We start from the raw sequence: 44,716 nt of genomic DNA on the forward strand, positions 1-44,716 counted from the left end.
ATTTCTGCCGGAATGTCGGTGGTGAACGCCTGAATACTTGGTAAGTCTTTTGATTTACTCTGCCACTGAGAATGGATGCCATATGTTTGCATTTTAGTGACAGGTTTGTATTTAGCCATTGCTTCACCTAGGTGATAATCAGAAATTAATGCGTTCAATAATTCCGATGACGAGTGCTTGTGGAAAGATGTACAGCATCACCCTACAAGGACGAATTAATTACCGCCTTCCAAGTAACTTAAAAATATCGCGATATTAAACGGCTTTTGCATAAATAAAATATCAGCATGACATTCACTACCTGCTATCTCATTTTTATCATTCGCCGACAAAATCACATATTGGGTTTGCGTATTAGCTTGAATACATTTCATTTTGGCAATTAATTCTAAGCCATTCATCTCATCTAACTGATAATCAACAATGACAACATCGGGTTCTGCATTCACCAATTGGGTTAACGCAACTTTCGAGTTATTCGCGCAAACCGTATTAAACTGCTGTTCTGCCAGCATCGCGCTGCATACTTCGAGGTTAAAGCGGTTATCGTCGACAATTAAAATACTCATATCACCATAATTAACGGAGTTAAATTGTGGCAATGACGTTGATTTATCAAACTGACAGGGAAAGTGTAGCATGATTTTAGTGCCTTCATCCTTCACACTGTGCAACCTTAACTTGCCGCCAATCTGGGTCAGTAATTGGTTACAAGTATAAAGCCCTAAACCAATACTCGAGACTTGTTGCTGCTTCGACTCAGCATCGATCGAGAAAGGATTAATTAACAACTCCTTGGTTGATTTTGACATACCGAGTCCAGAGTCTAGGATCAGAATACGTAAATAATAACCCCGGATGATTGATTCATCGTTAAATGCAGGGCGCTGACATATATCAATATGGCAACTTACGGTCTTACCCGTACTGTACTTCAATGCATTATTGATCATGTTAGTAATCACTTGAAATAACTTAGAACTATCCACACTGATGACAGCAGGTAACTTGTCACTAACATGAAAATCTAATATTTTTCCGGCAGGAATACTCAACTTATTATAATAATCTTGGATGTTACCTATGTATTGCAGGGTATTAATCGGCGCATTATTTAGCACTAATGTACTCGTGGTGGATTTACTGTAATTCAGGGTATTTTCTGCCACCGAATACAGCAAATTAGCCGACCACAGCATCTTATCAATAATAACACTGTGTTCATCACTGATCTTAGGCATGTCTCTCAGCATCTGGCTGTAGCCTAATAACGCATTAATCGGCGTTCTTATCTCATGATTAATACTCGATACCATCGCAACATTGAATTTATGCTCTCGCTCAATACGGTTAAATAAATGCTTATTGACCAATTTAAAATACAGCAATACAGCGATCAGAGCACAAATAAACAAGGTGGCTAACAGCACGCAGATAAATTCAATTAATCTTGTCGAGGATACTTGAGACTCAATACCCAGAGTATAATAAAAATTATACTCTGGGATACTGATATCTAAGTCTGTGCGGTAACGAAGAAAATCTGGCATCAGATTAGTTGACTGCATCGTACAGGCGTTATTCTCAACAAATAATGGCAATAGTGAGTATTGTAAGCACGTATTTTTTAATTTATTGATGTTAAATAACAAGCTCTCGAGTGGGATAGCATAAAATAAATATGGCATATTGGGCTCATCAATATCGAGAACAATTAATCGATAATGAGGTAATAAGCCGTTCAAACGGCCATGCTTATCTCGGCTTGTTACTAACGTATCTAATTGTGGGATAAATGTGCGGTCCGAGATATAACCTAACGCCAACTCTGGTGTTAATGTAAAGAGTAACGCAGCTCTTTCATCTAGCAACTCTCGAGTAAATATTTCAAATTCTGCTCTTTTTACACTTTTAGATGATTTAAAAAAAGATTGCATCGCATTCATAATCAGTTTGTGCTGAAAATAGTTTTCTTGGTTAAATGCCATCAGCATCGATACTTTTTTATCATGATTATATTTAAATTCATTCAAACCATAACTGGTAAATACAGTAACAATTACAGTCGTAACAAGCAGACAAATGCAAACATAACTGCGCAGATTAAATTTATAATTCATCAGCAATCGCTACCACTTGCCCGTGAATATGCTCAACCATACAATGTAATTGTTGATGCCTTGTTATCTCCTCAATCCGAGCATCAAACTCAAGAGATAAATAACGACATATACCTTTAAGCTGATGTTTTAGCGCATTAAGCTGGTCATTATTTTCAACTAATCTAGTTTTCGAGCTAATGTTAACAAGCTCCTCGACTAATGCTTGGTATAAAGGTAACCGTCTTTCTTGACTATAATGCCAGAAGAAATGACGCACGTTATCACTGATATCAACGAACATTAACGGCAATGTCCTTATGCACATAACGATTAACCCAAGCTGTTAAATAGCGGCCTTCAATCGGCGGACTATATACATACCCTTGCGCGATATCACAACCCAGTTCAGCTAAAATATTAAGCACGCTTTCAGTCTCAATACCTTCGGCAACGACACTCACCGACATCTTTTTAGCTAAGGCGATCGTCGACTCAACAATAAGGTGATGTTGTTCATTGGTATCAATATCACAGACAAAATAGCGATCAATTTTAATTTCATTAAACGGAATGGTATCTAAGCGTTCATAAGTCGAATAGCTTTTACCAAAATCATCCAGTGAAATACCGATGTCATTAATAATCAGTCGAGCGATAGAATTCAGTACACTGGCTTGATTAATAATCTGTTGTGATTCGGTCAGTTCTAAAGTTAATTTGATATCAGCATGTGCTTGTTTATGGCGGATTATGTAGTCAATCAAGTTATCACAGCTTAAGTCTTCTGCGGTGACATTAATCGATAATGTATAACTCGATAACGTCTTTTCATAGGCCCAGAATTTGAATGCTTTCGCGACAATTATCTTAGTGAAATCAACGTTCAGTCCTGCTTTATCAATCAAAGGTAAAAACGTATCGGGATAAATATAACCATTTTCATCGTACATTCGAGCTAACACTTCAAAGCCGATGATATTATTACTTTTCATATCGACTTGAGGTTGAAAGCAAAGTAATACTTGTTCATCGGCAAGCAGTTGATTTATGTCATAATCAGAGACACTTCCCGGTGATTTAACGACTATCTTATGGCCATGCTGACGTTGCAAACGGGCTGCTTCCGCTAATATAAAATCCATATTAATCGGCTTTTCAAAAACGCCGACCAAGCGCAGTTTCAAACTACTGGCAATACTACCCACTAACGCCAAAGTACGTTTATCCGAAGAACTAATCACAGCCAGGGGAATATCAGCATAACTCGCGTGCTCAGATAAAAAATTAATCACTTCCATGCCATCACAGTGATCCATTTTCAAATCCAAGATCAGTAAATCAATATTACCTTCATTAGCCACAATCGCTTCAATACCTTGATTTGCATCTTCAGCTTCAAACGTCTGAAAATCATATTCGAAGGTACTCTCGATAAGATCAGCTTTAATCGCTTCTCGGACAAATTTTTGGTCATCTACAATCAAAATATTCATAATTACTCCGCGATACCGACATTCGTAGGCTGCATTTCTCGTGTTGGTATAACAGAAAGCATCAGCATATTTCGGTTGGCCATGACTTCAGAGCGACTCATAATAAACGAATAGTTCTGAATGATTTTAGATTGGTGTTCAATTGGTTTAACTTTACACATGGGGATCTTCATCTGCATTAATTTTTGTTTCAATTTGCTATCACAAGTACTAAAACTTAAATATTCAATCGCTTTATCTGTTGCTAACTGATTAAGGTAGACAGACATCATATGATTATCAATGGCAGGAGAAACACCAAACGAAGAAAGCACTACCAAGACATTCGCGCGCTCTTGTTTCGCAACATTCAGCAGTTCCATTATACCGATACTGCAATTCATGAATTCAAATAATGCTTTGGTATTTACTTTACAAAACAGGCAATGCCCTACTAATTGGCTAAAACTGCAAAATGCCGAGACTAAATTAAGCGGTTTTAATAATGCTGTTGAGGTTATTTCTTGGTGTGTAGGAAATAAACGCGGGTTACCTTCATACATTAAGCAAAGTTTTAACATCGATGCAAAATTAACGTGGTCAGGCAGCATTGACTTGGTATGATATTGATCATTGTTATAATAAGGATGTGCTGCTTTGTCATTTTTTCCGCTACCCGAAAGCTGAATGGCATATAAGCTTTCTTTGACAAAATCAATATCTGAACTATAGATATTAAACAGGTCATCACCAAACACTTCGGCTATTTCTGACTGTTTTGTTAAAGACGGTGTGTTAATACCACGTTCCCAACGGCTAATTGAGATCGTATCTAAGCTATCAAAAAAATGACTTCTTTCATTTAATAACGCCCGTAACCCTTCTTGTGAAAGGTTATGCTCTGACCGTATTTTTCTTAAAAAACTTGAGAATACCCTCATTATTATTGTTTTTTGATAAGAGTATTTTGTGTATCCCATCTTCACTTCCAATTATATCGAATGCCCTTATCACGAACTTAATCACAGTCATTGCTCAACGACATTAAACACTAAGTTTGAAAAAAACACTACCAATCAATAAAAATCAAATATATGTTTATACATGCATTAGTTCCACAGTAATACTTTTCACTTTTAAAAAAAAAATGCCTACATGCTAAGCAATTTCACCATTATCCCTACGACTAGGCAGATAATTACACATATCCATAAAGTATTACTCTAGCGATAAGTGTGACAGGTCGTTACGATAAACGGGCCGCAATGGAGCACCACAGGTTCAGTGTCAGCACATCAAACATTAAATGAACATGGAGTTTATGATATGAAAAAAATAATATTAACGTCACTCAGTGCTTTGGCTGTGTCAGTCGCATTAGTACCTACAGTCGCTATTGCACACGGCTATGTTGCAGGCCAGTTTCCTTCACGCGTTAATTTATGTCATTCAGATAATGGATCTAAAAATGATTGTGCAAGCGCGTCATACGATAGACAAAGCTTAGAGGCGCCGAAAGGCTTTCCAGCTACTGGTCCTATTGATGGAAAGATCGCATCAGCACAAAAAGGCGGGTCATTTGATGTGCTTGATCTGCAATCATCAAACCAATGGTATAAAACGAAGATCCAAGCAGGGTTAAATGATTTCCATTGGTTTAGCACAGCTAACCATAAAACTACTGATTACGTTTATTACATCACCAAATCTGATTGGGACCAAAACGCGCCATTAACTCGTGCATCTTTTGATTTAGCTAATCCTTTCTGTGTCATTGACATGGATGGTCAACAACCACTGAAAAATTTAGGTAACTCACATAGCTGCAACGTGCCAGCGCGCAGTGGGTATCAAGTTATTCTTTCCGTTTGGACCATCGATGATACTGACAATGCATTTTACAATGTTATCGATGTAGAGTTTGAGGACGGTGTAACGCCACCACCACTACCCGATGTTTGGCAGCAAAGCACCACAATTACCCCACAAGCAGACTTAGTCGTCGGTGATAAAGTCAAAGCCCGCTTCTTTGATTCCTCAGTTGGTTCATTTACTCACGAAACGACCATTGAAATTAGCTCTGCTGCCAATGGTAAAAAGAATACTTGGTCTTACAATATCGCCACTGCGATTAATGCTAATCAAACCGATGTGCAAGCGGGATCAAAAAGTGACGATGATATGTTTACCCCTGTTTACGGTAACAACCCTATCTACTTAAAAACAAGCTCTAACCTTAGCTCTGTTGAAGTGGACATTATTAAAGCCGAAGCCCCTATTGATGACAGTATTAACGTTGTAGGCCTAAAAGATGAATATGGCATCGACAATAATGCGGTAGACGTTACCTTTAGTATTGAAGCGGTTGGTAACTTAAATGTCACCAATACTATCTTTGATGCCAATAATAACGCCATCGCCTCAGAGTCTAAAAATGTGAATGACACGGTTGAGCACTTTACCATATCACTCAACAATGCAACCGCAGGTATCTTTAAACTGGTCTCAATTGCCAACTCAAACGATAACAGCAACCTATCACTGCAAGAATCAAATAACTTCAAAATCCTTGCCGCTGACATTCCGGGTGATTGCCAAGATATCCAAGCAATTGATATCAGCAAGCAATACCAACCAGGTAATGAAGTTTCATACCAAGGTAATGTTTACCGTGCAGAGCGTTGGACAGATGTCGGCAGAACACCTAATACCCAGTATTCAGGTTGGGTATTAGCCGGCTCTTGTAAATAAGCCGCTATACACGACTCCTTAGCGAGAACATAAACCACGCGTGATGATTAATATTGCGCGCGGTTTAATTATTTCAACGATAAGGACTAGCGATAAACCAATGAATCGACCGCTCCCTGCCCACTATGAACGCCGCCTTCCATGACGTTCGCTGGTTTACTCCGCACTAAATAACCCGCCACAGCATCATCAATAGCAACACCATCAATGTTGACGGTAAAAATACCGATTTCACTGATCATATCGCCAATCATGCTCGCTTCACCATTGCGAATAATCATGGTCGGGTGCGATCGAGGCAAGGGCACGATTTTGCGCATCAACGACCAAGACTCATACTCTGCTTCATCAAGTGTTCTTAGTTTAGTCACAATATCCTCACCAAACACACAATGACCACCACCTTCGCCCTGATTTTTTAACACCCAATTATCGAGCCCGGTTGTCATTAAATGCGCAATTGAATCCGCATGCAATGGCAGCATCTCACCAAAAAAGGGTTTAATGGTGAATGCTTCTTGCTCAGTTAATCCAAATTTAATCAGCGCTTGTGCAGGAAAATTAGATAACAACATTTGTACCCGTTTACTCGATGCCAGTTGCTGAGCGATGGTCGCATTCATCGCAATATCATGCTGCTCTAGCGTCATGCGCACCGACATCAATGTTCTGCAGCAATACTTTTCGATAATGGTTTTATCATAATAATCACACTGCTGATAACCAGCACGCAGATAGACTACATCAATTGGCTCATTATTTAATAACAGACGATGGTTATCGCCAGTCGACAATTGACCGTATAACTCGGTAAATGTTTTTCTTAACGTGCGAATACCTTTTGCATGTAACGCATATTCTAATAAATGCTGGTCATAGACATTATCTTCATGTGCTTGCACTACCATGACAAACGTCGGTTTACCTGCATCCTTGTGTTTTTGTTTAATCATACATGCAGACTTGGCGATACCATCAGCGAGTCTTTCGATTGCATCATTAGCGATAAATTCAGGCGGAATTTGTGCGCTAGGTTGGCTCGGTGAATGATTATGCTCTGTATAAGTTTGAAATAAATCAGCATGCTGCGCCGCAATATAACGATACAATTCAGATGCAAGTTGACCAAAAGGCCCCATACCAGCAGCAATCCCATTAAACTCAATCAACTTAGGACCTAATTGCTGATCATCCATAAAGTCAGTTCTCATGATCAGTAAAGGCGTCGCTCGACGGGATTGGGTTAACGATAACTTATTATGTAATGTTAATAATGCCGAAAATAACGGATCGGTATCGGCAATAGGCGCTATAGCTTGTTGAATAAAATCGTCATCTTTGGAAATAGCATGTAATAGTTGACCAAATAATCCAGCCGCCTGTTGCAACCCCTCAAAACGTACTTTATCGATACTGCTTGGTGTTAAGGTAAATGGACAATGCAAGCTACTGGCATTACTTTGCTTGAATACTAACGAATGCGCTAATGCCCATTCAACACTATCTGTAACTGCTATTTCTACATTCTTCATACCGTCGACCCCGTTGCAAACAACGTTAAAGCATCACCAATAAGCGACGCTAACTATTTCCATGAAACTGGAAATATAGATCAACGAGTTTTAACTGTCAAATATACTTCCATAAATGCAGAAATATATGAAACCTATATTAAGCAAAAAAAGACCTGGATTTAAAAACACCACTCAGAACAGGTGGTGTAAAATATTAATAAAAACAATAGTTAAAACCATCATTTAAAAAACAGTTAAAAATGTATTAGCACTGTTTTTCGTTATTAATGCTGTCATTGCACGTATCGCTCTTCACTTCATCAATACAACATTCATCTTGTAAAAAACCAATCACAGATTGTAATTTTTCATATTCAGCCACACAGTACAAAGTACGTCCTTCACGGCGCTGTGACAGTAATCCTGCAGACGCTAAGCTAGCGATATGGTGTGATAACGTCGACCCTGGAATGGATAATTGTGATTGTAAACCACCCACAGCAATACCTTGATATCCGGCGCGAATAATACTTTTAAAAATAGTTAATCGCGTTGGATGTCCCAGTTCCTTCAGTGCTTTCGCAATAACATCAATATCCATTTTTATATCTCCACCATACCCACTAATAATATATATTTCGATACTAGCAGAAACATATTCGTAGCACCAACAGATAACGAGTTAACAACAGCCGAGTTAATCAGTACGGTTAGTGATACTTGTATTGTCGGTTACTTTCAGAACTAGTTTTTCACTGATTTCTTGCATTAATTCATCAAGCCATTCATAACGTTTACGATACATTGCACGTTTGCTACGTTTAAGATCTTCCGGTGATTTTCTCACGTCAAGCAAATCGAGTTGATACAGATTTTTGTTGTATTTAGTCGCTCCTAGCTACTCCCAATGATTGTTATAATTGGTTTTAATCTTATCATCAGCATAACGTTTTGAACTATAAACATGCCCTTCATTAGTGACAAGTAAAAGCAGCTCGACATCCCAAACTCTAGCAATAATAGTCAATATTTTAACCATCAGATCTTTAGGTCTCTGACCAAAATGTTGTTTAGTAAAATATTTTATTTGCTCTTTAACTTCAAGCGTGCTTTTCGGTCCTTGAAGACTACCAACCGTAATAGTTCGGCCAGTAGCAGCATTATCACAAATGCTGAACGTGATAGAATAAAAAATATTACCATTCGGATCCAACAACTTTATGCACAAGTCACCTTCTTTATGATTTGGTGAATAATAGCTAAGTGTCACACGGTATTCATCTTCTCCCACCATAAATTTGGTAACTTCAATTCCCTGCTTTGTTTCGTAAATAGCCAGTCCAGTGTGCGCAGGTAAACATTGGCTAATAAAGCGATAATGCCCAACTACTAATTTAGTGCGACGTGCAATACCATTGCCCATATGAAGATAAGGACGAAATATTTTTCCTAAAAATCGTACATCTTGCTGCAATAATAACTGGAGAAAAGGTGCATCAATACCACGCTGAAACTGACGAAAATACGGATAAAGAATCATTGTTCGCAATACAAATTTAGAACGATAACTTTTCTGTTTCTGTTTCTGTTTTAAATTAGAACACTGATTCTCGCTCGAATCTGGATAGGCAAGCCAACTTAACTCTCGGATACTTTTGCTGTGCATTCTTGATACCTTAATTATGGACACTACTCATAAAATATTTCAGTTCCATCACCCCAACTACGGTTTTTAGTTTCGCGGCTAAATTTGATACAATATAAATGAGCACACGACTAAGCAGGGGAATGACTTTACTACTCTAAATTAGTGGTCATATATACACTAAAAATACCTAATTTGGAATAAGAAAACTGTAAGCGTATGTCAATACACTTACAATTTCAAAGGCATTTACAGTGCAAATACTAAGGTAATATCCTTAATTGGTTAACTCAAATCCATGGTATAGCGTTTAAGTAATTCCATTGGCACTATCTCTAATGCACGGATATGGGTTCTTTTTAAATACACTCTCGGCGCCATCTTATCTTCTAACGCTTGTAACCAGCGCGCGGCACACAAGCACCAACGATCACCCGCTCGCAAACCGTGAAAACCAGATTCTGGCACTGGGGTTGATAAATCATTCCCCTTAAAACGCGAGTATTCTAAAAATTCAGCCGACACTTCAATGCACACCGTATGCGAACCCGCATCTTGGCTGCAGGTATTACAGGCACCATCACGATAAAAACCAGTCATAGGATCATCGCCACATAATGCCAACGCTTCGCCAAATACATTGACTGAATCATACATTTCCATTACAAACGCCTTTTATAGTAAGAGTTAGATTACTTAGAATTAAAGTAAAATTGAAACTTAATAACCCTAGCACTTATTGTTTTAACCGTCTACGGGGCTAATTTAATGATGTCATTACGCTGCTACTCGCAATCGCGTATAATGACCTTTTAATGCGTCCTTGCGCATAGATACTATTCACGGCATAGGAAGATCATGGAACTCATTTATAACGGCCCAGTTGATGGCCCATTATTTATATTTGCTCACGGTGCTGGCGCGCCTGCGAGTGCTGACTTTATGGAAACCATCGCCAAAGGATTAGCCTTACAGGGAATACGCGTCGCACGTTTCAATTTTCCTTATATGCAGCAGCGTGTTGATAATGGTACTCGCCGACCACCAGAGCGCGCACCGAAACTCATCGCGCAATACCAACAGCTTATTGCCAGCATTGATCAACCTATGGTGATCGGGGGTAAATCAATGGGTGGACGCATGGCCAGTTTAGTCGCATCCGATCCAACCACAGATGAGTTATCCGTTAATTCGAAAATCAAAGGCATTGCCTGTTTAGGTTTCCCTTTTCATCCAGCCAATAAACCCGAAACATTACGTACCGAGCACTTCCCATTGATTAAACAAGCGGTTTTTATTGCTCAAGGTGAGCGAGATAAGTTAGGTACTAAAGAAGAAGTGGCAAGTTATGGCTTACCAGATAATATTGACTGGTTATGGCTAGAAGATGGCGATCATGATTTAAAACCAAGAGTAAAAAGTGGTTTTACTCATCAAGCTCACCTGCAGAAAACCATCATCAGCATGGCCGAGTTCATCAAAAAAGCACTGCTTTAACATTTGATAGCAATCACTATCCTATTTATAAAAAATACGATTTCAGGCCGTGGGCCCTGTTATTGTCTGTCGGTGGTCGTGTCGGTGACTAGCCGCGCCTTGTGAATAAAACATGAAATCATGGGTAGCGTATTTTTAAAAGAATGATTTAACAATTAATAAAAAGCGGTGAGATAGACACCGCTTTTTATTTTTATCCTTAAGAAGAAATCATTTTGACTTCCTTGTACTTACTGATTTTCCTTACTCAGCAACTAATAAAATACCAAACTCATATTTACCTGGTAATTGAGGATAAACTTCACCATTCATTGTGTAATAAGTCATTATTTTTTTACCATCAGTCCCCTTTGCAACATCATCAAGATCAAATACATTATTTGCTGGCGTACTACTCCATAACTTTGCAGATGGGTCTGCGACCTCCTGTTTGAAAGTCTCAGCAAAAACTTTCGTATTCATAGCAGGTCCATAACAAGCAACTTCAGTTAATGAATATAATTCTTTAACATTAGGTAAACGCCACTGCTTCATACCTGAAAACTGATGCAGAGCATGGTTACCATTTGGATCATTAATTGTTTCAATGGTAGTCAGCGCGCTTTGCCAGTAAAAAGTCTGTGGTGTGCCATCACAGGTTTTATCTACCTTATTCCAGGTTTGTCCAAGTCGACAACGCATCCAAGTTAAACCCGTTAGTTGGTCTTTTACAGAACCTTCATCATTAAGGACAAAACGTGTATCGGGTGCTGAACGCGCAATATCAACAGAGCATTCCTGTGCGATAGCGGAGACAGAAACAAGAGCAAGTAGAGAAATAATAAAGTGTTTCATGGTTATTTACCTTCAGTAGAAACTAAACGAACAGGGTATAGGTATGAATCAGAAATATAAGAATTATCAGGATTATCAGGATCTACGCGATCAGTATAAATCTCCGAGAAACTCACCTCACCTCGACTATTACCAAGCGTACCTATTGCTCTAATACTGATTGCGCCTTTTATATTTTGATCCACAGAGTTTGGGTAACTCACAGTCTGAGTCCAAACACTACCGACATCAGTATAATTTCCACCCTTACTTTGATTTGGAAAATACTTAACGGTGAGTCCATAAATATGGTTTTCTTCATTCACCTTCGTTTCACCAAAGTCGATTAAATTATAAAATTCATATCCCGTTGGTAACCGCCAATCACTTTTACCACATAATTCAATTTTATTTAAATGCTCAGTATAATCTTGTGTCGAGCAGATCTTATCCCCATTGGTTTTACAGGTAGCTTCCGCTAAATCTTCTTTATAAGGAGTGACTAGACCCGGGATCTCAAGTGCGAACCAACGATCTTTATCTTGCAGTGAATCAGCAGAATTCGTTTTTGACTCCCAAACTAAGCCGCTACGTTTATCTGCAATACAGCTCCATTCATCAGCGTCATCGCTCAGTTCTATCCCCTTAGCATCTAGCTTAACGAATTTAAACCCCTTGCCAGAATTATTATCGCGGTCCACTTTATCAAAACCAAAGTCAGCATCTTGACCTGGATAGTCTTTCTGCGGTGACACTGACCCTTTGTTTTCATCGGCATCCGTATGATAAAGCGTTACGCCAGTATCATTGAGACCTACGTTATTTGCAGTTATCTTTTCTAAAGCAAGGACAAGTGCAGCAGACTCTGTACCGCTTAATAAATCTGACAGTAAGTTACTTGCACCATGTTGCAGGTGTGAGCCTATCAGAGCGGTAACATTCATGCGTTTTTCATCATTGACTTGTTTCATCAGTGACACAATATTTTGATCAAGCGTTGCCAGCGATGCATCATCAAGATGATCAATCAAACTGCCATTAATATCGACACCGAGTGTGGGAAACTGTTGTTCTAAGTAAGCTAGCGCGCCTTTATCTGTCATGCCTCCAGCCATTAGTCCAGCGACAAGTGAACTAACGCCATTAATGATATTACCTGAGGTTTTTTGCAGCCCTGGAGCAATAAGATAATATTTTTGTTCTGAATCTGAAGCTGCAAGTAATTTTTGTCTTGAATCTAAAGATGCAAGCAAAGGTCTATTTAGAATATCTTTACTGGTATGTGTGATTGTAAATTCACCATTCTTATTTGCTTGTACAACTGGTTCATTACTGTCACAAGTAAAGTTTTGGTTTAAATCTGCACACACTTTGCTATCCAGCGCGATATTTTGCGCTGCAATAGTCCCTGATACTGAGTATGTAGGGGCTGATGTATCGGTATCGGTATCACTAGAACTGTTACATCCAGCAAGTGCTAATGACATAGCAAGAATTGTTAATTGAGGTTTCATTAGTATTATTTTCTCAGCGTTGTTAAAAACGTGCTTCGCACAATCGATAGTCGACTAGCTAATAACGTCAAAAGTAGAGTCAAGAATGATAGCGAGGTACTACCACCAGAACTCTGGTTGGTTTTTTTATTATTATTTTCATCTGGACACATGTAATTATCGATAGGACTGACATTCCATGATTTTAACTTTCCACTGTTTTCAGTTGCGTAATCGATAATATCTAAACGCCATGTACCCCAGCTAGATTCACCTTTAAATACCGACATGACATCATCGAACTCGGTAGTAAAGTAGCCCGTAAACCCAGATGTATTTGATTTTTCATGCTCGAGTAAATTGACCTTCGTCCCTCTTGGAGAAGTAAGAAAGACTTTCAGGTCCGACAACTTGTCATGCTCGATATCAAGAAATACGGCAAATTGTTCACCAACATCTGCATTTCGATCTGTGAGCGTTAAGTTAAATGTTTTTACCCCTTTTATACTGCCTTTTGCATCTGGAATAAGGCTATCGACATGCTTAATATCATTACTCAGCTTAGGTACGCCGTATACCAAGGTTTGGATATTACTCCATGCTTGAGAAACTAAATCATCTTCGAATTTATAGGTGAAATTAGTTTCCAATTGCATCGCTTTACCACATATTTTAAGTTGCGGTAGTGGCGGGGAAATATCCAATGTTGTAAACTTATCATGCTGAAATTCATATTCTTTCGAACCTGATAACACCACCATCCCTTGCACTGATGCTTGACGATCTGTCGGGGAAATTGTCACTGTAAGCGCTTTATTCGGGTCAATATATTTTGATGAGGTCTCGATGCTAAAGGCTGATTTGAGTAGACCATGCACGTTAAAATTACGAGTTAAAATATCGGCGTAATCTTTATCTGGATACATGGTTTTCGCGACATATACCATATTCTGTGCGAGATCATGCATTTTAAGACCTCGACCAAGTCCATACATCGACTCTAATACTAAGGCATCAAACTCGGTAAACGCGTCAGCTTGATACAAAGCAACGGCGTCTTTTAAAGACTGGAATAACGGTGTTGACCACAGTTCATCACCCAATTCACCAGCAACATACTCATGCGCTCTATATTCCGCATGTTCAAAGTAGCGTGCATCTTGGTTTGCCAGACTGCGGATACCTTTTTTATGTCCAAAATAACCATCCCAATTGAACACGGTATCAATTTCAAAGACTTGACCAGAAGAAAAAGCGTCTTCAAATTGAGTACGATAACTATAACTTCCCGCCCAATAATCACCAAAACCCTCACCGATGGCACCGGTATGGCCATAAGCCCAGTCAGGTACAATATGATAATGAATGCCATGCCCAAGTTCATGAAGGACAATATCGCCATCCAATGCATCTGGCGACCCTCCACCGATCCCAAATACCGCCGCCTTAGGACCGTAATAATAAGTTGAGTTATTCGCCGCTAATCCACGTGCATCAAACAGAATGGGATCAGTAAAAATATCAAACCCTAACGATTCGATATAACGGGCAGATAAATCTAAATGATAAAAAGCCATCAGTTGCGCAAAGGCGTTATCAGTAAAGACTAATTTCCCCAGCGCTTCCTCTGAAGCAAAAGACAACGGCTCACTTTCAGATAAAAATAGGCTGCTATCCGCACTTTCATCACCAGAGATAGGATCAATACTCACGAGCGCCTTTGCATCAACCTGCGCCACACGCGAGTTCGAGAGGTAGTATTTATTCCCCGATTTGAGTATTTCAATATTTTTAGACATGTACTGAGGCAGATTTGGATAATCTGTAATATCAGCCCATAGTGAATCAGGGACAGGTTGACGATCCATCGTTCTTAAATCAGGTGTAAACACACCAACTGAAACAGTCTTAATCTGTCCCAGAGATAATGCTGGCGGTCTTGTTGCTTTAAGTGTTCTTGATGCCTCTAGTTCGGCAGCAATGATTGGCTCACCATTTCTAACTACTGTATTTTCTAAACTTTTGAACACACGATTAACAAAAAAATCTTTATCGGTACTAAGCACGATCGCTTTTTGAGGTTGATATACACCCTTGATCAATACATTAAAATTGTAATGGAGTCCGAGTTTAGATTCTGTTTGATAACGTAGCTGATAATCACCAAACTCAGGATACGATTGCTTAAGAAACGTCAGGGCTTCTTCGGCATTGTTAACTGTCGTTTGAATGTTTGGATAATCCCACTCACCAGCAGTAACCGATGCAGAACCAATCATCAATGAAATACACAATAAACTTGGTTTCATAACGCCTCCTTAAAAAATGTACTTAGCATTGAATGTAAAATAACGACCTGGTTCAGTTGAATATTTAGTAGCACTGCTGCTGATACCTGCAACGTCTTGATAGCGAATATATGCTCGGTCGAATAAGTTCACTACATTGGCACTGATTTCAAGTCCAGAGCTAAAGTAATAGCTCGCCCCCATATCCAATACGCCCCAGCCTGATGTCGCTGCACAATCAGTTTTTAAACCAATATCAGTAGCACATGCAGGAGTTCGATTCATGCTGCCAGCCCAATCAAATAAGCTGTAAACCGTTAACTCTTCTAACTCATAAGTCAGCTTAACGTTGCCTTCCCATGGCGTAATACTGCGGACGTAATCACCATCTTTGTCCTTGCCGTCGACATAACCCGTTTTAAAACTTGTCGACCAATTTTCATCAAGACGATGCTCAACGCTCAACTCCATGCCATAGGTTTTTACACCATCTACATTTTGATATTGTTTAAGATAATTACCTGAAGCGTCTTGGCCGACTTCTTTTACATCGATAAAATTTTGAAACTGTTGGTAAAAGATCGCACCATAAATTTGTGTTCTACCGTTGTTATATTTACTCCCGAGTTCAAATGAGTCACTGGTTTCCGCTTCAAGATCCATGTTAGGAATAATAATAAATGGGGTTAAGGGAATAAATTCATGCGAAACATAACCGTAGGCTTTATCATAGCTAGGGGCACGATAGCCGTGGTTATAAGACAAGTAAGTATTCAATTCATCCGTGAATTGATAGGAAAATGATAGGCTTGGCGAAAGTTCATTGCTTTCAATATTTTTAACACTAAAACCACTGATCTGATCATCAGAGCCCGGAGTTAATCGATGTGCATCAAAACGTAAACCACCCGTAATCGTCCAGTCGTTAATACCGATCACATCACGTATATAAGTTCCAATGTTATAAGATGTTGCTGGCGCAAAAGGGCTGTTTGCTTCGACTTTATAACCGTTCGAATCAAGCGTGACTTTATTGTTTGGGCGTTCGTAGCTATTTGTAGTCATACTTAAGCCATAAGCAACTTGATGATTAAGACTGCCGCCATCCATCATTGAAACAAAGTCACTACCAATACCAATGAGTTCATCAGTAAATAACTGTTTTTTAATTTGACGTCGATATTCTTGGACACCGTTTTTTTTCTTAGTCATCAAACGGTTAGTATTACTGTCATTTTCCGTGTTTCGCCAATATACCTTAGTCTTCATCTCATCAAACCACGAATCATACGGTGTGAGTACCATACCAATATTCAGCCCAAAACCATCTGTAGCGGTCTGCTCATCAAAGGTTACGATCTCCATTTTGCCATCTTTCTGTATTGATGCCGAACCTTCTACGCGGTGTAAATTATCGGTAAAATAGTCAACCTTAGCATTGAACATAACGCTTTCATTGACAAAATGGTTAACGCTATAAGCCATGCTATAACCATCAACATCTCGGTTATAAAGATCTTGATTAAAATTACGCGTTTCCTCACCAATCCAGTAAGCCATATTAACTAAACTTTCAGTATCTCCAGTACGAAAAGCGAGGTTACTGGCCACTTTATACTTATTACTGATCCCAGTGTAAGTACCAGATACATCGAGATATAAATCGTCATCTTTAAGATAATCAGATGCATCTTTCGTGGTAATAATGACAGCACCACCAATAGCTCCAGAGCCATGAATGGACGAACTCGCTCCTTTTACCACCTCAATCGATTTCACATTGGATAAATCAAAAGAGTTCATACCAACCTTATCATTGAGGTCTAAAGCACCATATCCATCGGATGTTTTAATACCATCCATGGTGATTGCAATACGATTTCCTGACATACCACGGATCGTAATATTTTGTGGTCGCCCTGCGCCGCCAGAAACGCTCACACCAGGTTCATTTTTCAATGCATCATAAAGCTCTGTAGCCCCTTTCTTTTCGATTTCATCACCATCGAATACAGAAATAGACCCCGCCACTTTAGAAAGAGGTTGTTCAATAATATTGGCTGTTACAATTGTTTCTCCATACGGGTTGGAGTCCGAGTTAGCAAACGCAGCATTATTAATTAATACACTCAATACAGCTGTTGAGAGGATAGAAAACTTCATTTATTGTTCCGCTTTAGTTAATTTGTCTAAGGTAAGTAAAAAACTATATTCTCTCGCTTGGTTAGCAAGTGATTGCCTTCTATCACTTGCATGTCCCGCTTTAAAATTGGTATGGAGTAGATAGGGTCCTGAGCTTTGACTCATTTGTGATAACTTGGCGATGTACTTAGCCCCCTCCCAATAGGGTACGCGGCGATCTTGTAAACCAACCCTCGCTAATACTGGTGGATAGCCTTGCGCTTTTAGGTTTCGTATCGGATCATAAGTACGCATGACAGATAATTGACTGGCTGAATTCGGGTTTCCCCACTCATCATATTGTTGTGCCGTAAGGGGTAAACTGGTATCTGACATACTTGCAACGACATCGACGAAAGGTACTTGCAATACAGCGCCAGAAAATAACTCTGGGCGTTGATTTAGTGATGCGGCAATTAAGGTACCACCCGCACTCCCCCCGATAGCAAAGATCGGGTGCTGACCATTTTTATAGCCTTTCATTGACTCAGCAACCTGAGTGAAGTCTGATATAGAGACGACTTTATTTATGCCCGCACCGGCCTTATGCCACGCTTCACCTTTATAGCCACCACCACGAACATGAGCGATAGCGTAAACGATCCCACGATCCATTAAGCTCGTTATTTGCGGCATAAAATAAGGCTTCATCGTCACGCCGTAAGCACCATAACCATAAAGGAATATGGCTGATTCTGCGTTAAACTTATCTTTGCGGTAGGCAAGCGTCACAGGAATATTTTCATTACCTGATTGAATATTAATTTGTTCTGTATGGTATAAAACCGGGTCAAAAGTCGGGTAATTATCCTGAGATAACAATGTACGCTGTAATGTTTTGGTATTTAAAATGTCCCACTTAGGTGGTGTAACCATAGACATGGTACGGATATGTAACTTATTACTGTTGTAATCGCCAGCGCGGCTTAACCATTCAACTTTGCCTTTAGTGCCGAGATCGGTACTGAAGCGAACTAGCCCACTTTTTGATAACACATTAATTTTTTTAACTTGCCCAGTTTGTGTTATGACGACAGGACCTGCGCTAAACAAATAAAAATTATTTATCTGAACGCCGGATTTCGGTTGATAGAAAATAGTCCATTGTGATGGTTCGCTTAATGAACTACGATAAAGTTTAAATTCACCGTCAAGGTTACTATTTAAATACAGCGTCTCTTCATCCACATCTGCGTAGTATTCAACATCAGCTTTACGTGGACGTATTGGCGCACTCAAGTTACCTGACTTTAATGATAAAAGTCTTTGCTCACTACTCGACTCATTATTTGATTGAACCAACGCATAATCTTTATTTGCACTCGGATAAAAAGACAGCAACCAGTCCTTAGAGGTTTCTTCTAATAGAAACTCTGACGGTGTAGCGTTAGCGACATAAAATCGTTGGAGTGTATTCGGTCTTTGTGTTTGGTCTTCTAATCCAATTAAATAGAGCGTCTTACTATCTTGACCCCAAATGATATTAGCGGCATAGCCTTTCGCAATGACAATTTCTTTCTGAGTGGATAAATCGATTACTGTGATCGTATATTGCTCTGCTCCATTATAATCCTCGGCTAATGCGACATAACGAAGATCTTGGCTTATAGTCCAAGAACCTAATTCATAATAATCCGATTTGTCTTGTCGAAGGCTGATATCAACAAGCACATTAAGGTTTTTACCCGTTAAATCACGAGTAAGCAGAGCGCGCCTGCCATTATGATTGGTAATATTATATTCAGCCTCCCCGATCAGTAACCAAGGTTGATCACCACGTTGTGCACGATTGCTATTCCACTCAGCTAATAGCTCTTTTTGAAGCGGCACTGTCGGCTTAAGCCAAGCTTTCGTTTGTTGGTTTTGCTGCTGTAAATAATTAACAACTTTATCGTTGTCACGAGAATCATCACGTAACCAATCAAACTCATTCGCCTGGATATTTATACCAGCAAACATAAGAAGGATAATTAACACATTAATTGGATTAAATTTCATGTCTCTTATTTATAAGCAATTAAAAAGATGAGAGACATTAAACTCAAATACAAATGAGATCAATTATCATTCTCATATTAGTGTGATATACCTCACGTTATCAGCGGGGTAATAAGTGATTAATGTTTAGAGGATGTTATTTTCGACTGGTTTCTATACAAATAACATAGTTAAAATATAATAAGATAATGATTAATAAAGATGTTTATCTTGACTAGATTCATGAATGATGGGGTATTTAATGGTGTCTTAGCGGGAGAAAATGCAGTCGTATTAGTATGGGACAATACTGCACATGTATTAGCAACTGATGATTCCCAGATGGAGATTAACTTTACCGTATCAAGATTAAGTTCAACCGGCAATGATCCTGATGTGAATATGAAGGTGATGTCGAGATCCCAGATCCAAACATCAACATCTATCAAGTTTTTATGACTGTGCGTAATTGTTCATTGAATGGCCACTATACTGGGTTAGGGACTCTTGATCAGTCGATAGATATTTTTATAAGCCACGGTATAAGAGCCATTATGTTCCGCAAAGGCAATAAGAATGCCGTAACTTCCCGCTATTTTAGCCAAAAAATCTTTAGCCAGTTGTGGATGACCAATCTCTTTTTCTTTATCTTGACCGTACAAAGGTAATTCATAATCATTGAGGTCTAATATTTCAACCTGTACGTTTTTCAATAAACTGGCGCTGTATTTTTCACCTGTATGCTCCACAGGAAATAGTGAAACCAAGTTAATTCTGGTACGACCATTGGCAGAGGTCAAAATGAAATACTCAATATGTCCTATCGCTAATCGGGAATAATCACGCAGGTATCATATTTTACTCGGTTCATCGATATCTGGGTTTTAAAGTTTTTCATATTCGGGTCACTGTACAAGTGACGTTGGCAAAAGTCGTCATACTGCTGCATATTCTCAACCGTCACTAATAATACAAAATCCACTTCTCCGGTGACTTGGTAACATTCTCTGACTTCCGGAGCTCTGCGGATATGTTTAATAAAACCATCATTCAGATCTAATCTATCTCGCTCCATTTCCACATTCACAATCATGTGTAAACAGGTACCGAGTTTGTCTTGGTTTAGCAATACCACCTGGCTGGCAATAATACCTTCACTTTTTAACTTCTTCACGCGCTTAAAACAAGCCGGTGGCGATAAGCCAATCAGCGAAGCAAGTTGTAGATTACTCACCGAGGCATCTTGCTGTAACTGGCGCAAAATGGCTTTATCCATCCGATCGAGAAACATAATTAACTTAACCTAAGAAAATAAGAAATATATAACAACATTTGTACCCGATTATAGAAATAATTTCTAGTTGCTTGCATATAATAGATGGCATTAAACACTTATTCACCGCAGACATGGAAACCGTCACATGCTTACAAGCTTAAAATCTTTATGTCTCGATGTTTGGCGTGTTTATCTCACACTGCTTAAAGTCATGGTACCCGCGCTTATTATCGTTAAAGTATTAGATATGATTGGCGGTACTGTGTGGTTAGGAAAGCTGTTAGCACCGCTGATGAGTTTAGTTGGTTTACCCGAAGCGATGGGCTTGGTATGGGCAACCGCTATGCTCACCAATATCTATACGGGTATGGCGGTATTTTTTGATTTAGCTGGCGACAATCCACTCACCGTAGCCCAAGTGTCAGTCCTTGGTATCATGATGCTACTCGCACATGCATTACCTATTGAAGGTGCTGTCGCGAAGCTATCGGGTATCTCTTGGCGCGTTACCTTGCCACTGCGCATTGGCGGCGGTTTCATACTGGGTATGATCACCAATCAAGTCTATTTGTTGGGTAACTGGCAGCAACAGCCCGCCGAGATCGTTTGGCAACCGACCCCCGCCTCATCTAGCCTATTTGATTGGGGTATAGCGCAATTAACCATGCTGGCTTCTATCTTTTTTATCATTGCCGCATTGATGATATTACTGCGGTTATTAAAATGGTGTGGTATCGAAAAACTGATCCAAGCCCTGCTATCACCGTTTTTAAAAGCCTTAACCATAGGTAAAGAAACCACCAATGTTTGTGTGATTGGTTTAGTACTGGGATTAAGTTTTGGTGCCGGATTATTAATTGATGAGGCGCGTACAGGTAAAATCAGTAAGCGTGATATTTTCCTCGCGGTATGCTTTTTAGGACTAACCCACAGCATTATTGAAGATACTATTTTGATCTTATTATTAGGTGCTGACTTGATGTCTATTTTATGGGGGCGTTTGCTGTTTGGTTTTATTGTTATTGCAATATTAGCGCGTTTTATCGAGCAGAAATCACCTTCCTGCTCGACCAATAAACCAATTGAAAAGGTTTCTTAAACGGGTTTACTCAATACACGTTAACTTATCATTACGCTTAGATAAGCCCTTAAATGACGCCATCATGTTGGCTTCTTTCACGAACTGCTTAGGTGGCGTAATAACCTGAAGACGATAATCGCTTGATGACGTTTCAGTGGTTGTCATCAAGCGATTCACGTCAACAGGCGTAATAATAACCACGTTCAACTCGGGTGCGCGCGCCAAAATACTGGCCGCTGTACCCAAGCCATTCTCGGTATGGAATTTACCGGCAATATGCAGTACTTGTTTATTTTTACTACCTAATAATGGTTTATTCGCGTTATCGGCTAAATAGTTAACAATGCTCTCAGCCATAGTTTCATCCCATGTCACTTGCGAAGCAAATTTATACTCATTTTGGCTTTCATCGCCATGATGCATCGACGCCATAAAATGGGTTTTGTACGGTGAGTCTTGGGTATTGATATTCGCCGCTAACCACGTGCGTTCATCAGCAGGTAATTTTTCCACATAGCTAATACCTTTTGTGCCGATACAACGGATGATATTTTTCGGTGCATTGGCAGCGATAATATCAATATTGTTACGCTTTGCTAGCTCAACAAGCGGACGATAATCACTGGTATAATTTGGCCAGGTATTCGCTTGTTTTATTAGCGTCCCTTCCCCTATTTCACCTGCTAAGTAAGCATTCACAATCGCTTGTTTATCGCGAGTAAACTGCTCCATTGATAGGGTCACATTACCGTTAGCCGCAATCATGGCTTGTAATAATTCAGTTTGAAAGCGATGAATACCAGCATGAGTATGCCACTCACCCACCAGCACCACATCGGCATCGTGAATGTCTGCAATAAAGTCTTTTAAGTTAATATCCTGACCCGAGGGCGACTGTAAATTATAATCATAGTAAGTAATTACTTCCGATGAGATGATCGTTTTATCTACCGCAGAAAATAAAGAAGAACTTGTGCAACCAGCAAGTATGGAAACAAGTACGACACAGATACAACTGCGTTTATAATTTTTGAATACAGGTACTGATGGAGAAGATAGTTGATAAAAAGTAAACATATAACACCCTAATAATAACGACCACCAATAGTAATACATCTCATTTGCAATAACAAACGGTGTATTATATCGCCCTTTAAATAATCAGTATTCATACAAGCGCTCGATGTAAAATTCGTTTATGACAGCAAACATTGCTTCGTCGCAGCAATAACGGTTTTCACGCGATTCGGTATAAACTTATTTAAGTGCCCCCCAAGATACAAGGTTTCAGCAACAGGTATTGCGAGATGGTGGATCGTCACCTTTTCTGGTGAAGGGAAAGCAGCGACCGCATGTGCAGGCAATACTGTAAACCAAGTCCCATACTCACAGGTTCTAAGATCAGATTTTACCTTCCACGTATAAGCGCTGACCCGCATCCGTGAGGGTGAATTGCTTACCTTCACGGATCAGTAAGTCTTGGCCTAACTGCGCTTCCAATTTTCGGATATGCTGGCTAATACCCGACGGGGTCATGTTGAGTCGATCTGCACTGCGGGTAAAATGGCCGACTTCCACCAGCGTACAAAAACTACGGAGTAAAACAGGGTTAATCATTACGTTTATGCTCCAAATGAATTTACTTCTCTATCGGTTAAATAACGCCACTGCCCGACCTCAACATCCAACTGAATTGCACCAATTTTTTCACGGTGTAAACTCACCACACGATTCCCCACAGCCGAAAACATGCGTTTTACCTGATGGAATTTACCTTCAGTGATCGTCAGTAATACTTCTTTTTGGCTTACAACTTCCAAGATTGCCGGACGAGTTAATTGCTGTTCGCCTTGTAATTGCACGCCATGGGCAAATTTAGCCGCGACATCATCGCCAATAGGACGCGATAAGCCAACACGATAAACTTTCTGACAATGTTTGGTTGGGGTAATAATATTAAATGACCAACGGCCATCATCTGTCACTAATACTAGTCCGGTAGTATCGGCATCCAATCGTCCGGCAACATGTAATTCTGATGCATTAGCGACATCGATATAATTAAATAATGACGGGTACGCTTCATCGATATTAGAACAAATGGTATCAGCGGGTTTATGCAAGAGGATATAACGAGACGACCTTGCGGTGAGTATTTCGCCATTTAAAGTGATGTGGTTGTTTTCATGTACTTGTGTAGCAACATCTAAAATGACATCGTGATTAACCGATACACAGCCGCCAGTGATCATAGCGGTTGCGTCGGTTCGGGTTAATTCAGTACTCTTACAAACAAACTTATCAAGGCGCATTAACAACATTCTATAATCAAATAAAGATCGCTATTATCCTTATTCAGCGGTAATAATCAACGCGATTTTAAATATCAATAGATAATATCTTGGCGCTAAAACAAGTAAGTAAAGCATGTATTTGTTAACAGTATGAATAATTAAATTAGTGTAAACAGTCACAATTCGTACGAGGTAACATTACGCCACAATGATTCTGGTACGACTCGATATAATTGAATGCTCCTTACTTTATTATTCTGCTCTTCATTGCGTAAATACGAGTTGAGATATACGCTTAAATTACCTCTAAAGGGGCTGCAATATGGTTAGTAAAATACTCAATTTATATTTAAATCAACGTAAAAACTCATCATTAAAAGGAATTTAATATGTCGGCATATCAAGTACAAAACCAATGGGGTGGTACTTCAGCACCTTGGCAACAAGGTTCAACATGGGTTCTAGGTGGTCGTGACAATCAGGTTGTAGTTAACATAGACATCGAATCTAATGACAATGGTGAAACGTTTACCGGTGTGATCAATTACAAGAACGAAGGTCCTATTGATTTTAGAGCCACAGCTGAATACGGTAATGCTTATCGTGCCCAAGTACGATGGGGTGGCGCTTCCGGTGATTGGCATGAAGATGGCGTTTGGATCATTGGCGGCCGAGATAACCAAAAATGCATCAAGCTTAATGTAAACGTGAATAACAATACCGAAAACCTTGTTGGTATTATGGCTTATAACGGGGAAGGTCCTATTGGTTTTAAAGGCAATTTAACCTCTGCGTATACGGTTAAAAACCAATGGGGTGGTACTTCAGCGCCTTGGCACGAAGGTGGTACTTGGGTATTAAGCGGTCGTGATAATCAAAATGTTACCTCTATGGATATCAGCTCTCCCGATAATGGAAAAACATTTGAAGGTACGATGGTGTACGAAGGTGAAGGTACTATTGGCTTTAAAGCTACACACATAATTGGCAATACATTTGAAGTATACAATCAATGGGGTGGCACTTCAGCCCCTTGGCATCGTGGTGGCGATATGATCATCGGTGGCAGAAATAATCAACTCGTCATTAAGTTAAAATTCACATCAGACAATGAAGGAAAACAATTAGTTGGTGAAATGACTTATCGTGGTGAAGGTGCAATTGGTTTTAAAGCCGAAATAGAGTTTAGTAGTGCGCTTGTGACAGAGTAAAAATAATTAGTCAGCTTGCCCTCTAACATGTACAGAGAGGGCAAGTTATATTAATTAAAGCGCGCTATTAAAATTAGCTTGCTGCGCTAAACACTCGGTTTGCAACGAATGGCGTGTTGGCCAGTTTAGGGAACTGCTTGGCAAGTGCTAATACAGCCAAATCAACGAATGGTTCGACAATAATAACCGTCATGTAGGCTAATCCAAAAGAAGAGATAGAGGCGACATTCTCAGCACCAAAACCTTGGCCATAGAACGCCCAAAAACCAACCCAAGCAACGATACCACCTTGGTAAGCAGTAGACAGTTTAAACGCTTGTGAATAAGACAGGTCTTTATAAGCGGTTTTAGGATCAATGATCTTTTTAGCCAGATAAGACATCGCAACTAACGGCATAATTAACGTCGTTACATTCATGCCAAACTGAGGTAAATCAAACGGTGCAAAAAATACCCCCTGAATTAATAAGCCCATAATGAGACCAATGGCCGCAGGCGCAATCCCAAAAATAAGGAGTAATGTCGACCCCATAATGAGATGCACTTCCGATACCCCAACAGACTCGTGTGGCAGCACTTCAAAAGACAGAAATACACAAATAATAGCGAGTAGTGATTTAAATAATAAAGACGTCATCCCTTGGTCTTTAATGTGCTCCCAGGTAAATTTAGCACTTAATCCAATCGCGGCAGCAGCCGAAATATAAGACAGTCCAATTTTACTTGCGTCAACCATTCCAGGTTCAATATGCATAATTTTTCCTCGTAATTTAAAATATCCCCAAGTTACTTCAAGCTGCTTGGGTGTAAAATACGAAAGAACGACGACAGAGGTCAACTATAACTAGCATATGAAAAATATAACTAGAATAAGTACATATAACTAAAATATGTAGTTAATAACCACTTGCCCAAGCCCTCCGCTTGTTCACGTTATTCTTAAATCCTTCAGGTCGGTCTCCGGACTTATGAATAATAAAACCATTCAATTACCGTTGCGGGGGCAGCGTTGGATTCACACCAACTTCCCTGCTGAATTGAGTAAACTCAGCACCAGAAGAACAAGCAAGGAAACTACACATGTTTTTCATTGCCGTCAATTTAAAGGCAAGAACATAAAACACAGTAAAATCAGCATAAGTATTTTAAAAAAATAAAAACCCAGCATTATAAATCAATGTAACGCAGCCATTCAGGCTAAATAGAATGAAAACTCAAAGTATAAAGATTTTTATAATAATCATAAAACCTTAACTCGTTTAAAAATCGCTACAACACCGATTCTAACCGGGGATGTAAGTGCGTCTGTAACACTTCTAATACCTGTTTTCTTAACCATAATAATGCCGGATCACGATCATTACGTAAGTGCCAAGACATTGATATCGGACCGGGTGCTAAGTCAAAAGGTAACTTGCGGACAACTAACCGACCAGCTTTAACACTGTCTAAGATCACCGGTAATGGAATAGTCGTGATCAAGTCAGAATTCTCCAGTAACTTAGGTAAGTTATAGCAATGATTAACTGTCATCGCGATACGTCGTTCAAGGCCATGTTTGCTTAATATGGTATCAACACCACCGGATGCATCGCCCGACAATGACATCAATAAGTGCTCTGCTTGCGCAAATGTGGTTAAGTCTAAGGTTTGATTTACCAACGGATGCTCGGGCCGCATTACGCAGACAAAATGATTATCAAACAGCCATTGCGTCTTCACTCTCTCATTACTGCCTTCGTAATAATCGAGCACCATATCAACATCAGCATCCAATAATAATCGTTCTCCGTTAACAGTATAAGGCACGGCGTGAATATTAATATCAGGCGCTTGTTCCTCAATCAATTGCCGTAATGGCAGCCAAAATATATCAACCATCCAATCAGTTAGCGCAATACGAAAAGTGCGCTTGATACCACGAATATCGAATAGCTGCTGCTGAGTCGCATTTTTGATCGAATGTAACGGCGCTTCAATATCTCGCCACATCGTTTCAGCAAAAGGAGTCGGCCGTATCCCCCGCCCTTTTTTAACAAATAATGGATCCTGCCAAACATGTCTCATCCGAGAAACGGCATTAGACACAGAGGGTTGCGTCATCGATAACCGTTGTGCTGCAAGCGTAATGGATTGCTCTTGCATGATGGTATCAAAAATAACCATCAAATTTAGATCTACATTTGCCATATCGTTGTTTTTATTAAGTAACAGATAACAACCAGTGTAATTTAACACATTGATAACATCAATATGTATTATCCAAACAATCAATTAGACGGTATCAATGTTTTTTGGCAAATTAGCTACATCAACTAAACAAGACAAGGAACGCGTCATGAAAGCTATTTATATCGAACAATATGGAAATGCAAGTCAACTTATTTTAGGTGAATTATCTAAGCCAGAGATTGCCGATAATCAAGTACTCATTAAAGTACATGGCGCAGCGGTTAACCCTGTCGACTGGATGGTTCGAGAAGGATTTTTACAAGACAGTGGTGAGCACCAATTACCTTTAATATTGGGCTGGGACGCAGCAGGTGAAATAGCCGAAATAGGCAAAGATGTTAATAATTTCACGGTCGGTGATGCCGTATTTACGTATGCGCCTATTGCCAAACAAGGCGCTTACGCAGAATATATTGCCGTTGATAGCAACCTTGTGGCAGCGAAACCACAATCGATAGATACCCTAACAGCTGCTGCGGTACCACTTGCAGCAACAACGGCTTGGCAGTCACTTGTGTACGGCTGCAAACTAAAAGCTGGCGACAGAGTTCTCATCCATAATGCGTCAGGTGGTGTCGGCAGTTTTGCGGTTCAAATAGCTAAGTCACTTGGTGCTTATGTCATCGGCACCGCGTCTGCGTCGAAAGCGGACTTTGTAAAAAGCTTAGGTGTCGACGAGTTCATTGATTACCGCGCTCAGCGTTTTGAAGACGTGGTTGATGAAGTAGATAGCGTACTTGCGGCAGTGGGTGGTGATGATATTTTACAGCGTTCATTACCAATCATTAAAAGCGGTGGTGAGTTAGTTTCCCTATTGGATGACGTCGATATCGCGCGCGCGGCAGAACAAAATATCAATGCTCAGCGTTGGTGGGTGACACCGAGCGCAGCCGATCTAAAAAGCATTGCCACACTCATCGACAATGGCCAAATAAGCGTACACATAGATAGAGTGTTTCCATTAGAAGATGTTAAGCAAGCGCATGCACTCAGTGAGTCACAACGCGCACGTGGTAAGATAGTGTTACAAGTTATCGCTTAAGCCGCACCAACGAGCTTATAAGACACCACATATAGCTGTTCAATGCCCGGGTAAATATCTTGGATCACGTCTTTCAGCACGGCTAATGTCATATTTTCTTGCTCGGCATGAAAGTTAGACAGCTCAGTAAATAAAATAGGCTTTACAGACAGGATAGTTAATCGACAAAATTCACGGCCACCTTCTAATGTTGAAACGGTCACAGTCGAACCCGGGACATAGTTATTTTCAGATTTATCACGAATGGTAATGGTCTTTTTACCTGAAAGAATATCGGTTTCGAAGCGTTCAAAAAAGGTCATGGTGGTTGGTTGTGTCATGCGGATTTCAACTATAAAGATAAGAGATAGTTATTGTAGCAACAGAAAACTGCATTGCGCTAATATTTATGTATAAGTTGGGGAAAGGGTACGTAAAAGCGGTGACGACATTTAGCTACCGCTTTATAAATAGCCCTACTTCACTACCATCTCAGGCACAGGGAATAACTTGTCATACACTAAGTTATAGCCATAAGCGTACAACAAATAGAAAACAACCATGCCGATATCAAGCACAACCGAGAACAATACGCCCATAGCACCTACATGACCAAGCTCAAAACCTAATTGGCTTAATATACCCATAATCGCAACTAAACCAATTATTTCAAATAAAATCGCGTGTCTAATACGGTCTAATCTTGTTCTCATCTGTTTTTCGGATACATAGAAGGCGCACGATTAGATTTCCTGACAAAGGTAGGATGGCGTTGAAGCAATTCAATATTCAACTATCATGAGCTGATTGGCATTACCCCAGGGCGCTTACAAACGCATACAAAATATAATTAGTTAAAAATCACTATTTATTATAAATTCACACCATTAAATAAATTTACCTCGAAATATATAGACCAAGTATGACGATCTGACTCATACTCCGAATTTCCACTGACCGGACAGTGTCAATATGTTGAGTATAGTTCAGTTGAAATACCAACCATTAATGCTATTTTTACTAGGAATAACAAACTGATGTCTACAACTAACATCTTTGACTTCGCAGATCAGATTTACCCTAATGCAAAAGGGATGAGAAAAATACAAAAAAAAGGGCGATTCTATTTTTGGGCGGTAACAAACAGTAAAGCTGTCAATGCGATGATGACTCTTTTTACCCGTGAAAATTTAAAACCTATATTAACACTAACACCAAAAGTAATAGAAAAGCCGTTAAAACCTTATCTTTGTGTTAACTGGTCACGTACAGAGCGTCTTGAATATTTAACACAACATTACCAGTTTATTGATGAGACTTTTGGGAAACACGCGAGTGCGATTGTTTCTGATGAAGGTGTTACCATCTTAGAGTTCAAAAGTTTAAGCGAACAAACATATCGAATTCAGCTACATCGAGGCACAAGACGTGAAGGGGGTATTGGCATTCGTTTAGTTAACGATAAGGACCAAAGTGTCTATGCTTTAGCCTGTAATATCTCCGGCACACATACTAAAACAATGCATATTGGTATGTTGCAAGGTCCTCGTGATTCAGTAGAAAATCGCCATGCGCTGATTAAAGAGCTAACCAAATCATTACATGGTTTACGCACTAAATCATTATTGGTTGAAATGGCGTTAATGCTGTCCCGTATTTTAGGCATCAGTGAAGTAAAAGCAATTTCTAACAAAGGTCATGTCTATCAAGCAATACGCTATATTTCTAAACGAAACTCAGTGACTTTTGATTACGATGGTTTGTGGAACGAGTTTGAAGCGACAAAACTCGACCCATACATGTTTGGCTTGTCAGTGTTTACCCCACGAAAAGATCCGCTAACATTGAAAAAAACCAAACGGAAAATGTACACTAAGCGATACCAATGGCTAGATGACACTGAAATAGAGATGGCGACAAATTTAGCGCCTTGGCTGGTAAATCCAATAGTGCAAAACGGACAAGCAGCCTAAGAACATAATCAACCGCTGGATACCAGTTCACAACATTAAGCCTGTGAATTTGTATTCAGTTTATAAATCCGATCTGCATACAATATCCCGCCTATGTTATACGCTTGCGGTATCACGTCATTAAGCTGAAAACCGCACTTCGCCAACACCTTTTCTGAAGCACTATTACCTTCAGTGACAATACCTTGAAATACCGAGATAAGGTGCACGCGCATTGCCCAAGCGATAAGTCCCTTTAATGATTCAGTGGCATAGCCCAAGCCAAAATATTCCGGTAATAACAGATAACCGACTTCTGCAGATCGGCCATCATAATCGAACCCCGTTATGCCAACCGCAGTATTGGTTTCGACATCGGTGATCAGCAAACACAGCCAAGCACCCGAAGTCACAGACCAGTGAGGTAAACGCGATTCGAATTTAGCGCGAATGTCATTGTCACTTGGTTGATCAAAACATTTTTCAATCACACGCGATTCGGTATGTAACCGTAAAAACAACGGCCAATCTTGTGCCGTTATTTGGCGCATACTTAAACGCGGGGTAGTTATCTGCATATTATTCCTTTTACAAAGTAAACCTAAGTGTCTTTCTTATAGAGTAAACCTAAGTACCATAAAAGCACACATACTTATAGAAACCACAACTAAAGTGTTCTTTATCTTTAAACTTAATAACACAGTCAATAGACCTGCATATAAAAACGGACTATTCAAAAATCCGGCCTCACTGCTTTGATGTCCTAAAAATACAATCGGCACCCACATTGCGGTTAATACAGCGGGGGCTGTAAAGCTCAATGCCCGCTGTATTCTCGGACTTAATTCAAATGAAACAAGTCGCGATAAAAACAAATACCGACATGAAAACGTAATGCATGTCATCCCACCTAATACTAGCCAAAAATTATCCATCATGTTACTCCTTAATTGGGGTGAAATAGCCCGTTAACATGCCAGTGATAGTTGCAATAATCAGTGCATAATCAGGGATATAAATAGATAAGACCAAGGCACTAAAGCCACTCACAAGTACAGCAATGAGGATGGATGGATCTTTGATTGACGGGATCACGATGGTAATAAAGGTCGCTGCTATCGCAAACTCTAGCCCTAAATTTTCTAGGTTAGGAATGTATTGCCCCGCAACAATGCCTGCGAACGTTGAGACATTCCAAACGACATAAAACGTAATACCAGCGCTTATCGCATATAACACCGAGAAGGTCTTATGTTTCTCAACATAAGCACAAGTGACAGCAAACATTTCATCCGTGAGAAAAAAGGCAATACAAAGTCGAGATAAAAAAGAACGCTGCCGAACATGCTCTCTAAACACCGCTGAATATAAAAGATGGCGAGAGCTGATCACAAAGGTAGATGAAAAAATAGATGAGATGGCTCCCGTAGCACCCAAAATAGTAATACTGGCAAGCTGTGCCGCACCAGCAAAAACCAATAACGACATTAACTGAGCCTGGATCGCGGTAAGTCCAATGTTAATTGCTAACGAACCGCATAAGATCCCCCAGGGTACGGTGGCGAGGGCCAGCGGCATAATATCGAGCACCGCACGATTAATTGTTTTTATATCACTTGTTATAGGACGATAAGCAAGATCGGTTTCATTTAGCATAAGTAAGCTCCTTCAATATTTAGAAGTAGCTTAAAGTTAAAATGCTAAGGCATCTTGTACAAAACTGCTTGTTTTTGAAATTTACTCGGTGATGTACCCATTGCTTTTTTAAAATGTCGATTGAAATGACTCTGGTCGTGAAAACCACAATCGGCGGCCACTTGCACGGGCTTAACACCGAGCATTAACAATGTTTTAGCTTTCTTTAATCGCATTTGTATCTGATAACTATGCGGGGCGATATAGAACACTTTTTTAAATTGACGGATGAAATGAAACTGACTGAGTCCAGCCATCGTCGCCAGCGTTAATAGTGACACATTCTCTTCAGGATACGCATCAAGATATTCTTTCACTAGCAATAATCTCTGCTTACTGCCCGATATATCATCTGGTATATTTTTCATCGATGAATGCCGTAGCGTCATGTTCATCATGATGCTGTATAAGATCGTTTCAATGAGTAATTTTGAAGCGTTACTATCGATCTGGGTAAAGAGTAATCTTAATTGCGCTGATAACTGTGGGTCTTTAACCACGGCATGATTAAAATAAGGTGCGTTAAACTGACCATCATAGAGATCATTCGTCATACTCTCAAAATGTGACGGATGCGGATACATGGCCCGATACCGCCAACCGTCTTGTGTCGCAGACTCTCCCGTATGGACATCGTCGGCATTCACAAAAATAATCGAATTTTCATCGGCAATATGGGTACTGCCACTGCGCTCAAACCGTTGTGCGCCTTTATCTATAACGCCTATCGTATAACCTTCATGCACGTGTTTTGAAAATGTCTGTTCTTGATAATCAGCATCGACAATTTCTAACCCGTTAAAGGCATCTACAATTTTAAATTCAGCTTTTTCCTTGCTGATGTGAGACATCTGCTTACTCATCCTATTAAAGCGTTATTTTATAGTACAATATTGCTTATATTTTTGAAGATATATTGGCTAAAGTGGCCTTTATATTAATTCACCTGCGCTAGCGTAAACTCAACAAAGCGTCGATTAGCCAACGATAAATACCCATCTTTACGCCACGCAAGTGCCAGATCCAAATAAATAGGAGGATCAAACGGTATGCCTTTAACGTCCGCTTCCAGATCTGTGACTAACTCCAATAATGCGGTAATGGCAAATTCATTCTTCACGATATTAAGGATCATGGTGATCAAGTTGGTTTCAAAGGAATACTTCGCGGTCATATTATTGGCTTTACATAAACCATCAATCACTTCGCGATGAAAATAACCGGCCTTAAACATCACTAATTCATGGGTAAAAAAGTCAGCATAACTCACCGATTCTGCATCAGCCAAGGCATGATTTTTTCCGACAGCAGCCACCATCTGCGGACGAATTAAACGCTGAATTTGCAAGCTCTCAGGCACATGATCATCGACAATCACCCCCAAGTCTAATTCGCCAGAGAGTAGCTTTTCTTTAATCGTTTGCGTGCCAGCTTCGACAATACTCAAGTTTAAATGAGGATACTTAAACTTGAATGCCATTAAGATCTCGGGAAAAAAATACGATCCCATCATCCCCGGAATACCAATTCTGACCTCACCTTGTTCAAGATCGCGTAAATCGTTTAATGCCATTTCAGCATCCACGATACGAGCCAGAATATCCTTGCAGTGAACCAGTAAGACGTCACCTTCTTTGGTAACCACCACGCCTTTGCTGCTGCGGATCAATAACGGCATACCAATTTGCTGTTCAAATTTACGCATGGCAATACTCAGTGCCGATTGGGCAATGCCAAGATGCTCGGCCGCCTTGGTATAACTGCCCAGTGCAACAATAGTGGCAAAATAATGCAGTATTTTAGAATTAAGCATAACTAAAATAGATACCTTCTATGATATTTATATATTTTTCATATTAGCACTACTCCACTACTCTATAAGCATTGTTAGTACCGCATGAGCCTAATAAAGCAGATCATGCTATTCCCTCAACTATTTACCTTAGCTATTCACCTTAGTTATCAGCAGGACGGATGAATGATTGCACTGCATTCTCAAGACTATAAAAAAGTAACACTGGGGCTTGGACTCGGCTCATTTCTGGTGTTTTGCAATTTATATTATTTTCAGCCGCTGCTGCCATATTTCATGGTTAAGTTTAACGCCACTGAATTACAAGTTAACTGGTTATTTTCTAGCACCACTTTAGCCGTCGCGATATCCTTACTGCCTTGGGCTATCTTATCTGAAGTGATTGGCCGCCGCCCCATCATGCGCTGCAGCTTAGTGCTTATTCCCTGCATCAATTTTTTAATGTTTATTAGCCCTGATTTACACACCTTAATTTTATTGCGTGCATTACTCGGTATTGCGCTCGCGGGATTCATTGCCGTGGCAGTGGCGTATATGGCAGAAGAGTTCGCGCCACCCGCATTGTTGATCGCTGTGGGCGGTTACATCAGTGCTAATACCTTAGGGGGAATTATTGGTCGAATATATGGCGGAGTGATGACAGATGCGATAGGACTACAGTGGACTATTTTAGCCATGTCGGTACTCAGTGGTATTGCACTGTTAATCATATTTCCACTGATATTAAAGCAACGCCATTTTATTGCCCAGCAAGGACGATTATCCCATCACGGAAAACAACTCATCAAGCATATCAAAACACCCACGCTGTTTTTTGCGATGTTGATTGGTGGGCTCAATTTTTCAGTGTTCATTAATGTGTTTTCGGTGATGGGATTTAAATTATCTGCCGCGCCCATTTCACTACCTGCCAGTCTATTATCACTGATGTTCTTGTGCTACCTCAGCGGTACACTATCAGCAAGATTAAGTGGTCGCTGGATGCATTCCCACAGTTTATTCAGCGGGATCCTACTGGGTATTAGCATTAGTGTGCTTGGTTTAATCATCATGTCGGTACAAACAATAATCGCAATTATGATCGGGTTATTGGTATTAAGCGCTGGCGCATTCTTTATTCATGCTCTTGCTTACAGCCACATCGGGCGCAGCGCGACTCAAGGTAAATCAACCGCAACCGCGCTATACCTTGTCATGTATTATTCAGGCGGCAGCATCGGTGGTTTTATCCTTATCTACTGCTGGCAAGTCGGTGGATGGTGGGCGGTACTGGCAGCAACAAGTACCATTCATACTATGATGGTAAGCTTGATCTTTGCACTTAAATGGATTTCTCGCAATCCAATCACAGCCACGAATAACGAACTTGAGTCTTGTCAGCCGTGATTATATATTTAGGTAAACCTAGATTGCGACTCGTGCAGCGACTGCCAGTAAGACCACGCCTGTGACCTTATCAATCTTGTGCACATTATTTTTTAATTTAGCGAGTAATGATGACTGCGATAATACAATCGCAATGATGCAATACCACAAGGTATCAATACTAAATACCGTACCCACCATGATCAGGTTTTGTAACCAGCCCGCATCCGCTTCGACAAATTGACCGAACAAGGCTAAAAAGAAAATCGCTAATTTAGGATTCAGGAAAGCAATCATAAAGCCTTGTACAATACTCTCTTTTAAGGTCACAGTTTCCTCTTTTTGGTCCACATCATCCAATGCAGGTTTTGAGGTTAACGCCTTGTAAGCCAAGCGCAGCAACATGACAACACCCGCATATTTGATCACATTAAATAACCACGGTGTTTGTTGGATCACCAGTGCCAAACCGACCACTGTTAATGTCGCATACACGCCAACACCTATACCATGGGCAATACTGGCTGCAACACCGTTAACCCGACCACCTGAGATAGTATGCTTTAATACCACCGCCAGACTCGGTCCCGGTGTCATCGCGCCCATCATGCAAATCAGTGCTAAAGACAGCCATGCAGTTAATTCCATACTTACCTCTAATTTATTATCGTTATAAATTATCTTGATCTGCCTTCATCAGCCCTTATTTTAATACAGCTAAAGCATGAACAAAAATTGTATTAACTACTCACCAGTATGAATTAATTTCATACCTAGTGTTTTCGTACGTTCTAGATGATTTTTTAGGAATGGATGACACAGTTCTCTAAACCAAGTGTGTTCTGGATCTTGGTGGTGTTTAGCATGCCACAACAAGTAATACTGCTGTGGTTTTAATTTGATCGGCAGTGCGATGATCCGAAGATCGTATGTCTGGGCAAAGTCTGCCGCGATATGTAATGGTGTCGTCAACAAGGTATCGGTCTTTACTAACAGCTCAATCGCCGACTGGAAAAATGGTACCGATGCAAAAACTTGACGCTGCTTACCCAGTGCTAACAATGCCAGGTCCACCGGACTGTCTTTATCACCACCGCCGCTGATCAGTACGTGTTTGGCATTAATATATTCCGTCACCGATAAATCATCACCCTGACACAAAGGATGTTGACGGCGGCACACTACCACCAGTTGATCTTCACCGATACTCTTGCCATGTAAATTTTCAGGCACCACATCGGTAATGGTACTCACCAGATCCAGCTGCATGTCAGCTAACTCAGTTAACTTGTCTTTATGCCAAAGCTGGAATTCAACACTGGCATTAGATGCGTCGGCAGCCAACTCACAGCATATTGACGGTAAGATAGCTTGCGCGACATAATCACTCGAGGCCAGTGTAAATTGACGTGGGCACAAACTAAGATCCATCACACTCGGTAAATACAAATTATCCAAGGTCTGCATCAATACTGGTAACTGCGTTTTTAATTCTTCACCCTTACGCGTTAATATAAATTGATTACCTTCTCGGATGACTATCTTGTCATCAAACGCCGCGCGGATTTGCGTTAGGGTTTTACTTATCGCCGACTGCGTGACATTGAGTTGTCGTGCCGACTCGGTCAAATTACAGGTTTGTAATATCGACATTAACGCCGGTAATAATTTGTAGTTATTCAAAGCCGCACTCGCCATACTAAAGAATCAGTTAGCCATAATAACGTAAATTTTCTTTGTCGTGATTTTAAAAGTTAACTATCTGACCTCGCTCATTAAATTGTGATGGCGCTATTTAGCAAACCGAAACAGTCAGAGATGTGGCTTTACAAGCTGATAATGCGTTGCGTCAAGGCGTGCGAAAACTGTTTCCTTTAGGAATGATAAAAACCAAACAGATTTATAAAAAAATAATACCTCCACTAAGCCTCGTTATGAGACTTTGCTATCGTCCATAATTAAATTGAGTTAAGCGTGACTTCGCATGCACTTACCCGCAAGGATCGGCAATGGACAATACAGTCAAAAAAATTGGACTCAGTGGCAGCTGTTATTGGTGTACCGAGGCTATCTTTCTATCCCTGCGCGGTAAATATCGCAGCGCAGTCTATGCCATGGAGCCTTATCAGAACACCGAAATTGCAGAAATTACTCGTAAGTCATGGACATTTAATGCATAAAGCAACGCTAGTACCAGCCTTGAATAATCTCGCCCCAACAAAAGTGACAAAGACGTGATAAAAATGTGATAAAAACGTGATAAGTATCATCAGTCTAGCGCGATATGATTGAACATCACCTTAATAAGGAAAATAACCATGAAAATTAAAATATTTTTATCACTGGTATTACTTTCATTTCAATCATTCGCATCTGACCAATTTAATATAATGACTGATTTTTCATCGGTGAGTTTTGCCACCATCAAAAAACAATTTGTAGTGGAACCAGCAACAATTAGTGGGCTCACGGGTAGCCTAGATGATAATGGTAAATTTGCTATCACGGTTCCAGTGATAAATGTTGAAACAGGTATAGGCATCAGAAACGATCGGCTTAATTCATTATTTTTTAATTCAGGGTTAAATCCGACAGTCCATATCACGGGGCAGTTTGAATTAGCCACGTTAGCGCAAGATATTACCAAATTGACCGTACCTGCAGACGTGTCTTTCTATGGTAATAAGAAAACATTTAACTTCCCTGTCATTATCACGAAAACAAAGAATACCATCACCGTCAGTTCGTATGCGCCAGTTATCGTCAGAGCCAGTGATTTTGGTATTCCTACAGAGAACTTAACCAAGCTTGCAGCAACAGTCGGCGGCCTTGCCCTTTCTGATATTATTCCTTTAAATATTAATCTAGTATTTAAAAAATAATTCTCGACACGACCGTTTGAAATAGCGGTTCACCCTTTTCCAGCCCCTCATATTTAAACTGACTGTTTCATATATTGTTTCGGTGGTCGGGTATGCAGGAAATATCAGGATCAACAAATAACATACAGACATCTGAACTTAACGAAATATGATTGCTGTGTGACACTTGGCTTGGTTACCGAGTATCTTAGTGAACAATGGTTATTCAGAACATCAAGCAGGTTACATCCAAGGGATTCTGCAAGTCATTGGGATCACTGGGTTACTCATGATGGCGGAAACAATCTGTGGTGTGATCGTTAACCATGCCGATTGCTTGCATAAAGGCATAACAGATCGTGGGGCCGACAAAGTTAAAACCCCGCTTCTTCAAATCTTTACTTATGGCTTCTGAGAGTTCAGTTTTAACAGGGGTTTCAGCCAGTGAGGGTAAATTATTTTGCAGGGTAACGCCGTTAACAAAGGCCCAAATATAGGCATCGAACGAACCAAACTCGGCTTGAATATTCAAAAATCCCTTGGCATTTTTTATCGCTGATCTTATCTTCAGGGTATTACGAACAATCCCTTTATTAGCAAGTAAGCGCTTAACATCGTCTTCGCTGTAATTGGCGATAATCGTATAATCAAACTGGTGAAAAGCATTTCGATAGTTTTCACGTTTTCTTAATATGGTGATCCAACTGAGTCCGGCTTGCGCACCTTCCAAGATCAGAAATTCGAATAAGCGTTGTTCATCATGAACAGGCACGCCCCACTCTTCATCATGATAAGCTACATATAACGGGTCTTCGCCACACCAAGTACATCTGTTTTTCATTGCTTGTCCTTTAGTCGCGATAAACAAATCAGCAGCCCGCTGTTTCAATATTAAACTCTTGAGTCTCGCTGGTATGGGGATATTCGGCGTAACATAAACCGCTCTTTAAATTCCCCGCACCATAACCGATACGCGAGTAGCCATTATCTTCGAAAACGGTAATTTCAGCATAATTCGCGGTTCGAGCGCCATTAGCTCTAATGACATCGACTGGCACACCTAATGCTAAGAAGGTTTCAATAAAGTAGGTATTTGGCGTTAGGGCTTCACTTCTTGTTTCTGGGTAACCACGATAAAACTGATAATCCCCATAGTCGGTGGCAATGGTGACATTATCACCCAATAGATTGTCGATTTGGGATTTCATATGCAGCAATCGCACCGTCGCCCTCAGGCTGCCGTGAAAATTTTCAACCGTTTCTTTTTTTGCATCCTCTTTTAAATCAATAAAACGTGGTACAGCCGTTGCGGCCAGCACACCAAGCACACTAATAGTAATAACTAATTCAATTAGCGTAAAACCCTTATTCCTTTTAGAAACAGTAAAATCCATTCTCTCTCTCTGTTAAACGTTTGTGCTCTCTGTTAGAGGTTTACAACAGTATGCCCAATAAATTACTTAGTGCCACATGTTTAATTACAAAATAATTAATTCATCTTTGACTATTTTACTATGCTATTAATAATAGCCTGATTTTTTTAAGCAAAATAGAAATAGCCATCCCTAAGATAACGAACATACCTAATGTCGCCATCTTCAGTCAAACTTAATGACATGCATGCGATGATTTTATCACTCGAACTAAAACACCATGAGTAAGCCATATCGCCAACGATGTCAGGAAAACGGCCAAGGTAATCGAGCTAAAACGATAAATAATCGAAAAGAAAGCATCTTTCTGTCCCGGCTGGAAAGCGGTAGTAAGAGGTACCGATAACGCCGCCAGAGCCGAAAAACCAAGACCCGACTTAACCCCACCTAATGATAATAACCAGGCAAAAAAACCAGCGGCTATCGCATACGCCATTAAAAATAACAGCCCATTATTAGCCCAACTTGATAGGCCTAATTGAATAGCCATACCGGCCAAACAACCTAAAAATGTGCCGCTTATTCGGATTTTAGCGGCAGCCATTGAACCAATAAAGGTCATTGGTGTAAGGACAATAAAAATAGACGCTTGCGCAGATAAAGAATCACTCAGATCACCAAATTGAAAAATAAGAAACGCCAACATGGAGATGCTCCAGCCCATTGCCGTTTGTCGTAACACGCCAATATGATCGTATGGTACTGCGCTATTACTGATGTGTGATGCCCTATCCTCTGCTTCACGCACAGGTTCGGGGAAAAAATAATAAGCCAGCGCACAAATAGGATAGATAGCAAACGCACTGACCCACAATGTCAGCGTGAACTCTTCAATATCAAAACTCGGATAACTGATAAAATTAAGGGTAATAGACCCCACCAGCAAACCCGAGAATCCAAACAGGTAACCGCTTGGTTTGGTCATGGCAATACATTTACTGAGAAACAACATCGCCACCGCGACAGTCATTAAAAAAGGATAAGGTTGCAAGAACCCGGAAATAAAATTGACCTCCAACGTCACCCAAATAATACCTAAAACCATTTGGGTTATTAAGCTGCAATGCCAATCATCCGCACGGGCGATAATAAACGCGGGTAATAACACCGCAAAAAATCCATACGACCAGCCAAACACCATACTTAACGCCAAGCCAAACACACAAGTAAACCAAATTCGCATCGTTTTCATCATACTTTCCCGATAGACTTAATAAACCTAGGTGAACTTAATAAATATAGTGCAGCAGACCAGCAAGATTAATTTGCATACAGGCCAAGGTTTTCCACCAAACATTATCAGCAGGGTAAAGCACCACAGTCGCGCGAGAGCCGACAAAGAGTTGTTCAGGAATAGCCTGTTCACTGGATAGGTTCACCCTAATCCGTTGTGCATCTCGCACCCAACGATTACTAACTTCAACCGAGGTTAATTGGCCACTCGCTGTTTGCTGCGCTGCTGCCACGCCAAAATCACGACTGGCGACAGTGAAATTGAATATTTGCCCCGGCAAGGCATCATAGGTGACATACGCGGCGGATGTTTTACTGATCAGCGCAGTGGCCTTCTCTCTAAAATCAGCGGCAACCCACAACGAATCGATCGGAATAAAGGTAAGCATAGGTTGATTAGCCGTTGCCATCGCACCCACTTCAAGTTGTAGATTGGTGATCACCCCTTTGTTGGGCGCAAAAATTTGGGTATGGGATAAATCTAACGCCGCTTGAGCAAGATTATTTTTAGCCGCCATCACCAGCGAACTATCACCACCGTCCTCTCCTAACTTGGCTTTAATCGCGAGTGTTTGTTGCTTATAGGCATGCAGTGTCGAACGCGCGGCTTGGTAATTGGCATACGCACTATCGCGCATCGACGTAGAGACTAAATTCTGTTTAGCCAACTTGCTGATACGCTTAAATTCTGCGGTGGCATTATTGTAATTGGCGTTACTGCTTGCCGTGTTCGCGATTGCAGCTTCGACCTGAGCATAAAGCGATTTTTCTTGCTCATACGCTTGCTGCAGCGCTACTTTCGCCTTGTTAACCGCAAGGGTGTATTTACTGTTATTAATGGTAAACAACAACTCCCCTTTCTCAACGTGCTGATTATTACCGATCGCGACATCGATGATCGGCCCTGACACTTCAGGTGCGAGTTGCACGACATAACCATATACCCGGCTCTCGGTTGTCAGCGGCGCGTATCGATCGGCCACAATAATGTAAGCCATGAACACAATGAACAAGACAATAAGGCTGCGCATCCAACGACGAAAAGTGGATTGTGTATGAGGCATATAAATTTCCGCTTAAAATAAAACTTCAGATATTATAGAAATATTCCATTTGATTAAATACAATGATTAATATGGCACTTGCGTCTCATAAATAGGACCAACAATGAAAACATCGATGGATGATCTGTACTTATTCATATTAACAGTCAGGCATGGCGGTATCAGTGCCGCAGCACAAGCGCATGGATTACAACGATCTAAAGTGAGCAGACGGTTACAAGAATTAGAAAAATCAGTAGGCTGTCAATTACTTATCCGCACCACGCGGCAGATAGAACTGACCGAGCATGGACGCTTGTTGTATCAACAGATTAATCAGCCACTAAGCGATGTAAATCAAGCTATCTCTGTACTTAAAAACCAACAACAAAGCCTGCAAGGAGTATTGCGCATTGCCGTACCGGCCGCGTTTATTGCCTCAACCTTGTTTGCAGAATTGTTAGATGACTATGCCCGACAGTTTCCAGATATCACCTTGGAAATTATTCACCGTCACGAAAGTGTCGATTTAAAACGTGAAAATATAGACCTGCAACTGCTGCCTGATGTGATCAAAGTCATTAATGAAGATTACGTGCAGCAAGTCTTTTTCCCGTCTAAAAAAGGCCTGTTTTGTTCACCACATTACTTGCAAATCCATGAGCTGCCGCACAGTCTTAATGATCTGTTTGAACATGCTATTTTAACCAGTCATTATGATTCCAGCATACTCCCAGAAGGATTGAATATACGCTTAATTTCAGAGGATTTAGGGTTAGTTAATCTCATGGCGCAATCGGGGCATGGTATTGCATTACTCCCGATTATTTTAGTCCAACAGCAACTTAAACAAGGGGAATTAGTTCATGTTTTACCTGATATTTATCAGTCAGAGATTGCTATGACCTTGATTTATTCTTCGCGACAATTTTTACCGAAAAAAACTAAAACCATGATCAACTTACTCAGAGATAAATTTTTAAATTACTAATAATAGTGTCGTTAATGTTCGTGACACCAAAGCAATCATATTGGGGCATTTGAGTGCCCTCTCTTTCCGGCACAGACTTACCGCATTAGGCAACGCTTAAGCCGTTGCCGATACTGCGGATGGATCTCAGAAAAGGGGTAATTTGGTCGAGTTCTTAATTTCTTTTACCGCAATATTAGATTGAATTGAATCAACCACTTTGATACGGCGTATCTCAGAAAGCTTGTCATAGTATTCGTCGAGATCTCTCGCTACAATTTGAAGAATAAAATCGGCACTGCCCGCAATACAAAAACACATCAGCACCCAATCAAAATCTCGAATCATCTGCTCAAATTTATCGGTCTCTTCTGGAGTATGATTATTTAAAGAAACCATACTAAAACCTATAACATTGAAACCCAGTTTTTTGCGATCTAAAACCGCGGTATAATGCGTCACAATCCCTTCTTTCTCTAGTCGCTTCCAACGTCTCCAACAGGGGGTTTCACTTAGATTAACGCGTGGGCCTAACTCATTAATCTTAATTCGACAATCGCGTTGCAAATGATCCAGGATAGTTAAATCGGTGCCATCAAGCATTGTATTAGTGTTTTTTTTCAAATTTACTCCATTAAACGAAAAAAATCTCTATTTTGAAGCGTTATTGTAAAGTACATAGCAGTTTAATTTCAACGTACTTATGTAACGGTCGATGTCAACATAGTTGCAATGATGGGTTGTTATTAAGCCGCTAATTTCAGCTCATTTTCTGCTGGTTTATTTATGTATACCTCACCAACTGGTTCGCAATTTCTTGTCGCTTTTGACCAACGTTCTGGATGTTTCCGTCTGGCTGATTCTAGCACCTCTTTCCTATGTGTTAACTGCGCTGTATCTTGGCCATTATGGCGCTGATTTGGCGTTACAAAGTTAAGTCCACTGTGTAAATGTTCATTATTATACCAACGGGTAAATGCTAGAACCCAGTCCTGAGGTAAACGCTTAGTTAACCCCACCTACCAAATATTTTCAGTTATTGCATGATTACTCTTCATTAAATGAAGGGATAAATCATGTCAAAAAGCAAAAAAGAACAACATTGGCAGCGCATATTTCAACTGCAAGCTGAAAGTGGCCTAAACAAATCAGAATTCTGTAAACGCAATAACATTACCGTATCCACATTTTATTCCTGGGCTAAAAAACTAAGCTCGCTATCACCAAAAAGAACAAATAAGCAGAAGGTTATACCACTCGTATTTCCTGAAACTAAACCTGACCAGCAACTCACTCTAACATTACCTAATGGTTATCAATTTTCATTTCCCGCGTCATTAGAACCGAGTAAATTACAGCAATTTTTAAACGTGTTATCAGCATGACACCACACAAGCTGATCTACCTCGTTACTGGACATACAGATATGCGTAAATCCATTGACGGCTTATCCTTAATCGTCAGTGATGTGCTGGAAATGGATCCGCTAAGCGAAGCTTGGTT

The 44,716-nt window shown here is 40.2% G+C and carries 47 protein-coding genes, 2 pseudogenes and 1 riboswitch (1 of these 50 only partly in view); of the genes and pseudogenes, 13 read left to right on the forward strand and 36 right to left on the reverse strand.

Translation table 11 applies throughout. The features are described 5' to 3' along the window. The 5 genes from HRT96_RS05600 to HRT96_RS05620 all read right to left on the reverse strand — a co-directional run. Positions 1 to 119: the 5' portion of a DUF3859 domain-containing protein gene (locus HRT96_RS05600; RefSeq protein ID WP_293153466.1), read on the reverse strand. Its footprint begins 115 nt before the window's first position; only the first 119 of its 234 coding nucleotides appear in the window; its start codon is at positions 117 to 119; its stop codon lies beyond the left edge, outside the window. A gap of 96 nt (positions 120 to 215) precedes the next feature. Next, positions 216 to 2,120 carry an ATP-binding protein gene (locus HRT96_RS05605; protein WP_293153469.1) on the reverse strand — a complete coding sequence of 635 codons (1,905 nt, stop codon included), beginning with the start codon at positions 2,118 to 2,120 and terminating at the stop codon, positions 216 to 218. Further along, positions 2,110 to 2,403 carry a hypothetical protein gene (locus HRT96_RS05610; protein ID WP_293153472.1) on the reverse strand — a complete coding sequence of 98 codons (294 nt, stop codon included), beginning with the start codon at positions 2,401 to 2,403 and terminating at the stop codon, positions 2,110 to 2,112. The genes HRT96_RS05605 and HRT96_RS05610 overlap by 11 nt, the downstream gene beginning before the upstream one ends. Beyond that, on the reverse strand, positions 2,393 to 3,595 hold the full coding sequence (locus HRT96_RS05615; RefSeq protein ID WP_293153474.1) for an EAL domain-containing response regulator: 1,203 nt from the start codon (positions 3,593 to 3,595) through the stop codon (positions 2,393 to 2,395). The genes HRT96_RS05610 and HRT96_RS05615 overlap by 11 nt, the downstream gene beginning before the upstream one ends. A 2-nt stretch (positions 3,596 to 3,597) precedes the next feature. Then, positions 3,598 to 4,554, reverse strand: a complete 957-nt coding sequence (locus tag HRT96_RS05620; RefSeq protein WP_293153476.1) for a helix-turn-helix transcriptional regulator — start codon at positions 4,552 to 4,554, stop codon at positions 3,598 to 3,600. A gap of 346 nt (positions 4,555 to 4,900) precedes the next feature. Between HRT96_RS05620 and HRT96_RS05625 the strand changes: the two genes are divergently transcribed. Then, positions 4,901 to 6,325, forward strand: coding sequence for a lytic polysaccharide monooxygenase (locus tag HRT96_RS05625; RefSeq protein WP_293153479.1), 1,425 nt, complete (start codon positions 4,901 to 4,903; stop codon positions 6,323 to 6,325). 86 nt (positions 6,326 to 6,411) lie between these two features. On the opposite strand, the gene HRT96_RS05630 is transcribed toward HRT96_RS05625, so the two are convergent. The 4 genes and pseudogenes from HRT96_RS05630 to HRT96_RS05645 all read right to left on the reverse strand — a co-directional run bounded on the left by HRT96_RS05630 (position 6,412) and on the right by HRT96_RS05645 (position 10,147). Further along, complete coding sequence (locus HRT96_RS05630) at positions 6,412 to 7,857, reverse strand: glutathione synthase (RefSeq protein ID WP_293153482.1); 1,446 nt, start codon at positions 7,855 to 7,857, stop codon at positions 6,412 to 6,414. A gap of 247 nt (positions 7,858 to 8,104) precedes the next feature. Continuing rightward, positions 8,105 to 8,440 carry a metalloregulator ArsR/SmtB family transcription factor gene (locus tag HRT96_RS05635; protein WP_293153485.1) on the reverse strand — a complete coding sequence of 112 codons (336 nt, stop codon included), beginning with the start codon at positions 8,438 to 8,440 and terminating at the stop codon, positions 8,105 to 8,107. 96 nt (positions 8,441 to 8,536) lie between these two features. Then, a pseudogene (locus HRT96_RS05640) lies at positions 8,537 to 9,505 on the reverse strand (DUF535 family protein). Between the two features lie 264 nt (positions 9,506 to 9,769). Beyond that, positions 9,770 to 10,147 (reverse strand): DUF2237 domain-containing protein, encoded by a 378-nt coding sequence (locus HRT96_RS05645; RefSeq protein WP_293136504.1) that lies wholly within the window; start codon positions 10,145 to 10,147, stop codon positions 9,770 to 9,772. Between the two features lie 195 nt (positions 10,148 to 10,342). Here HRT96_RS05645 and HRT96_RS05650 point away from each other — a divergent pair, with 195 nt between their 5' ends. Next, a complete protein-coding gene (locus tag HRT96_RS05650) occupies positions 10,343 to 10,981 on the forward strand; it encodes an alpha/beta family hydrolase (protein WP_293153488.1) in 639 nt (212 codons plus the stop codon). Between the two features lie 243 nt (positions 10,982 to 11,224). On the opposite strand, the gene HRT96_RS05655 is transcribed toward HRT96_RS05650, so the two are convergent. The 5 genes from HRT96_RS05655 to HRT96_RS05675 are packed head-to-tail and all read right to left on the reverse strand — an operon-like array spanning position 11,225 to position 19,754. Continuing rightward, positions 11,225 to 11,815 carry a DUF1566 domain-containing protein gene (locus HRT96_RS05655; RefSeq protein ID WP_293153491.1) on the reverse strand — a complete coding sequence of 197 codons (591 nt, stop codon included), beginning with the start codon at positions 11,813 to 11,815 and terminating at the stop codon, positions 11,225 to 11,227. A 2-nt stretch (positions 11,816 to 11,817) separates the two neighbouring features. After that, positions 11,818 to 13,308: a DUF1566 domain-containing protein gene (locus HRT96_RS05660; protein WP_293153494.1), complete on the reverse strand. Its 1,491-nt coding sequence runs from the start codon at positions 13,306 to 13,308 to the stop codon at positions 11,818 to 11,820. Between the two features lie 5 nt (positions 13,309 to 13,313). Further along, on the reverse strand, positions 13,314 to 15,596 hold the full coding sequence (locus HRT96_RS05665) for a proprotein convertase P-domain-containing protein (protein WP_293153497.1): 2,283 nt from the start codon (positions 15,594 to 15,596) through the stop codon (positions 13,314 to 13,316). A 9-nt stretch (positions 15,597 to 15,605) separates the two neighbouring features. After that, the gene (locus tag HRT96_RS05670) at positions 15,606 to 17,738 is read right to left on the reverse strand and encodes a TonB-dependent hemoglobin/transferrin/lactoferrin family receptor (RefSeq protein ID WP_293153500.1); all 2,133 of its coding nucleotides are present in this window, start codon (positions 17,736 to 17,738) and stop codon (positions 15,606 to 15,608) included. Beyond that, the gene (locus HRT96_RS05675) at positions 17,739 to 19,754 is read right to left on the reverse strand and encodes a prolyl oligopeptidase family serine peptidase (protein WP_293153502.1); all 2,016 of its coding nucleotides are present in this window, start codon (positions 19,752 to 19,754) and stop codon (positions 17,739 to 17,741) included. It lies immediately after the preceding gene. A gap of 210 nt (positions 19,755 to 19,964) precedes the next feature. Between HRT96_RS05675 and HRT96_RS05680 the strand changes: the two genes are divergently transcribed. Then, a complete protein-coding gene (locus tag HRT96_RS05680; RefSeq protein WP_293153505.1) occupies positions 19,965 to 20,192 on the forward strand; it encodes a hypothetical protein in 228 nt (75 codons plus the stop codon). 38 nt (positions 20,193 to 20,230) lie between these two features. Here the strand turns inward: HRT96_RS05680 and HRT96_RS05685 are convergent, their stop codons facing one another. Together HRT96_RS05685 and HRT96_RS05690 are read right to left on the reverse strand one after the other, a co-directional pair. Then, positions 20,231 to 20,533, reverse strand: coding sequence for an NAD(P)H-dependent oxidoreductase (locus tag HRT96_RS05685; protein WP_293153507.1), 303 nt, complete (start codon positions 20,531 to 20,533; stop codon positions 20,231 to 20,233). 26 nt (positions 20,534 to 20,559) lie between these two features. Next, positions 20,560 to 21,024, reverse strand: coding sequence for an Lrp/AsnC family transcriptional regulator (locus tag HRT96_RS05690; protein ID WP_293153509.1), 465 nt, complete (start codon positions 21,022 to 21,024; stop codon positions 20,560 to 20,562). Positions 21,025 to 21,154: 130 nt separating this feature from the next. On the opposite strand from HRT96_RS05690, the gene HRT96_RS05695 reads away from it, so the two are divergent. Beyond that, positions 21,155 to 22,108: a hypothetical protein gene (locus tag HRT96_RS05695; RefSeq protein ID WP_293153512.1), complete on the forward strand. Its 954-nt coding sequence runs from the start codon at positions 21,155 to 21,157 to the stop codon at positions 22,106 to 22,108. Positions 22,109 to 22,114: 6 nt separating this feature from the next. Here the strand turns inward: HRT96_RS05695 and HRT96_RS05700 are convergent, their stop codons facing one another. From HRT96_RS05700 to HRT96_RS05710, 3 genes and pseudogenes are all read right to left on the reverse strand, one after another. Then, positions 22,115 to 23,167, reverse strand: a complete 1,053-nt coding sequence (locus tag HRT96_RS05700) for a ChaN family lipoprotein (protein WP_293153515.1) — start codon at positions 23,165 to 23,167, stop codon at positions 22,115 to 22,117. Between the two features lie 119 nt (positions 23,168 to 23,286). Further along, positions 23,287 to 23,707 (reverse strand): annotated as a pseudogene (locus HRT96_RS05705) (LysR family transcriptional regulator). A gap of 5 nt (positions 23,708 to 23,712) precedes the next feature. Next, complete coding sequence (locus tag HRT96_RS05710; protein ID WP_293153518.1) at positions 23,713 to 24,402, reverse strand: pseudouridine synthase; 690 nt, start codon at positions 24,400 to 24,402, stop codon at positions 23,713 to 23,715. Positions 24,403 to 24,773: 371 nt separating this feature from the next. Between HRT96_RS05710 and HRT96_RS05715 the strand changes: the two genes are divergently transcribed. Next, positions 24,774 to 25,595: a hypothetical protein gene (locus HRT96_RS05715; protein ID WP_293153521.1), complete on the forward strand. Its 822-nt coding sequence runs from the start codon at positions 24,774 to 24,776 to the stop codon at positions 25,593 to 25,595. A 73-nt stretch (positions 25,596 to 25,668) separates the two neighbouring features. Here the strand turns inward: HRT96_RS05715 and HRT96_RS05720 are convergent, their stop codons facing one another. After that, positions 25,669 to 26,349: an energy-coupling factor ABC transporter permease gene (locus HRT96_RS05720; protein ID WP_293153524.1), complete on the reverse strand. Its 681-nt coding sequence runs from the start codon at positions 26,347 to 26,349 to the stop codon at positions 25,669 to 25,671. A gap of 179 nt (positions 26,350 to 26,528) precedes the next feature. Beyond that, a riboswitch (cobalamin riboswitch) is annotated at positions 26,529 to 26,668 on the reverse strand. Positions 26,669 to 26,864: 196 nt separating this feature from the next. Next, the gene (locus HRT96_RS05725) at positions 26,865 to 27,833 is read right to left on the reverse strand and encodes a LysR family transcriptional regulator (RefSeq protein WP_293153527.1); all 969 of its coding nucleotides are present in this window, start codon (positions 27,831 to 27,833) and stop codon (positions 26,865 to 26,867) included. Positions 27,834 to 27,933: 100 nt separating this feature from the next. Here HRT96_RS05725 and HRT96_RS05730 point away from each other — a divergent pair, with 100 nt between their 5' ends. Then, positions 27,934 to 28,869, forward strand: a complete 936-nt coding sequence (locus HRT96_RS05730) for an NADP-dependent oxidoreductase (RefSeq protein ID WP_293153530.1) — start codon at positions 27,934 to 27,936, stop codon at positions 28,867 to 28,869. On the opposite strand, the gene yqfB is transcribed toward HRT96_RS05730, so the two are convergent. Both yqfB and HRT96_RS05740 read right to left on the reverse strand, forming a co-directional pair. Next, on the reverse strand, positions 28,866 to 29,189 hold the full coding sequence (gene yqfB, locus HRT96_RS05735; protein WP_293153533.1) for a N(4)-acetylcytidine aminohydrolase: 324 nt from the start codon (positions 29,187 to 29,189) through the stop codon (positions 28,866 to 28,868). The genes HRT96_RS05730 and yqfB overlap by 4 nt on opposite strands. A gap of 135 nt (positions 29,190 to 29,324) precedes the next feature. Further along, positions 29,325 to 29,561: a chlorhexidine efflux transporter gene (locus HRT96_RS05740; RefSeq protein ID WP_293153536.1), complete on the reverse strand. Its 237-nt coding sequence runs from the start codon at positions 29,559 to 29,561 to the stop codon at positions 29,325 to 29,327. 324 nt (positions 29,562 to 29,885) lie between these two features. Here HRT96_RS05740 and HRT96_RS05745 point away from each other — a divergent pair, with 324 nt between their 5' ends. After that, entirely contained in the window at positions 29,886 to 30,821 is a 936-nt protein-coding gene (locus HRT96_RS05745) for a VirK/YbjX family protein (RefSeq protein ID WP_293153538.1), read from the forward strand. A gap of 35 nt (positions 30,822 to 30,856) precedes the next feature. On the opposite strand, the gene HRT96_RS05750 is transcribed toward HRT96_RS05745, so the two are convergent. The 5 genes from HRT96_RS05750 to HRT96_RS05770 form a co-directional block, all read right to left on the reverse strand. After that, positions 30,857 to 31,378, reverse strand: a complete 522-nt coding sequence (locus tag HRT96_RS05750) for a GNAT family N-acetyltransferase (protein WP_293153540.1) — start codon at positions 31,376 to 31,378, stop codon at positions 30,857 to 30,859. A 36-nt stretch (positions 31,379 to 31,414) separates the two neighbouring features. Beyond that, on the reverse strand, positions 31,415 to 31,735 hold the full coding sequence (locus HRT96_RS05755; protein WP_293153598.1) for an AzlD domain-containing protein: 321 nt from the start codon (positions 31,733 to 31,735) through the stop codon (positions 31,415 to 31,417). 4 nt (positions 31,736 to 31,739) lie between these two features. Continuing rightward, positions 31,740 to 32,456, reverse strand: a complete 717-nt coding sequence (locus HRT96_RS05760) for an AzlC family ABC transporter permease (protein ID WP_293153542.1) — start codon at positions 32,454 to 32,456, stop codon at positions 31,740 to 31,742. Between the two features lie 44 nt (positions 32,457 to 32,500). Further along, positions 32,501 to 33,346 carry an AraC family transcriptional regulator gene (locus tag HRT96_RS05765; protein WP_293153547.1) on the reverse strand — a complete coding sequence of 282 codons (846 nt, stop codon included), beginning with the start codon at positions 33,344 to 33,346 and terminating at the stop codon, positions 32,501 to 32,503. A gap of 86 nt (positions 33,347 to 33,432) precedes the next feature. Then, complete coding sequence (locus tag HRT96_RS05770) at positions 33,433 to 34,308, reverse strand: LysR family transcriptional regulator (protein WP_293153550.1); 876 nt, start codon at positions 34,306 to 34,308, stop codon at positions 33,433 to 33,435. A gap of 165 nt (positions 34,309 to 34,473) precedes the next feature. Here HRT96_RS05770 and HRT96_RS05775 point away from each other — a divergent pair, with 165 nt between their 5' ends. Continuing rightward, complete coding sequence (locus HRT96_RS05775; RefSeq protein ID WP_293153553.1) at positions 34,474 to 35,694, forward strand: MFS transporter; 1,221 nt, start codon at positions 34,474 to 34,476, stop codon at positions 35,692 to 35,694. An 18-nt stretch (positions 35,695 to 35,712) separates the two neighbouring features. Here HRT96_RS05775 and HRT96_RS05780 read toward each other — a convergent pair whose 3' ends face one another. Both HRT96_RS05780 and HRT96_RS05785 read right to left on the reverse strand, forming a co-directional pair. Next, positions 35,713 to 36,321, reverse strand: coding sequence for a LysE family translocator (locus tag HRT96_RS05780; RefSeq protein ID WP_293153556.1), 609 nt, complete (start codon positions 36,319 to 36,321; stop codon positions 35,713 to 35,715). Between the two features lie 96 nt (positions 36,322 to 36,417). Next, the gene (locus tag HRT96_RS05785; protein ID WP_293153559.1) at positions 36,418 to 37,356 is read right to left on the reverse strand and encodes a LysR family transcriptional regulator; all 939 of its coding nucleotides are present in this window, start codon (positions 37,354 to 37,356) and stop codon (positions 36,418 to 36,420) included. 326 nt (positions 37,357 to 37,682) lie between these two features. Between HRT96_RS05785 and HRT96_RS05790 the strand changes: the two genes are divergently transcribed. Next, a complete protein-coding gene (locus HRT96_RS05790; RefSeq protein ID WP_293153562.1) occupies positions 37,683 to 37,853 on the forward strand; it encodes a hypothetical protein in 171 nt (56 codons plus the stop codon). 138 nt (positions 37,854 to 37,991) lie between these two features. Then, complete coding sequence (locus HRT96_RS05795) at positions 37,992 to 38,555, forward strand: YceI family protein (RefSeq protein ID WP_293153565.1); 564 nt, start codon at positions 37,992 to 37,994, stop codon at positions 38,553 to 38,555. Positions 38,556 to 38,817: 262 nt separating this feature from the next. Here the strand turns inward: HRT96_RS05795 and HRT96_RS05800 are convergent, their stop codons facing one another. The 4 genes from HRT96_RS05800 to HRT96_RS05815 form a co-directional block, all read right to left on the reverse strand. Continuing rightward, a complete protein-coding gene (locus HRT96_RS05800; RefSeq protein WP_293153568.1) occupies positions 38,818 to 39,375 on the reverse strand; it encodes a DNA-3-methyladenine glycosylase I in 558 nt (185 codons plus the stop codon). Positions 39,376 to 39,403: 28 nt separating this feature from the next. Then, positions 39,404 to 39,928 (reverse strand): type II secretion system protein, encoded by a 525-nt coding sequence (locus HRT96_RS05805; protein ID WP_293153571.1) that lies wholly within the window; start codon positions 39,926 to 39,928, stop codon positions 39,404 to 39,406. A 214-nt stretch (positions 39,929 to 40,142) separates the two neighbouring features. Continuing rightward, complete coding sequence (locus HRT96_RS05810) at positions 40,143 to 41,159, reverse strand: DUF2955 domain-containing protein (RefSeq protein ID WP_293153574.1); 1,017 nt, start codon at positions 41,157 to 41,159, stop codon at positions 40,143 to 40,145. A gap of 37 nt (positions 41,160 to 41,196) precedes the next feature. Next, complete coding sequence (locus HRT96_RS05815) at positions 41,197 to 42,264, reverse strand: HlyD family secretion protein (RefSeq protein ID WP_293153577.1); 1,068 nt, start codon at positions 42,262 to 42,264, stop codon at positions 41,197 to 41,199. A 103-nt stretch (positions 42,265 to 42,367) separates the two neighbouring features. Here HRT96_RS05815 and HRT96_RS05820 point away from each other — a divergent pair, with 103 nt between their 5' ends. Next, positions 42,368 to 43,234 (forward strand): LysR family transcriptional regulator, encoded by an 867-nt coding sequence (locus HRT96_RS05820; RefSeq protein WP_293153580.1) that lies wholly within the window; start codon positions 42,368 to 42,370, stop codon positions 43,232 to 43,234. 126 nt (positions 43,235 to 43,360) lie between these two features. Here HRT96_RS05820 and HRT96_RS05825 read toward each other — a convergent pair whose 3' ends face one another. Next, positions 43,361 to 43,837 (reverse strand): Lrp/AsnC family transcriptional regulator, encoded by a 477-nt coding sequence (locus tag HRT96_RS05825; RefSeq protein WP_293153583.1) that lies wholly within the window; start codon positions 43,835 to 43,837, stop codon positions 43,361 to 43,363. Between the two features lie 122 nt (positions 43,838 to 43,959). Beyond that, the gene (locus HRT96_RS05830) at positions 43,960 to 44,232 is read right to left on the reverse strand and encodes a hypothetical protein (protein ID WP_293153586.1); all 273 of its coding nucleotides are present in this window, start codon (positions 44,230 to 44,232) and stop codon (positions 43,960 to 43,962) included. Positions 44,233 to 44,289: 57 nt separating this feature from the next. On the opposite strand from HRT96_RS05830, the gene HRT96_RS05835 reads away from it, so the two are divergent. Both HRT96_RS05835 and tnpB read left to right on the forward strand, forming a co-directional pair. Further along, a complete protein-coding gene (locus tag HRT96_RS05835) occupies positions 44,290 to 44,598 on the forward strand; it encodes an IS66 family insertion sequence element accessory protein TnpB (protein ID WP_293153589.1) in 309 nt (102 codons plus the stop codon). Then, positions 44,595 to 44,716: IS66 family insertion sequence element accessory protein TnpB (gene tnpB / locus HRT96_RS21925; protein ID WP_366931163.1), on the forward strand; the 122-nt coding region annotated here is incomplete at its 3' end. The genes HRT96_RS05835 and tnpB, both read left to right, overlap by 4 nt.

Source organism: Moritella sp. (genome assembly GCF_013215705.1).
GTDB lineage: Bacteria > Pseudomonadota > Gammaproteobacteria > Enterobacterales > Moritellaceae > Moritella.

Coding starts and splice junctions, on each gene's coding strand:
- HRT96_RS05730 (WP_293153530.1), top strand. CDS start 27,934: ATGAAAGCTATTTATATCGAACAATATGGAAATGCAAGTCAACTTATT.
- HRT96_RS05645 (WP_293136504.1), bottom strand. CDS start 10,147: ATGGAAATGTATGATTCAGTCAATGTATTTGGCGAAGCGTTGGCATTA.
- HRT96_RS05770 (WP_293153550.1), bottom strand. CDS start 34,308: ATGCTTAATTCTAAAATACTGCATTATTTTGCCACTATTGTTGCACTG.
- HRT96_RS05630 (WP_293153482.1), bottom strand. CDS start 7,857: ATGAAGAATGTAGAAATAGCAGTTACAGATAGTGTTGAATGGGCATTA.
- HRT96_RS05765 (WP_293153547.1), bottom strand. CDS start 33,346: ATGTCTCACATCAGCAAGGAAAAAGCTGAATTTAAAATTGTAGATGCC.
- HRT96_RS05715 (WP_293153521.1), top strand. CDS start 24,774: ATGTCGGCATATCAAGTACAAAACCAATGGGGTGGTACTTCAGCACCT.
- HRT96_RS05775 (WP_293153553.1), top strand. CDS start 34,474: ATGATTGCACTGCATTCTCAAGACTATAAAAAAGTAACACTGGGGCTT.
- HRT96_RS05780 (WP_293153556.1), bottom strand. CDS start 36,321: ATGGAATTAACTGCATGGCTGTCTTTAGCACTGATTTGCATGATGGGC.
- HRT96_RS05795 (WP_293153565.1), top strand. CDS start 37,992: ATGAAAATTAAAATATTTTTATCACTGGTATTACTTTCATTTCAATCA.
- HRT96_RS05655 (WP_293153491.1), bottom strand. CDS start 11,815: ATGAAACACTTTATTATTTCTCTACTTGCTCTTGTTTCTGTCTCCGCT.
- HRT96_RS05635 (WP_293153485.1), bottom strand. CDS start 8,440: ATGGATATTGATGTTATTGCGAAAGCACTGAAGGAACTGGGACATCCA.
- HRT96_RS05665 (WP_293153497.1), bottom strand. CDS start 15,596: ATGAAACCAAGTTTATTGTGTATTTCATTGATGATTGGTTCTGCATCG.
- HRT96_RS05745 (WP_293153538.1), top strand. CDS start 29,886: ATGTCTACAACTAACATCTTTGACTTCGCAGATCAGATTTACCCTAAT.
- HRT96_RS05605 (WP_293153469.1), bottom strand. CDS start 2,120: ATGAATTATAAATTTAATCTGCGCAGTTATGTTTGCATTTGTCTGCTT.
- HRT96_RS05615 (WP_293153474.1), bottom strand. CDS start 3,595: ATGAATATTTTGATTGTAGATGACCAAAAATTTGTCCGAGAAGCGATT.
- HRT96_RS05650 (WP_293153488.1), top strand. CDS start 10,343: ATGGAACTCATTTATAACGGCCCAGTTGATGGCCCATTATTTATATTT.
- yqfB (WP_293153533.1), bottom strand. CDS start 29,189: ATGACACAACCAACCACCATGACCTTTTTTGAACGCTTCGAAACCGAT.
- HRT96_RS05675 (WP_293153502.1), bottom strand. CDS start 19,754: ATGAAATTTAATCCAATTAATGTGTTAATTATCCTTCTTATGTTTGCT.
- HRT96_RS05740 (WP_293153536.1), bottom strand. CDS start 29,561: ATGAGAACAAGATTAGACCGTATTAGACACGCGATTTTATTTGAAATA.
- HRT96_RS05755 (WP_293153598.1), bottom strand. CDS start 31,735: ATGGATAATTTTTGGCTAGTATTAGGTGGGATGACATGCATTACGTTT.
- HRT96_RS05660 (WP_293153494.1), bottom strand. CDS start 13,308: ATGAAACCTCAATTAACAATTCTTGCTATGTCATTAGCACTTGCTGGA.
- HRT96_RS05820 (WP_293153580.1), top strand. CDS start 42,368: ATGAAAACATCGATGGATGATCTGTACTTATTCATATTAACAGTCAGG.
- HRT96_RS05760 (WP_293153542.1), bottom strand. CDS start 32,456: ATGCTAAATGAAACCGATCTTGCTTATCGTCCTATAACAAGTGATATA.
- HRT96_RS05805 (WP_293153571.1), bottom strand. CDS start 39,928: ATGGATTTTACTGTTTCTAAAAGGAATAAGGGTTTTACGCTAATTGAA.
- HRT96_RS05790 (WP_293153562.1), top strand. CDS start 37,683: ATGGACAATACAGTCAAAAAAATTGGACTCAGTGGCAGCTGTTATTGG.
- HRT96_RS05720 (WP_293153524.1), bottom strand. CDS start 26,349: ATGCATATTGAACCTGGAATGGTTGACGCAAGTAAAATTGGACTGTCT.
- HRT96_RS05750 (WP_293153540.1), bottom strand. CDS start 31,378: ATGCAGATAACTACCCCGCGTTTAAGTATGCGCCAAATAACGGCACAA.
- HRT96_RS05670 (WP_293153500.1), bottom strand. CDS start 17,738: ATGAAGTTTTCTATCCTCTCAACAGCTGTATTGAGTGTATTAATTAAT.
- HRT96_RS05695 (WP_293153512.1), top strand. CDS start 21,155: ATGCTTACAAGCTTAAAATCTTTATGTCTCGATGTTTGGCGTGTTTAT.
- HRT96_RS05710 (WP_293153518.1), bottom strand. CDS start 24,402: ATGCGCCTTGATAAGTTTGTTTGTAAGAGTACTGAATTAACCCGAACC.
- HRT96_RS05610 (WP_293153472.1), bottom strand. CDS start 2,403: ATGTTCGTTGATATCAGTGATAACGTGCGTCATTTCTTCTGGCATTAT.
- HRT96_RS05700 (WP_293153515.1), bottom strand. CDS start 23,167: ATGTTTACTTTTTATCAACTATCTTCTCCATCAGTACCTGTATTCAAA.
- HRT96_RS05835 (WP_293153589.1), top strand. CDS start 44,290: ATGTCAAAAAGCAAAAAAGAACAACATTGGCAGCGCATATTTCAACTG.
- HRT96_RS05815 (WP_293153577.1), bottom strand. CDS start 42,264: ATGCCTCATACACAATCCACTTTTCGTCGTTGGATGCGCAGCCTTATT.
- HRT96_RS05810 (WP_293153574.1), bottom strand. CDS start 41,159: ATGAAAACGATGCGAATTTGGTTTACTTGTGTGTTTGGCTTGGCGTTA.
- HRT96_RS05620 (WP_293153476.1), bottom strand. CDS start 4,554: ATGGGATACACAAAATACTCTTATCAAAAAACAATAATAATGAGGGTA.
- HRT96_RS05800 (WP_293153568.1), bottom strand. CDS start 39,375: ATGAAAAACAGATGTACTTGGTGTGGCGAAGACCCGTTATATGTAGCT.
- HRT96_RS05625 (WP_293153479.1), top strand. CDS start 4,901: ATGAAAAAAATAATATTAACGTCACTCAGTGCTTTGGCTGTGTCAGTC.
- HRT96_RS05690 (WP_293153509.1), bottom strand. CDS start 21,024: ATGTTTCTCGATCGGATGGATAAAGCCATTTTGCGCCAGTTACAGCAA.